Origin of the sequence: Drancourtella sp. An57 (assembly GCF_002161525.1) — a bacterium.
GTDB classification, from domain to species: domain Bacteria; phylum Bacillota; class Clostridia; order Lachnospirales; family Lachnospiraceae; genus Sellimonas; species Sellimonas catena.
The window spans coordinates 1-57,671 of sequence record NZ_NFHY01000012.1; the positions used below are offsets into that span (position 1 = coordinate 1).

Annotated in this window: 45 protein-coding genes and 1 riboswitch (1 of these 46 running past the window's edge); of the genes, 40 read left to right on the forward strand and 5 right to left on the reverse strand. The window is 47.2% G+C overall.

All coding sequences use genetic code 11. From position 1 onward, the window contains the following. Positions 1-321: 321 nt before the first annotated feature. A complete protein-coding gene (locus tag B5G11_RS10855; RefSeq protein WP_087167026.1) occupies positions 322-1,539 on the forward strand; it encodes an amidohydrolase family protein in 1,218 nt (405 codons plus the stop codon). 145 nt (positions 1,540-1,684) lie between these two features. On the opposite strand, the gene B5G11_RS10860 is transcribed toward B5G11_RS10855, so the two are convergent. Then, positions 1,685-2,419 carry a DUF6198 family protein gene (locus B5G11_RS10860; RefSeq protein WP_087253531.1) on the reverse strand — a complete coding sequence of 245 codons (735 nt, stop codon included), beginning with the start codon at positions 2,417-2,419 and terminating at the stop codon, positions 1,685-1,687. A gap of 80 nt (positions 2,420-2,499) precedes the next feature. Then, positions 2,500-3,441 (reverse strand): L-lactate dehydrogenase, encoded by a 942-nt coding sequence (locus B5G11_RS10865; protein ID WP_087167028.1) that lies wholly within the window; start codon positions 3,439-3,441, stop codon positions 2,500-2,502. A gap of 259 nt (positions 3,442-3,700) precedes the next feature. Here B5G11_RS10865 and B5G11_RS10870 point away from each other — a divergent pair, with 259 nt between their 5' ends. From B5G11_RS10870 to tuf, 17 genes are all read left to right on the forward strand, one after another. Beyond that, on the forward strand, positions 3,701-7,570 hold the full coding sequence (locus tag B5G11_RS10870) for a DNA-directed RNA polymerase subunit beta (RefSeq protein WP_087167029.1): 3,870 nt from the start codon (positions 3,701-3,703) through the stop codon (positions 7,568-7,570). A 14-nt stretch (positions 7,571-7,584) separates the two neighbouring features. Further along, positions 7,585-11,373 carry a DNA-directed RNA polymerase subunit beta' gene (gene rpoC / locus B5G11_RS10875; protein WP_087253535.1) on the forward strand — a complete coding sequence of 1,263 codons (3,789 nt, stop codon included), beginning with the start codon at positions 7,585-7,587 and terminating at the stop codon, positions 11,371-11,373. A 169-nt stretch (positions 11,374-11,542) separates the two neighbouring features. Continuing rightward, positions 11,543-12,880 (forward strand): C1 family peptidase, encoded by a 1,338-nt coding sequence (locus tag B5G11_RS10880; RefSeq protein WP_087253538.1) that lies wholly within the window; start codon positions 11,543-11,545, stop codon positions 12,878-12,880. A 35-nt stretch (positions 12,881-12,915) separates the two neighbouring features. Continuing rightward, complete coding sequence (locus tag B5G11_RS10885; protein ID WP_087253541.1) at positions 12,916-13,485, forward strand: HD domain-containing protein; 570 nt, start codon at positions 12,916-12,918, stop codon at positions 13,483-13,485. A 10-nt stretch (positions 13,486-13,495) separates the two neighbouring features. Further along, positions 13,496-14,404, forward strand: coding sequence for an AEC family transporter (locus B5G11_RS10890; protein ID WP_087253544.1), 909 nt, complete (start codon positions 13,496-13,498; stop codon positions 14,402-14,404). Positions 14,405-14,644: 240 nt separating this feature from the next. Further along, positions 14,645-14,747, forward strand: a riboswitch (glycine riboswitch). A 122-nt stretch (positions 14,748-14,869) separates the two neighbouring features. After that, a complete protein-coding gene (gene glyA / locus B5G11_RS10895; RefSeq protein WP_087253760.1) occupies positions 14,870-16,111 on the forward strand; it encodes a serine hydroxymethyltransferase in 1,242 nt (413 codons plus the stop codon). A gap of 14 nt (positions 16,112-16,125) precedes the next feature. Further along, positions 16,126-17,214 (forward strand): glycine cleavage system aminomethyltransferase GcvT, encoded by a 1,089-nt coding sequence (gcvT, locus tag B5G11_RS10900; RefSeq protein ID WP_087253546.1) that lies wholly within the window; start codon positions 16,126-16,128, stop codon positions 17,212-17,214. A 23-nt stretch (positions 17,215-17,237) separates the two neighbouring features. Continuing rightward, positions 17,238-17,618: a glycine cleavage system protein GcvH gene (gene gcvH / locus B5G11_RS10905; protein ID WP_087167035.1), complete on the forward strand. Its 381-nt coding sequence runs from the start codon at positions 17,238-17,240 to the stop codon at positions 17,616-17,618. Between the two features lie 20 nt (positions 17,619-17,638). Next, positions 17,639-18,958 (forward strand): aminomethyl-transferring glycine dehydrogenase subunit GcvPA, encoded by a 1,320-nt coding sequence (gcvPA, locus tag B5G11_RS10910; protein ID WP_087253549.1) that lies wholly within the window; start codon positions 17,639-17,641, stop codon positions 18,956-18,958. Next, entirely contained in the window at positions 18,952-20,382 is a 1,431-nt protein-coding gene (gene gcvPB, locus B5G11_RS10915) for an aminomethyl-transferring glycine dehydrogenase subunit GcvPB (RefSeq protein ID WP_087253555.1), read from the forward strand. The genes gcvPA and gcvPB overlap by 7 nt, the downstream gene beginning before the upstream one ends. 14 nt (positions 20,383-20,396) lie before the next feature. After that, complete coding sequence (locus B5G11_RS10920) at positions 20,397-21,392, forward strand: lipoate--protein ligase (protein ID WP_343215505.1); 996 nt, start codon at positions 20,397-20,399, stop codon at positions 21,390-21,392. Next, on the forward strand, positions 21,393-22,814 hold the full coding sequence (gene lpdA, locus B5G11_RS10925) for a dihydrolipoyl dehydrogenase (RefSeq protein WP_087253561.1): 1,422 nt from the start codon (positions 21,393-21,395) through the stop codon (positions 22,812-22,814). It begins immediately after the preceding gene. 96 nt (positions 22,815-22,910) lie between these two features. Beyond that, positions 22,911-23,276: a GNAT family N-acetyltransferase gene (locus B5G11_RS10930; RefSeq protein WP_087253565.1), complete on the forward strand. Its 366-nt coding sequence runs from the start codon at positions 22,911-22,913 to the stop codon at positions 23,274-23,276. 131 nt (positions 23,277-23,407) lie between these two features. Next, positions 23,408-23,830, forward strand: coding sequence for a 30S ribosomal protein S12 (rpsL, locus tag B5G11_RS10935; RefSeq protein WP_087167041.1), 423 nt, complete (start codon positions 23,408-23,410; stop codon positions 23,828-23,830). A gap of 157 nt (positions 23,831-23,987) precedes the next feature. Beyond that, positions 23,988-24,458: a 30S ribosomal protein S7 gene (gene rpsG, locus B5G11_RS10940; RefSeq protein ID WP_207651994.1), complete on the forward strand. Its 471-nt coding sequence runs from the start codon at positions 23,988-23,990 to the stop codon at positions 24,456-24,458. Between the two features lie 74 nt (positions 24,459-24,532). Further along, complete coding sequence (fusA, locus tag B5G11_RS10945) at positions 24,533-26,650, forward strand: elongation factor G (protein ID WP_087167043.1); 2,118 nt, start codon at positions 24,533-24,535, stop codon at positions 26,648-26,650. Between the two features lie 109 nt (positions 26,651-26,759). Continuing rightward, positions 26,760-27,953 carry an elongation factor Tu gene (gene tuf / locus B5G11_RS10950; RefSeq protein ID WP_087253568.1) on the forward strand — a complete coding sequence of 398 codons (1,194 nt, stop codon included), beginning with the start codon at positions 26,760-26,762 and terminating at the stop codon, positions 27,951-27,953. A gap of 70 nt (positions 27,954-28,023) precedes the next feature. On the opposite strand, the gene B5G11_RS10955 is transcribed toward tuf, so the two are convergent. Continuing rightward, entirely contained in the window at positions 28,024-28,617 is a 594-nt protein-coding gene (locus B5G11_RS10955) for a TetR/AcrR family transcriptional regulator C-terminal domain-containing protein (protein WP_087253571.1), read from the reverse strand. Between the two features lie 181 nt (positions 28,618-28,798). Here B5G11_RS10955 and B5G11_RS10960 point away from each other — a divergent pair, with 181 nt between their 5' ends. From B5G11_RS10960 to B5G11_RS10995, 10 genes are all read left to right on the forward strand, one after another. Beyond that, positions 28,799-31,195, forward strand: a complete 2,397-nt coding sequence (locus B5G11_RS10960; RefSeq protein ID WP_158099263.1) for a YhgE/Pip domain-containing protein — start codon at positions 28,799-28,801, stop codon at positions 31,193-31,195. Further along, a complete protein-coding gene (locus B5G11_RS16345) occupies positions 31,168-31,350 on the forward strand; it encodes a hypothetical protein (protein ID WP_158099264.1) in 183 nt (60 codons plus the stop codon). Before B5G11_RS10960 ends, B5G11_RS16345 begins: the two co-directional genes overlap by 28 nt. A 217-nt stretch (positions 31,351-31,567) precedes the next feature. Then, the gene (locus B5G11_RS10965) at positions 31,568-32,431 is read left to right on the forward strand and encodes an MFS transporter (protein WP_087253576.1); all 864 of its coding nucleotides are present in this window, start codon (positions 31,568-31,570) and stop codon (positions 32,429-32,431) included. Between the two features lie 110 nt (positions 32,432-32,541). Further along, on the forward strand, positions 32,542-33,108 hold the full coding sequence (locus B5G11_RS10970; protein WP_087253579.1) for a toll/interleukin-1 receptor domain-containing protein: 567 nt from the start codon (positions 32,542-32,544) through the stop codon (positions 33,106-33,108). A gap of 284 nt (positions 33,109-33,392) precedes the next feature. Continuing rightward, a complete protein-coding gene (locus tag B5G11_RS10975; protein WP_087253582.1) occupies positions 33,393-33,890 on the forward strand; it encodes a phosphotransferase in 498 nt (165 codons plus the stop codon). After that, complete coding sequence (locus B5G11_RS16350; RefSeq protein WP_158099265.1) at positions 33,863-34,021, forward strand: hypothetical protein; 159 nt, start codon at positions 33,863-33,865, stop codon at positions 34,019-34,021. Before B5G11_RS10975 ends, B5G11_RS16350 begins: the two co-directional genes overlap by 28 nt. Positions 34,022-34,110: 89 nt before the next feature. Next, a complete protein-coding gene (locus tag B5G11_RS10980) occupies positions 34,111-35,595 on the forward strand; it encodes a TIGR02677 family protein (RefSeq protein WP_087253585.1) in 1,485 nt (494 codons plus the stop codon). Continuing rightward, positions 35,595-36,743 (forward strand): TIGR02678 family protein, encoded by a 1,149-nt coding sequence (locus tag B5G11_RS10985; protein WP_087167048.1) that lies wholly within the window; start codon positions 35,595-35,597, stop codon positions 36,741-36,743. Before B5G11_RS10980 ends, B5G11_RS10985 begins: the two co-directional genes overlap by 1 nt. Then, complete coding sequence (locus B5G11_RS10990; RefSeq protein WP_242959039.1) at positions 36,733-40,824, forward strand: TIGR02680 family protein; 4,092 nt, start codon at positions 36,733-36,735, stop codon at positions 40,822-40,824. Before B5G11_RS10985 ends, B5G11_RS10990 begins: the two co-directional genes overlap by 11 nt. After that, a complete protein-coding gene (locus tag B5G11_RS10995) occupies positions 40,787-42,175 on the forward strand; it encodes a TIGR02679 domain-containing protein (protein ID WP_087253590.1) in 1,389 nt (462 codons plus the stop codon). Before B5G11_RS10990 ends, B5G11_RS10995 begins: the two co-directional genes overlap by 38 nt. Before the next feature lie 479 nt (positions 42,176-42,654). On the opposite strand, the gene B5G11_RS11000 is transcribed toward B5G11_RS10995, so the two are convergent. Both B5G11_RS11000 and B5G11_RS11005 read right to left on the reverse strand, forming a co-directional pair. Next, positions 42,655-43,563: a GTP-binding protein gene (locus B5G11_RS11000; protein ID WP_087253593.1), complete on the reverse strand. Its 909-nt coding sequence runs from the start codon at positions 43,561-43,563 to the stop codon at positions 42,655-42,657. Positions 43,564-43,583: 20 nt separating this feature from the next. Continuing rightward, positions 43,584-44,645 carry an NAD(P)-dependent alcohol dehydrogenase gene (locus B5G11_RS11005; RefSeq protein ID WP_087253598.1) on the reverse strand — a complete coding sequence of 354 codons (1,062 nt, stop codon included), beginning with the start codon at positions 44,643-44,645 and terminating at the stop codon, positions 43,584-43,586. A gap of 320 nt (positions 44,646-44,965) precedes the next feature. On the opposite strand from B5G11_RS11005, the gene B5G11_RS11010 reads away from it, so the two are divergent. From B5G11_RS11010 to B5G11_RS11065, 12 genes are all read left to right on the forward strand, one after another. Beyond that, on the forward strand, positions 44,966-45,817 hold the full coding sequence (locus B5G11_RS11010; protein WP_087253602.1) for a cell division protein FtsQ: 852 nt from the start codon (positions 44,966-44,968) through the stop codon (positions 45,815-45,817). A gap of 27 nt (positions 45,818-45,844) precedes the next feature. Continuing rightward, positions 45,845-47,539 carry an energy-coupling factor transporter ATPase gene (locus tag B5G11_RS11015; protein ID WP_087253605.1) on the forward strand — a complete coding sequence of 565 codons (1,695 nt, stop codon included), beginning with the start codon at positions 45,845-45,847 and terminating at the stop codon, positions 47,537-47,539. A gap of 1 nt (position 47,540) precedes the next feature. After that, complete coding sequence (locus B5G11_RS11020; RefSeq protein WP_087253608.1) at positions 47,541-48,377, forward strand: energy-coupling factor transporter transmembrane component T; 837 nt, start codon at positions 47,541-47,543, stop codon at positions 48,375-48,377. Between the two features lie 9 nt (positions 48,378-48,386). After that, positions 48,387-49,181: a PHP-associated domain-containing protein gene (locus tag B5G11_RS11025; RefSeq protein ID WP_087253610.1), complete on the forward strand. Its 795-nt coding sequence runs from the start codon at positions 48,387-48,389 to the stop codon at positions 49,179-49,181. 44 nt (positions 49,182-49,225) lie between these two features. Further along, the gene (locus tag B5G11_RS11030; protein ID WP_087253613.1) at positions 49,226-49,996 is read left to right on the forward strand and encodes an inositol monophosphatase family protein; all 771 of its coding nucleotides are present in this window, start codon (positions 49,226-49,228) and stop codon (positions 49,994-49,996) included. Beyond that, positions 49,984-50,817 carry a MurR/RpiR family transcriptional regulator gene (locus B5G11_RS11035; protein WP_087253617.1) on the forward strand — a complete coding sequence of 278 codons (834 nt, stop codon included), beginning with the start codon at positions 49,984-49,986 and terminating at the stop codon, positions 50,815-50,817. The genes B5G11_RS11030 and B5G11_RS11035 overlap by 13 nt, the downstream gene beginning before the upstream one ends. Positions 50,818-50,994: 177 nt before the next feature. Beyond that, on the forward strand, positions 50,995-51,879 hold the full coding sequence (locus B5G11_RS11040) for an HAD family hydrolase (RefSeq protein WP_087253618.1): 885 nt from the start codon (positions 50,995-50,997) through the stop codon (positions 51,877-51,879). A gap of 98 nt (positions 51,880-51,977) precedes the next feature. Beyond that, positions 51,978-52,742, forward strand: a complete 765-nt coding sequence (locus B5G11_RS11045) for a class I SAM-dependent methyltransferase (protein WP_242959040.1) — start codon at positions 51,978-51,980, stop codon at positions 52,740-52,742. A 24-nt stretch (positions 52,743-52,766) separates the two neighbouring features. Continuing rightward, positions 52,767-53,471: a response regulator transcription factor gene (locus tag B5G11_RS11050; protein ID WP_087253621.1), complete on the forward strand. Its 705-nt coding sequence runs from the start codon at positions 52,767-52,769 to the stop codon at positions 53,469-53,471. Continuing rightward, positions 53,468-54,703, forward strand: a complete 1,236-nt coding sequence (locus B5G11_RS11055; protein ID WP_087253623.1) for a HAMP domain-containing sensor histidine kinase — start codon at positions 53,468-53,470, stop codon at positions 54,701-54,703. Before B5G11_RS11050 ends, B5G11_RS11055 begins: the two co-directional genes overlap by 4 nt. Positions 54,704-54,821: 118 nt before the next feature. Next, positions 54,822-55,496, forward strand: a complete 675-nt coding sequence (locus B5G11_RS11060) for an ABC transporter ATP-binding protein (protein ID WP_087167249.1) — start codon at positions 54,822-54,824, stop codon at positions 55,494-55,496. Next, on the forward strand, positions 55,493-57,671 hold the 5' portion of the coding sequence (locus B5G11_RS11065; RefSeq protein WP_087253627.1) for an ABC transporter permease. The gene runs 242 nt beyond the window's last position; the window shows 2,179 of its 2,421 coding nt (coding positions 1-2,179); the start codon lies at positions 55,493-55,495; the stop codon falls past the right edge of the window. The genes B5G11_RS11060 and B5G11_RS11065 overlap by 4 nt, the downstream gene beginning before the upstream one ends.

Genomic DNA, 57,671 nt, shown 5'->3' on the forward strand with positions numbered 1-57,671 from the left:
AAAAATGGTTTGTAATATATTCATAAGTCTATTATGCAGGAAAAACACATAAAAAGAAACCCCCAATTCCCCCATGAATGGGGGCTAGGGGGCTGAAGTGTCGAAGACACTTTTTTATTTAACAGGAAGCTTCGTTTCCTGCAAATGATAGATGTTCCCTTTCTGAGCATGGGTGAACAGAAATAAATTGTGCAAAATATATATTTTTCACCAGTTGTAATAAGATTAATTGTGCATTATAATAAATGGCATGGAGATGATTTCTCTTTGGGATGAAAGAGAAATATCATATGACAGTATGGGATCAAGGAGGAAAAAGACATGATAATCACAGCGGAACATCTGATTACCGGAGACGGAAGCACCGTGCTTGAGAAGGCGGCAGTGCTGATCGGAAAGGATGGCAAAATTGCAAAAGTAGGGAAGAAGGAAGAATTGACTGCCCAATATCCGGAGGAAGAAGTCAAAGATTATGGGGAGGCAACAATTTTGCCGGGACTTACCGATATGCATGCACATCTGGGATACTGGTTCAGCCAGCCGGACAGCTTCAACTATAATGATCAGATGATTATGATGTATGCACTTCAGCATGCGCAGGCGGCATTTACGAAAGGAATCACAAGTGTCAGAGACTGCTATTCTCCGCACGGAGTGTGCAAGACATTGAAACTTGCGGAGGAGAAAGGATTTATCACGATTCCCCGTATCACGCATGTGGGAGAAGGTATGTGTATGACGGGTGGACACTGCTGGGATGAAGTTGTTGAAGTGGATGGACCATGGGCAATCCGCAAAGAGATCAGAAAGCAGAGAAGAGATGGAGCGGAATGGATCAAACTGCTTACAAGCCACCGTTCCCATATTCCGGAGTACACCCAGGAAGAATTAGATGCGGCGGCAGATGAGTGCCACAGAAGAGGAATCAAATGTGTTGTTCACGCGGGAACTCATCCATCGATTCAGATGTGTATTGATGCCGGGTTCGATACGATTGAACACGGAACATTCCTGACAGTAGAGCAGGCGCAGCAGATGAAAGAAAAGGGAATTGCGTGGACGCCGACGATTTTTGCCTATACATATTTATATGAAGTGTGCAAGAAGAACATCGAGGAGGGAAACGCGGATGTATTCAATGATCCGGTTGCCGCAAAAGAGCAGAGGGATTATCAGTTCTATGAGCCGGCATATGAAGCCTACCGTGATCATTTTAAAGAGCTTTATGATACAGGTGTGACGGTCTGCACCGGAAGCGATATGGTAATGTACGGTGCTCCGGTTCTTCCAATCGCTCAGGAAATGGAGCTGATGGTAAAATACGGAATCACTCCGGTACAGGCGATTCAGACATCAACAGCAAACCCTGCAAAAGTTCTCGGAAGAGAAGATGAACTTGGAATGATTAAAGAAGGTCTGCTGGCAGACATTCTTGTAGTAGACGGAGATCTGAGCAAAGACATCTCCTGTGTTTATAATGTCAATACGGTATACCTTGGTGGAAAAACCGTATATTCACAGGGAGTAAGATTTGTATAAATCAGCCCTGGAATAGAAGAGTTCCTGTAGATTCTGACAGGGAATAATATAAGAAAGTGAAAAATCCCCTTCGGAAATGACCGCGCCGCTGGTGTGCGGATTCCCGGAGGGGATTTTTTGTATTGAGAAACTTGTTTCGCCTTGTTTAGTTTTCGATGCCGGCCAGCTGTTTCATTTTATCGTATGTAAAGTGGTTGAAGACGGCAATCGTGCGTCCCACTCCGATCATGGCAAGAATCGTGCCGACGCCGATGCCTATCAGATGCCCGGCGAAAGTGAGGCTTAATGTGATTGTGATGGAAATATTGAGCACATCGAAGCAGTTTTTGGTAAAGCCGACGCTTTTGTGTGCCGTATCTGCGATGGCCTGAACAATTCCATCACCTGGATTTGGTACGATGCGCATATTCAGGGACATGGCGGCTCCGATCCCGGTTAGAATGATTGCGATGACCAGAACGATGACGCGAAATGCCATTTCTCCTGCACTGCTTTCTGAACCGGAGTAAAGAGCCGGGATCAAAGCGGAGAATGCATTGAGAAACCGCGTAAAAATGAGGCTTAAAGGGATCTGGAGAATGTCCATCAGGAAAATCAGCTTCCGGTCACGCTTTCCTGCCTGGGACAGTACGCCGTGTGATTCTTCTACATAGCGGTGTTCTCTTATGAGATGAAGAATAAGTTCGATGACCACAAAGAGGGAATAGAGAGCAAGAGTCATGTTGCCGAAATTATGTCCGGAGATGACTGCCGTGCTGTAAGCGACTGAGATAATAGGTGAGACTCCGAGCCCTGTCTTGGTGTTCAAGGTCAGACCCAGTGCGAGCACCAGAAGACCGATGATATAGAACAGTGCACGGAAGAACGTAGATTGTTTCATGAAAATTCCTGCCTTCCTTCTAAGAAATGCTGCCATAAATCTGGCAGCATTTCTATTTTAGAGGTATTGGCAGGCATTTGTCAAATGGCAGAGTCAAGGACCTTCTTTAATTCTGCAGCGGATTTCTGAAGTTTTTCTTTTTCCTCCTGACTCAGCGGGATTTCCAGTACCTGTTCGGCGCCTTTTGCGGAGACAATGGTAGGAACACTGATGCACAGATCCGTGAGCCCGTATTCTCCCTCCATCAGACTGGAAACCGGGAGCACGGAATGCTCGTTGCGGATAATGCTCTCCGCGATCCGGCTCACCGCCATGGCAACACCGTAGTAGGTGGCGCCTTTCCGCTCGATGATTTCGTAAGCGCTGTCCCGCACGGTCCGGTAAATCCGGTCCATGGCCTCATCATGCTCGTAGTGGCCGCGGAGCTCGCAGAAATCATTGATGCCGATACCGGAGACATTGGCGCTGCTCCAGACGGCAAGCTCGCTGTCGCCGTGTTCACCGATAATATAGGCGTGAACGCTTCGGCTGTCCACATTGAGATGCTCGCTTAAGAGGTAGCGGAAACGGGCGGAATCAAGCACGGTGCCGCTTCCGAGGACCCGTTCTTTTGGGTAGCCGGAAATTTTGAGGGCGGCGTAGGTGAGGATGTCCACCGGATTTGCCACGATCAGCAGGATTCCTTCAAAATTTCTCTTTGTGATTTCGGGAATGATGGATTTGAAAATAGCTACATTCTTGTGGACGAGATCCAGTCTTGTCTCACCGGGTTTCTGGTTGGCGCCCGCTGTAATGATAATCAGCGAACAGTCGCTGATGTCGTCGTAACTTCCGGCGTAAATTTTCATAGGGGAAGTAAACGGCCGGCCGTGACTCAAATCCATGGCTTCGCCTTCTGCTTTGGCATGGTTGGCATCGATCAGAACCAGCTCTGAAAATAATCCTTTGTGTACCAGGCTGAATGCGGATGAAGCTCCGACAAATCCGCAGCCGATGATAGCGGCTTTTCTAATATTTATCATATCTGTTTCCTCCAAATAATTGTAATTCTAAAAAAATAGTAACAATTCTTGTTATCAACATAGCATAATATATGGAGAATTACAAGGGGTGAAAAAATAAAAATTTTTCTTGACACGTGGAATGTGCTTGTGATACAATAAAATGCACTATTGTGGGAAGATGGGCTGTGAAGAGAGCTGAAAATGCTTGAAATTCCCGCAATAAACTATGAAAACTGGTGATTTTCACGAGAATAATAATACAAGGAGTGAAACGTCAATGGAGAAAAACAGAATTCGTCCCATGAAAAGCGGAAGAAGTTCCCGGATGACCTATTCCAGACAAAAAGAAGTTCTTGAGATGCCAAATCTGATTGAGGTTCAGAAAGATTCCTATCAGTGGTTCCTCGACGAGGGCTTGAAAGAAGTGTTCGACGACATTTCGCCGATTACGGATTACAGCGGACAGCTGAGCCTGGAATTTGTCGATTTTACATTATGCGAAGATGATGTGAAGTATACGATCGAGGAATGCAAAGAGCGGGATGCGACTTATGCAGCGCCTTTGAAAGTAAGGGTAAGGCTTTATAATAAGGAAACGGATGAGATCAACGAACACGAGATCTTTATGGGCGATCTGCCTATTATGACGAAGACAGGTACTTTTGTCATCAATGGTGCGGAACGTGTCATCGTAAGCCAGCTTGTACGTTCGCCTGGCATTTACTACGGAATCGCACATGATAAAATCGGTAAGCAGCTCTATTCCTGTACCGTGATTCCGAACCGTGGTGCATGGCTGGAATATGAGACAGACTCTAATGACGTTTTCTATGTAAGGGTAGACAGGACAAGAAAGGTGCCGATCACCGTGCTGATCCGTGCGCTTGGCGTGGGCACCAATCCGGAGATCATCGAAATGTTCGGCGAAGAGCCGAAGATTCTTGCAAGTTTCGGCAAAGATACTGCTGAAAACTATCAGGAAGGTCTCCTCGAACTTTACAAAAAGATCCGTCCGGGCGAGCCGCTTGCAGTAGACAGTGCGGAAAGCCTGATTACAAGCATGTTCTTCGATCCAAGAAGATATGACCTTGCAAGAGTAGGACGTTATAAATTTAATAAGAAATTACTCCTTAAGAACAGAATCACAGGACATGTTCTCGCAAGAGAAGTGTTCAGTCCATTGACAGGCGAGATCCTGGCGGAAGCAGGAACGGAAGTGACAAGGGAGCTTGCCGATACGATTCAGAACAATGCGGTGCCGTTTGTATGGATCAGCCGTGAGGGTGAGGACAGGGATATCAAAGTCCTTTCCAATATGGCGGTAGATCTCAAAGAGGTGACCGGCATTGAGCCAAAAGAAGTAGGAGTTTCCGAGCTTGTGTATTACCCGGTTCTTGCAGATCTGATGGAAGAAGCGGCAGGTGATACAGAAGAGCTCAAAGAAGCAGTCAGAAAGAATCTCCATGAGCTTGTTCCGAAGCATATCACAAAGGAGGACATTTTTGCGTCCATCAACTACAACATGCATCTGGAATACGGCCTTGGAAATGACGATGATATCGACCATCTGGGCAACAGACGTATCCGTGCGGTAGGAGAACTTCTCCAGAACCAGTACCGGATCGGACTTTCCCGTCTGGAAAGAGTTGTCCGTGAAAGAATGACAACGCAGGATCTGGAAGGTATCTCACCACAGTCTCTGATCAACATCAAACCGGTGACCGCGGCGGTGAAGGAGTTCTTCGGTTCCTCACAGCTGTCCCAGTTCATGGATCAGAACAATCCGCTTGGCGAGCTGACACACAAGAGACGTCTTTCCGCACTTGGACCGGGAGGTCTTTCCAGAGACCGTGCAGGATTCGAGGTGCGAGACGTTCACTATTCCCATTACGGAAGAATGTGCCCGATCGAGACGCCTGAAGGTCCGAACATCGGTCTGATCAACTCTCTTGCAACTTACGCAAGAATCAATAAATATGGTTTTGTCGAGGCTCCGTACCGGAAGATCGACAAGAGCGATCCGGAAAATCCGGTCGTAACAGACGAAGTTGTCTACATGACAGCAGACGAAGAGGATAACTACCACGTAGCACAGGCGAACGAACCGCTGGATGCAGAAGGACATTTTGTGAGAAAGAATGTATCCGGTCGTTACCGTGAAGAGACACAGGAATACGAGAGAAGCAAATTTGACTACATGGACGTGTCTCCGAAGATGGTATTCTCCGTTGCTACAGCGCTGATTCCTTTCCTGGAAAACGATGATGCCAACCGTGCGCTGATGGGATCCAACATGCAGCGTCAGGCAGTACCGCTTCTGACAACAGAGGCTCCGGTAGTCGGTACAGGTATGGAAGAGAAATCCGCGGTAGACTCCGGTGTCTGCGTCGTTGCAGAGGAAGCAGGCGTTGTAGAAAGAGCTGCTTCCACAGAGATCATTATCCGTCAGGACGACGGCGTGAAGAAGACTTACAAGCTGACCAAGTTCTTACGAAGCAACCAGTCCAACTGCTACAACCAGAGACCGATTGTATTCAAGGGCGACAGAGTGGAGAAGGGAGAAGTCATCGCAGACGGACCGTCCACATCCAACGGTGAGATGGCTCTTGGTAAGAACCCGCTGATCGGATTCATGACATGGGAAGGATATAACTACGAGGATGCCGTTCTCTTAAGCGAGCGCCTTGTTCAGGATGATGTATATACATCCGTTCATATAGAAGAATATGAGGCAGAAGCACGTGACACGAAGCTGGGACCGGAAGAGATTACACGGGATATCCCGGGTGTCGGTGATGATGCACTTAAAGACCTGGATGAAAGAGGAATCATCCGTATCGGTGCGGAAGTACGTGCCGGCGATATCCTTGTCGGAAAGGTTACTCCGAAAGGAGAGACGGAGCTGACAGCAGAAGAGCGTCTGTTAAGAGCGATCTTCGGTGAGAAAGCCCGCGAAGTCAGAGATACTTCTCTGAAAGTACCGCATGGTGAATATGGTATTGTCGTAGATGCCAAAGTATTCACAAGAGAAAACGGAGACGAACTTTCTCCGGGTGTAAACCAGGCAGTGCGCATTTACATTGCCCAGAAGAGAAAGATCTCTGTAGGAGATAAAATGGCCGGACGTCACGGAAACAAGGGTGTCGTTTCCCGTGTACTCCCGGTAGAGGATATGCCGTTCCTTCCAAACGGACGTCCGCTTGATATCGTGCTGAACCCGCTTGGTGTGCCTTCCCGTATGAACATCGGACAGGTACTTGAGATTCACCTGAGTCTTGCGGCAAAAGCACTTGGATTTAATGTGGCAACTCCGGTATTCGACGGAGCAAACGAAAATGACATTATGGATACACTTGACCTGGCGAACGATTATGTAAATCTTTCCTGGGAAGAGTTTGAAGAAAAGCATAAAGAGGAGCTTCTTCCTGAAGTAATGCAGTATCTCTATGACAACAGGGAACACAGAAAGCTGTGGAAAGGCGTGCCGATTTCCAGAGACGGTAAAGTACGCCTGAGAGACGGACGTACAGGTGAGTACTTCGACAGCCCGGTTACGATCGGACACATGCACTACCTGAAACTGCACCACCTTGTTGATGACAAGATCCATGCACGTTCCACAGGTCCTTACTCCCTCGTTACACAGCAGCCGCTCGGTGGTAAAGCACAGTTCGGTGGACAGCGTTTCGGAGAGATGGAGGTATGGGCACTGGAGGCATACGGTGCGTCCTACACCCTGCAGGAGATCCTGACAGTGAAATCCGACGATGTGATCGGCCGTGTGAAGACATACGAAGCCATCATCAAAGGAGACAACATTCCGGAGCCGGGTATTCCGGAGTCCTTCAAGGTACTTTTAAAAGAGCTTCAGTCTCTCGGACTGGATGTACGTGTGCTCAGAGACGACAATACAGAAGTTGAGATCATGGAGACATCCGATTACGGTGAGACGAACTTAAATGCAATCATTGAAGGAGACAGAAGGTATTCCAACGACAGGGAGTCCTACGGTGAGCATGGTTTCTCACAGCAGGAATTCCAGGGAGAAGAATTAGTTGACATCGAAGAAGGACAGGATGAAGAAGAACTGGATTTTAACGACGAAGACTTTACGATTGATTTTGACGAAATGTCAGATGAAGAATAGAAAGGGGTGCCGTAATGACGGGAAACAATAATGAAGCGACGTATCAGCCGATGACCTTTGATGCGATCAAGATCGGGCTGGCATCACCTGAAAAGATTCTGGAGTGGTCAAGAGGCGAGGTAACAAAGCCGGAGACCATCAACTACAGAACTTTAAAGCCGGAACGCGACGGGCTGTTCTGCGAACGTATTTTCGGACCAAGCAAGGACTGGGAATGTCACTGTGGTAAATATAAGAAAATCCGTTATAAAGGTGTGATCTGTGACCGCTGCGGTGTTGAGGTTACGAAATCTGCAGTACGCCGTGAGCGTATGGGACATATCGCACTGGCGGCTCCGGTATCCCATATCTGGTATTTTAAAGGAATCCCGAGCCGGATGGGACTGATTCTCGACCTTTCTCCGAGAACACTGGAGAAAGTACTGTACTTTGCTTCCTACATTGTACTCGATAAAGGGGAGACAGATTTACAGTACAAACAGGTGCTCTCCGAACAGGAATATCAGGAAGCAAGAGAAAAATGGGGAAGCGCATTCCGTGTCGGCATGGGCGCGGAAGCGATTCAGGAACTGTTAAAGAATATTGATCTGGAAAAGGAATACCATGAGTTAAGAGACGGACTCGAAGGAGCGACCGGACAGAAACGTGCAAGAATCGTAAAACGTCTGGAAGTTGTGGAAGCGTTCCGTGAATCCGGAAACAAACCGGAGTGGATGATCATGACGGTCATCCCGGTTATTCCGCCGGATCTGCGTCCGATGGTTCAGCTTGATGGAGGACGTTTTGCAACATCTGACTTAAATGACCTTTACAGAAGAATCATCAACCGTAACAACCGTCTGAGAAGACTTCTGGAGCTTGGAGCCCCGGATATCATCGTAAGAAACGAAAAGAGAATGCTTCAGGAAGCAGTTGACGCCCTGATCGACAACGGCCGCCGCGGCCGTCCGGTTACAGGACCGGGAAACCGTGCCCTGAAATCTCTTTCCGATATGTTAAAAGGAAAGTCCGGACGTTTCCGTCAGAACCTGCTCGGAAAACGTGTTGACTATTCCGGACGTTCCGTTATCGTAGTAGGACCGGAACTGAAGATCTATCAGTGCGGTCTGCCGAAAGAAATGGCAATCGAGCTGTTCAAACCGTTCGTAATGAAAGAGCTTGTTGCAAACGGTACAGCACACAATATCAAAAACGCAAAGAAAATGGTGGAAAGACTTCAGACAGAAGTCTGGGATGTCCTGGAAGATGTCATTAAAGAGCATCCGGTTATGCTGAACCGTGCCCCTACACTGCACAGACTTGGTATCCAGGCATTCGAGCCGATTCTTGTAGAAGGTAAGGCAATCAAGCTTCACCCGCTCGTATGTACAGCGTTCAACGCCGACTTCGACGGTGACCAGATGGCGGTTCATCTTCCGCTTTCCGTAGAAGCACAGGCAGAGTGCCGTTTCCTTCTCCTTTCACCGAACAACCTTCTGAAACCTTCAGACGGTGGCCCGGTAGCCGTTCCTTCACAGGATATGGTACTTGGTATCTACTACCTGACACAGGAAAGACCAGGTGTGAAAGGTGAAGGCAAGTTCTTCAAGAGCGTAAACGAAGCAATCCTTGCCTACGAAAACCAGGTAATCACACTGCACTCACGGATCAAGGTACGTGTCTCCAAGACAATGCCGGACGGAACTGTGAAGTCGGGAACAGTAGAGTCCACACTGGGACGGTTCCTCTTCAACGAAATCATTCCGCAGGATCTCGGATTCGTGGATAGAACCGTAGAAGGAAATGAGCTTCTTCTGGAAGTCGATTTCCATGTCGGCAAGAAGCAGTTAAAGAAGATCCTGGAAAAGGTTATCAATACACATGGTGCATCTGCAACAGCAGAAGTACTTGATAACGTAAAATCCATCGGATACAAGTTCTCTACGAGAGCTGCTATGACAGTATCCATCTCCGATATGACCGTTCCGCCGCAGAAGCCGCAGATGATCCAGCAGGCACAGGATACGGTAGATAAGATCACAAGAAACTTCAAACGTGGTCTCATCACAGAGGAGGAGCGTTACAAAGAAGTCGTTGAGACATGGAAGGCAACTGACGATGCCCTGACAGAGGCACTGCTTTCCGGTCTGGATAAATACAACAATATCTTCATGATGGCGGATTCCGGAGCCCGTGGTTCTGACAAGCAGATCAAACAGCTTGCCGGTATGCGTGGTCTGATGGCAGATACGACCGGACGTACGATCGAGCTGCCGATCAAGTCCAACTTCCGTGAAGGTCTGGACGTACTGGAATACTTCATGTCCGCCCACGGAGCACGTAAAGGTCTGTCCGATACGGCGCTTCGTACAGCCGATTCCGGTTACCTGACTAGACGTCTTGTAGACGTTTCTCAGGAACTTTCTATCCGCGAAGTAGACTGCGTGGAGAAGGGAGAAGAAATCCCGGGAATGTATGTCAAGGCATTTACGGACGGAAATGAAGAGATTGAAAGCCTTCAGGAGCGTATCACAGGACGTTATTCCTGCGAGACGATCTGCGACAGAGAAGGCAATGTGATTGTCAAAGCAAATCACATGATTACGCCGAAACGTGCGGCTGCGATCGTAACAAAAGGTGTGGATGAAAACGGCAACGAGATCAAAAAGGTGAAGATCCGTACCATCCTGACATGTAAATCCCATCTGGGTGTCTGCGCAAAATGTTACGGTGCCAACATGGCAACAGGAGAGCCGGTACAGGTCGGCGAGGCAGTCGGAATCATCGCTGCCCAGTCCATCGGTGAGCCTGGTACACAGCTTACCATGCGTACCTTCCATACAGGTGGTGTTGCCGGTGACGATATCACACAGGGTCTTCCTCGTGTCGAAGAGCTTTTCGAGGCAAGAAAGCCGAAGGGACTTGCAATCATTACAGAGTTCGCCGGAAAAGCAACGATCAACGATACAAAGAAGAAACGTGAGATCATCGTTACCAACAATGAGACAGGGGAATCCAAGGCATACCTCATTCCGTACGGTTCCAGAATCAAGATTCAGGACGGCGTGGAACTGGAAGCCGGAGACGAGCTTACAGAAGGTAGTGTCAACCCGCACGATATCCTGAGAATCAAAGGTCTGCGTGCTGTACAGGATTACATGATCCAGGAAGTGCAGAGAGTATACCGTCTCCAGGGTGTAGATATCAACGATAAGCACATCGAAGTCATTGTGCGTCAGATGCTGAAGAAAGTCCGTATCGAGGAGAACGGAGATTCCGAATTCCTTCCGGGCACTATGGTAGACGCCCTTGAGTTCGAAGACAGAAATAAAGAACTCGTGGCTGAAGGTAAAGAGCCGGCAACAGGAGAGCAGATCATGCTTGGTATTACCAAGGCGGCACTTGCTACAAACTCCTTCCTGTCCGCAGCTTCCTTCCAGGAGACAACAAAAGTCCTCACAGAAGCAGCCATCAAAGGAAAAGTCGATCCGCTGATCGGTCTGAAAGAGAACGTTATCATCGGTAAACTGATTCCGGTTGGTACCGGTATGAGCAAATACCGCAATATCAAGCTGAATACAGATGCGATGATCGAAGCTCAGAAAGAAGAAGAGGCACGCCTCCGCAGAGAAGCTGAAGAAAAGGAAAATGCAAAAGAAGACGAGAAAGCAGAATCCGAAGCAGCTGAGGAGGATACAGAGATTCTTGGTGCAGATCTGGATCTGACAGAAGAACCGGAAGCGGAAACAGCTGAAGAGACGGCAGAGGAAGTTTCCGAAGAAGCATCCGAAGAGGAAAGCCAGGAGACAGAAACAGAAGAATAAGAACGATCTGTAGAATAGTTTACTCAGGTAAAGCATAGCGCCCTGCGGAAAATCCCGCAGGGCGCTTATATTTTGACCATGTAAAGCAAGTATCGGGTATTTCGCCGTTTTCAAATTCATGCTATACTATAGGGCAGAGACAAAAGATAAAGGGAAAGGATGATGAAAAATGAATCAGTTTCAAGGATTGACAGCAGATGATCTCTCCGGGTTTGAGGAAAAGTATGCAGGCAGTGCGCTCTGCCGTGCGATGACGAATGCGCTTTACAAGCATTCGGTAAAGGATGCGGCGTTTTGCCATGCAGGGCTTGCATCCTCCCAGTATGCATTCTCCATTGATATTCCGACGCTTCCGGTGACGAATCAGAAAGCCAGCGGACGCTGCTGGATTTTCTCTGCGCTGAATGTGCTCCGTGAAGTGACGGCAAAGAAATGCAATCTGGACAAATTTGAACTTTCCCAGAACTACACAGCATTCTGGGACAAGTTTGAGAAAGCCAATTATATGCTGGAGAGCATCATTGATCTGGCGGACCGCTCGGTGGACGACCGTACCGTGTGCCACATTCTTTCAGAAGGCGTCGGCGATGGAGGCCAGTGGGATATGTTTGTCAATCTCGTGGAAAAGTACGGAGTGGTTCCGAAGAGTGCCATGGAGGAAACCTACCAGAGCAGCAATACGAGAGATATGAATGCGCTTCTGAATTCCAGACTGCGCCTGTGTGCGGAAAAACTTCGTGAGACAGTCAGAAGCGGAGGAGACGTGCAGGGAGAAAAGAAAGCGATGATGTCTGAGATTTACAGTTTCCTGTGCATGTGCTTCGGAAATCCGCCGAAGAAATTTGACTTTGAATATGTGGATAAGGATAAGAAATACCATGTAGTACGTGACCTGACACCAAAATCATTCTATGAAGAATATGTGGGACTGAAGCTTCGTGAAGATTATGTCAGCATCATCAATTCACCTACCGAAGATAAACCGTTTGGAAAGAGCTACACCGTTGACTATCTTGGAAATGTCGCAGAAGGTGCGCCGGTGCGTTACTACAATCTGCCGATGGACACGCTGAAAAGCCTGATTATCCGTCAGCTTTCTGACGGCGAGGTCGTTTGGTTCGGAAGTGATGTCGGCAAATACGGAGAACGCGACAGGGGACTCTGGTGCACGGAGTGCTATGATTTTGAAGGTACCTACGGCATGCAGTTTGATATGGAAAAAGGTGCCGGACTGGACTACCGGGAAAGCGCAATGAACCATGCGATGGTGATTACCGGCGTAGATCTGGACGAAGAAGGCAATGCACGGAAATGGAAAATCCAGAACAGCTGGAGTGATGAGCACGGGGAAAAAGGATACTATCTGATGAGTGCGGACTGGTTTGACCGGTATGTATACCAGGCAGTGATCAATAAAAAATATTTGACAAAAGAGCAGCTTGAGGAAGCGGCCGGGGAACCGGTTCATCTGAATCCGTGGGATCCGATGGGAACACTGGCACAGTAACATAATTCAAAGAATAGATTCAGGAGGAAAGAACAATGGCGGTTACACGTGATCAGGCATACGAGATTTTACATAAATACATGGAAGGAGAACGCTATCTGGAGCATTCTTATGCAGTGGAGGCGATCATGCGGGGAGTCGCAGAAAAGCTTGCTCCTGAAGAAGTGGAATACTGGGGCGTAGTGGGGCTCCTTCATGATCTGGATGAGGAACACTGCGAGTGGAAGGAGCACCCGGAGACCCACGGACCGACATCGGTGGAAATCCTGAAAAAAGAAGGAATTGATGATCCGGTGCTGTTTGACGCCATTTGTGCCCACAATCCGGAAAGCGGCGTGAAAGCAAAAACAAAACTTCAGTATGCGATTCTTGCATCCGATCCGATGAGTGGTTTTTTGAAAGCCATTGCTCAGATCTATCCGGATAAAAAGATTGCAAGCGTCAAACATAAATCTGTGCTCAAACGTTTCCGTGAGCTTCGGTTTGCAGCCGGTGCCAACCGCGACTATATGGAAGCGATTGAATTTACGGGCATGGATTTTGACGAATTTATCGACATTGCACTGGAAGCAATGCGCGGTATTGCGGACCGGATCGGATTGTAGGAGCAGGCAGATGGTATTTGAAAATATGCTGACGATGCAGGGGATGATGTTCTTCTTTGTGATCGTTGGATTTATCGTAAGAAAAAGAGGAATAGTAGGCACGACAGGAAGGTTGAACATGGTGGATCTGTGTCTGTATGTGCTGCTGCCGTTTAACATTTTTCATGCGTTTCTTGTACAGCCCCATCATGATGTCTGGAAGCCGGTTGTCATGACGGTGCTGTTATCCGTGCTGTATAATATGATATCTGTGGCGTCAGCGTTTCTGTTGTACAAAAAAACAGATGAGGAAAAGAGAAAGCCGCTCCGGTACGGGACGATTGTTTCTAACGGCGGCTTTCTGGGAAATCCGGTAATTGAAAGTATTTACGGGACGTCCGGGCTTTTGTATGCGTCAGTCTTCATGCTCCCGGTCCGGGTGGTCATGTGGTCGGTGGGCGTCTCCTGCTTTCTGCCGGGTCAGAAAAAGAACGTGCTGAAAAAGGTAGTCACCCATCCGTGCATTGTTTCGATTTATCTGGGGCTGATCGTCATGTTTCTTCCGGTATCCTGGCCGGACTTCTTTACCCGGGCGGTGGAGGGATTGAGCAGCGCCAATACACCCATGAGTATGATGCTGATCGGAATGATGCTTGCGGAGATGGATCCAAGAGGACTGATTGACCGTACCATGGTATTTTATGCGGCAGTCCGCCTTGTATTGATCCCGGCGGTCGTCTTTGCTCTGACAGCCTTTCTTCCGGTGGATCCGGTGCTGCGGGGGATTACCGTAATCATGGCCGGAATGCCGGCGCCTGTCACAACAGCACTTCTTTCTTCCAAATACCATGGGGATGAGCGGTATGCGACGGGGATGATTTTCCTCAGTACGCTGCTGTCGCTTCTGACACTCCCGCTCTGGTGTCTGGTGCTTGGTTAAGAAGGAAAATGTATAAAGAAAAACGATAAACAAGAAGAAATTGTCTACAAAATAACTGTCAAAATATTAACTGACAAGTTTACTATTTAACACTTGACTCTGGAGTAAGTGAATTTTATAATAACTTTAAAGTTGAATGATGAACCTGTGAGATACCACTATAGCGCAGTGTGCGGCGCGGGAATGATAGCCGGAGCCGAAGGGGCATGCAAGAAACTCTCAGGCAAAAGGAACAGGTTCGGACAACACTCTGGAGAACAATATGATTGTACCGAAGAAGTAATCTGGCGTGCAGCACAGCACTGCTGGATAATCTTTCAGGTAAAAGGACAGAGGCAGATGAAAGGACTTCTCATGATGGAGAAGTTACTTGATCTGCTTTTTTTGTTGCCCCGGATTTTCGGCCGGAATCCGTATCGACAGAAAAAGCAAGAATATTGATTTGAGGAGGAAATACGTATGAGTATGGTAGGAGATGTTACGAACTACATCAAAGAGTACGATCCGGAAGTCGGCGGGGCTCTGGAACAGGAACTTGGAAGGCAGAGAAGAAATCTGGAGCTGATCGCATCGGAAAATATAGTAAGCCCGGCGGTGATGCTTGCGATGGGGACGGTCCCGACAAACAAGTATGCGGAAGGATATCCGGGGAAACGGTATTACGGAGGCTGTGAATATGTAGATGTGATTGAAAATCTGGCAATCGAGCGTGCAAAACAGCTGTTTGGATGCGAACATGCCTGTGTACAGCCGCATTCGGGGGCAAGCGCCAATATTGCGGTTTATCAGGCCTTTCTGAAGCCGGGAGATACGGTGATGGGACTCAATCTGGACCATGGCGGACACCTGACCCACGGCTCACCGGTGAATATGTCCGGAATTCTTTATCATTTTGTACCATACAGCATCAATGAAGAAGGATTTCTGGACTACGATGAAATCCGAAAGACAGCACTGGAATGCAAACCGAAGATGATTGTTGCAGGGGCGTCTGCATATCCAAGAGAGATCCGGTTTGACCGGTTTGCGGAGATTGCGAAAGAAGTGGGCGCCGTTTTGTTTGTGGATATGGCGCATATTGCCGGACTGGTTGCGGCCGGACTCCATCAGAGCCCGGTTCCTTATGCAGATGTGGTGACAACGACCACCCACAAGACGCTGCGGGGACCAAGAGGCGGCATGATCATGTGCAAGGAAGAACACGCAAAGGCCATCAACAAGGCGGTATTTCCAGGAACCCAGGGTGGGCCTTTGATGCATATCATCGCCGCGAAGGCAGTCTGCTTTGGGGAAGCGTTAAAACCGGAATTCAAGACCTATCAGGAACAGATTTTAAAGAACGCAAAAGCACTGGCTGAAGCACTGAAGGAAGAAGGCTTTGACCTGGTCAGCGGCGGAACGGACAACCATCTGATGCTGGTCGATCTCCAGAATATGAACATTACCGGAAAAGAACTGCAGCGCCGTCTGGACGAGGTTTATATCACAGTCAATAAAAACGCGGTGCCAAATGACCCGGCAAGTCCGTTTGTGACAAGCGGCATCCGGATCGGAACGCCGGCTGTGACAACACGTGGGCTTAAAGAAGACGAGATGAGAACGATTGCAAAGCTGATCAAGATGGCGGCAACAGACTTTGATACAAAGGCAGACGAGATCCGCAGCACAGTCAATGAAATCTGCGGCAGACATCCATTGTATGAATAAGGAGGACACGGGAGATGGAATTAAAAACACCACTTTATGAAGAACATATAAAGGCCGGAGGAAAGATGGTTCCGTTTGCAGGTTATTCTCTTCCGGTGCAGTATCCGACAGGAGTGATCAAGGAACACATGGCGGTGCGCACCCGGGCAGGGCTCTTTGATGTTTCCCATATGGGAGAGATTCTCTGCACGGGAGAAGATGCGAAGGCAAATCTTCAGATGCTTCTCACCAATGATTATACGAAGATCAAGGACGGCCAGGCCAAGTACAGCCCGATGTGCAACGAACACGGAGGCACGGTGGATGATCTGATTGTCTACCGGAAATTCGAGGAAGAATACCTGATCGTTGTCAATGCGGCAAACAAGGAGAAGGACTACCAGTGGATGCTGGATCACCAGTTTGGAAACGTGGCATTTACGGACGTTTCCGACCAGTATGCGCAGCTTGCCCTCCAGGGACCGAAAGCCCTTGAGATTTTAAGAAAACTGACGGACGAAGAGAGTATTCCGGAGAAATATTATCACGCAGTGTTTGATGGCAGGGTGGCAGAAATCCCTTGTATCGTTTCCAGGACCGGCTATACAGGTGAGGACGGCGTGGAGCTGTATCTGGCGGCAGAATATGCGCCGCAGATGTGGAATGCGCTTCTGGAAGCAGGAAAAGAGGAAGGACTGATCCCGTGCGGACTGGGAGCAAGAGATACCCTGCGGATGGAAGCTGCAATGCCGCTCTACGGACACGAGATGAACGAAGAAGTGACTCCTCTGGAAGCGGGACTTCAGTTTGCCGTAAAAATGGCAAAAGAAAATTTTATCGGGAAGAAGGCGCTGGAAGAAGCAGGAGAGCCAAAGAGAGAACGGATCGGACTGAAAGTGACCGGGCGGGGCATTATCCGGGAAGAGCAGAAGGTTTCGCTGGAAGGCACAGAGATTGGAACGACGACATCCGGCACACACTGCCCGTACCTTGGATATCCGATCGCCATGGCGCTTGTGAAGGCAGGAGCGGTCAGGACAGGAGACAAGGTGGAGGTTGACGTGCGCGGACGAAGCGTGGAGGCGGAAGTTGTAGATCTTCCATTTTATAAAAGACAGAAATAAAAATCAGAAAAGGAGAAACGGATATGGAAATCAGAGAAGAATTAAAGTATGTAAAATCACATGAGTGGGTAAAAGAGGAAGACGGAGTTGCAGTGATCGGGCTGACGGACTACGCCCAGTCAGAGCTTGGAGATCTGGTGTTTGTCAATCTTCCGGAAGAGGGGGATGAGGTGACGGTAGGAGAGGCATTTGGCGATGTGGAATCCGTCAAAGCGGTATCTGATGTGTACTCTCCGGTATCCGGTGTGGTATGTGAAATCAACGAAAGACTGCTGGATGAGCCGGAATATATCAATGAGGCTCCGTATGATGCGTGGTTTATCAAAGTGAAAGACATCACAGAAAAAGAAGAGCTGCTCTCAGGAGCGGAGTATGAGGCGTTTGTAGAGAGCGAGAAAGAATAACAGAGAGGCGGTGAGTTCGGATGGGCGGCTATGTACCGAATACAGAGAAAGAAAGACAGGAAATGCTGCAGGCGGCCGGATATTCTGACATGAATGAGCTCTTTGCGGACATTCCAGATGAAGTCAGACTGAAAGGGGAGCTTGAGATCCCGGCAGGCATGCCGGAACTGTATGTCAGAAGAGAAATGGAGAAAATGGCCGGAAAGAACAGGATCTTTCCTACCATTTTCCGGGGTGCCGGAGTGTACCGGCACTATATCCCGGCAGCTGTCACAAGCATCACATCCAAGGAAAATTTTGCGACGGCCTATACCCCGTATCAGGCGGAAATCAGCCAGGGAATTCTGCAGTCCATCTTTGAATATCAGACAATGATCTGTGATCTGACCGGGATGGATGCGTCCAATGCGTCAGTCTATGACGGCGCTTCTGCAGCCGCAGAAGGAGTTTCCATGTGCCGGGAACGAAAACGGCAGAAAGTCCTGATTTCACAGACGTCCTCCCCGTATGTGATCCGGACGGTGCAGACCTACTGCCACGGAAATGGAATGCAGGTGGAGCTGATTCCGGAAAAGGACGGGCGTACGGACAAAGAGATTCTCAGAGAACAAATTGATGCACAAACGGCGTGTGTTTACATACAGCATCCCAATTATTACGGAAATCTGGAGGATGCAGAAGAAATTGGACAGATTGCCCATGAAGGCGGGGCAAAATATGTGATGGGAGTCAATCCGGTTTCTCTTGGCATTTTAAAAACACCGGCTGAATACGGAGCGGATGTGGCGGTCGGAGAAGGACAGCCGATGGGGCTTCCACTGGCATTTGGAGGACCGTACCTTGGTTTTATGGCATGTACGGACAAGATGATGCGGAAGCTGCCTGGCAGAATTGTCGGACAGACAAAAGACAAAAACGGAAAGACCGGTTATGTGCTGACACTTCAGGCAAGAGAACAGCATATCCGGAGAGAGAAAGCGTCCAGCAATATCTGTTCCAACCAGGCGCTCTGTGCACTGGCGGTGACGGTATACCTGGCGTCCATGGGACCGGACGGACTGAAAGAGGCGGCGGTGCAGTGTGTCTCCAAGGCACACTATCTGGCAGGAGAGCTGGAGAAAATCGGATACCGCACGAAAAATCAGGGGAATTTTTTCCATGAATTTGTGACGGAATCCAAGGTGCCGGCAGGGGAGACCTTGAAGGCTTTGGAGGAACATGGAATTCTGGGAGGATATCCGCTGGATGAGCACCGGATTCTCTGGTGCTGTACGGAGATGAATACAAAAGAAGAAATGGATGAGGTCATCCGGATTCTGAAGGAGGTGCAGGGATGTTAATTTTTGAAAAAAGCAGACCGGGACGCAGATGCAGCATGCTTCCTGCGTGCGATGTGGAAGAGACCAGGCTTCCGCAGGAAGACCAGAGACAGAAAGCCCTCCATCTTCCGGAAATCGCAGAGGGGGATCTGAGCAGACATTACAGTGAACTGGCGAGAAAGTCCCACGGAGTCAACGATGGATTTTATCCGCTTGGTTCCTGTACGATGAAATATAACCCGAAGATCAACGAGGCGGCAGCGGCACTTCCGGGATTTACCGGGATTCACCCGCTTCAGCCGGAACATACCGTACAGGGATGCCTGGAAGTACTTCATAAGGCGGAGAAATATCTCTGCGCCATTACCGGTATGGACCGGATGGTATTCCAGCCGGCGGCAGGAGCCCACGGCGAGTTTACGGGACTTCTCCTGATCCGGGCCTACCACGAAAGCAGGGGAGATACCAGGAGAACGAAGATTCTGGTGCCGGATTCCGCACACGGAACCAACCCGGCCAGCGCGGTGATGGCAGGCTATAAAGTGGTCAGTGTTCCGTCAGACGCGGATGGCTGCGTGGACCTGGAAAAGCTGAAAGAAGCGGCGGACGAAGAGACCGCAGGAATCATGCTGACGAATCCGAATACTCTTGGAATTTTTGAAAAACACATCCTGGAGATTACGGAAATCATCCATGAATGCGGCGGACTCTGCTACTATGACGGGGCGAATCTGAACGCGGTAATGGGAACGGTCCGTCCGGGAGACATGGGATTTGATGTTGTCCATCTGAATCTTCACAAAACTTTTTCCACCCCGCATGGAGGCGGAGGGCCGGGAAGCGGACCGGTAGGATGTAAAGAACTGCTCGCAGAGTTCCTTCCTTCCGTTCTTGTGGAAAAAGACGAGCATTATTATATGAAGAAACCGGAACACAGCATCGGGGAAATGAAAAGCTTTTACGGCAACTTCCTCGTCGTGGTGCGGGCCCTTTCCTACCTGATGACACTTGGAAAAGAAGGCATCCCGGAAGCAGGCAGGAATGCAGTATTAAACGCCAATTATATGATGAACGGGTTAAAGGATATCTTCCCGGCGGCATACGGAAAGAGCTGCATGCATGAGTTTGTCATCAGCCTTGCCGATCTGAAAAAGAAGACGGGTATTTCCGCCATGGATATCGCCAAAGGACTGCTTGACAATGGCATTCATCCGCCGACCATGTATTTTCCGCTGATTGTCGACGAGGCATTGATGATCGAACCGACAGAGACAGAATCACGCGAAACGCTGGATGAAGCGCTGGAGGTCTTCCATAATCTGTATCGTCAGGCACTGGAATATCCGGATCAACTGCATCGTGCCCCGGTTACCACACCGGTTACACGGCTGGATGAAGTGGAGGCAGCCAGACATCCGGTGCTGCGCTGGCATTTTGATGAATAGGGTGAAGCGACATGTTGGAAACACTTACATATATAGAAAGTCATGGAACCGATCCGTACAGAAATCTTGCGCTGGAGGAGTTTCTTCTCTTTGGATGTAAGGAGAAGGAGTGCATTCTCTACCTCTGGCAGAACGAAAAGACCGTGGTGATCGGGAAAAACCAGAACGCATGGAAAGAATGCAGAACAGAACAGCTGGAGAGGGACGGAGGCCATCTGGCAAGACGGCTTTCCGGAGGAGGAGCGGTATATCATGATCTGGGAAATTTGAATTTTACCTTTCTGGTTTCCGGAGAATATTATGATGTCAAACGGCAGCTTTCGGTCATTGCCGGGGCGCTGGAACATCTGGGACTGCACATTGAGGCGTCCGGCCGGAATGATCTTTTGATTGACGGGAAGAAATTTTCCGGGAACGCATTTTACCGCCATGGAGACCACTGCTATCACCATGGAACGATCATGCTGGATGTGGACAAGGAAAAACTGGGAAGCTATCTGACCGTCTCCAGGGAGAAACTGAAATCCAAAGGAGTGGATTCAGTACGGTCCAGAGTGGCGAATCTGAGAACGTATCTTCCGGATCTGACCATTGATGATCTGAAGTACGCTCTCCGCCAGGCCTTTGGAGAGGTGTATGGCCTTCCGGTACAGGAACGGAAGCTGGATGACCGGGAGAAAAAGGAAATAGAAAGCAGGGCGGAATATTTCAGATCCTGGGAATGGCTCTATGGAAGAAAGATCCCTTTTCAGCATGAAATCACGAGGAAATTCCCATGGGGCGAGGTGACCATCCGGTTTCAGGTGGAAAACGGGAAGATCAAGGATGCGGCAGTCTATTCGGATGCCCTCAAAACCGGGGTGATTGAAGCTCTTCCGAACTATCTGAACGGAGTACGGTTTTCCAGCAGAAGCATCTGTATCGAACTGGGTCTGTACTGGTCAGAAGATCCGGAAGAAGAGAAGATGCTGAAAGATCTGATAGAATGGATGAAAGAAGAGGAATGGTAGATGGAAGGACAATTTGATCTGATTGTAATCGGCGCAGGGCCGGGCGGCTATGTGGCTGCCATCAAAGCCGCGAAACTGGGGCTTCGCACGGCGGTTGTCGAGAACAGGGATATCGGAGGTACCTGCCTGAACCGGGGCTGTATTCCGGCAAAGGCCATGATTCATGCATCCTCTCTGTACAGGGAGATGCAGCACTGCGCGGAATTTGGAATCTGCGCCTCTGATGTCACCTGTGATTACGGGAAAATCCTGGCATATAAGGAAGAGACGACACAGCAGCTTGTTCAGGGAATTGAACAGCTTTTAAAGGCAAATGGCGTGACGGTGGTGAAAGGGACCGGCACCCTGCTTCCTGAAAATGGAGAAGAGAAGGAAGTCCTTGTCTCATCGGGGGATGGAGAACAGAGATACAAGGCATCGAACGTGCTTCTGGCGTCCGGATCAAAACCGCTTAAGATTCCGATTCCGGGAATAGAGCTGCCTGGAGTCATCACGAGTGATGAGCTGTTCCGGATGGAAGAACCGCCGCAGAGCATGGTGATTATCGGAGGCGGTGTCATCAGTGTGGAATTTGCCACTGTCTATGCGGCCCTGGGAAGCCGGGCGACGATTCTGGAGGCGATGCCGAGAATCGTTCCGAATATGGACAAAGAAATTTCCCAGAATCTGAAGATGATCCTGAAAAAGAGAGGAATCGAGATCCATACATCCGCGTCGGTACAGGCAGTGGAACAGGATGGAGACGAATACCGGTGCCGGTATGTGGAAAAGGAAAAAGAGCAGGAGGCAAAAGGAGACTGTGTGCTCTGTGCGGTGGGCAGATGTGCCAATATGGACGGCCTTTTTGCGGAGGGCGCGGCGCCTGAGATGGAGCGCGGGCGCATCACTGTGGATGCGGATTTTCAGACAAGCATTCCGCATGTATATGCCATCGGTGACCTGATCGGCGGAGCCCAGCTGGCTCATGCAGCGAGTGCCCAGGGCATTGCCGTGGCGGAACATCTGGCAGGCCGGGAGCGGTCGGTGGATCTGAGAATTGTTCCGGGGTGCGTCTACACAGATCCGGAAATAGCATCGGCCGGAATAACAGAAGAGGAAGCAAAGGAAAAAGGGATTCAGGTGGAAACCGGCAAATTCATTATGAGTGCCAACGGGAAGTCGCTGATCACAAAAGAAGAGCGTGGATTTATCAAAGTGGTGGCGGATAAGGAGACAAAGACCATACTGGGAGCACAGATGATGTGTGCGCGGGCAACGGACATGATTGGAGAATTCGTGACGGCCATAACCAATCGGATGACAATATCTCAGCTCTTAAAGGGAATGAGAGCCCATCCTACCTATAATGAAGGAATCGGAGAGGCACTGGAAGAACTGGAAGGCGGGGCTGTCCATGTCGTTCCGAAGAAAAAGCGATCATAAGAAAAGCAATCTGGCAGGGTGTATAAAGCACCCTGTCTTTTTGTTGCCATAAGATAAAAATCAGATATGATAGAAGAAAAAAAGGAGGGAACAATCATGTCAGAAATTATTTACAGAGATGCCAAAGTGGAGGATGCCGAAAAGATTGTGGCATTCTACAATTATGTAGGAGGAGAGACAAGCTATTTAAGCTTTGAGAAGGATGAATATCCGATGACTGTAAGCGAGCAGGAGGATGAAATCCGTTCTCTGGAAGGCAATCAGACAAACCGGATGCTGATCGACTGGTGCAAAGGAAACGGCGTTACCACCAGAATCAGTCTGGATACAAGAGCGGACAATATTCCGGCCGTTGCTCTTTACATGAAATTCGGTTTTGAGATCGAAGGATGCCGGAAAAACTCCACACTTCTGAACGGCGTTTACTATGACCTTTACATCATGGGAATGATGATAAATTAATGTAAAAAGCCTTGACTTTTCCTTTTAGACGTAATACAATGATTAAGCGCGTGTGGAAATACGTGATATTTTTGTGCGCAAATCAGAAATTTTCAAGCAAACCTATTAATTATTCGTAGGAGGTGAAAGGAATGCCAACATTCAACCAGTTAGTAAAAAAAGGACGTGAGGTTTCTGTAAAGAAATCTACAGCTCCGGCGCTTCAGAAAGGATACAACTCTCTGAGAAAAAGAGCTATCAATGCATCTGCTCCGCAGAAGAGAGGTGTATGTACAGCAGTTAAGACAGCTACACCTAAGAAGCCTAACTCAGCTCTTAGAAAAATTGCCAGAGTTCGTCTGTCTAACGGAATCGAAGTAACAAGCTACATCCCGGGAGAAGGACACAACCTTCAGGAACACAGCGTTGTTCTGATCCGTGGAGGCCGTGTTAAGGACCTGCCAGGTACAAGATACCACATCGTCCGCGGAACACTTGATACAGCAGGTGTTGCAAAGAGACGTCAGGCACGTTCAAAATATGGTGCTAAGAGACCGAAAGACGCAAAGAAATAAGTAAAAGTTTAAAGTAACAAAATCGTTATCGTATCACAGGACTATGAAATTAGTAGGTTGCGGATTGACATATACTGATATGTCCCTGCCGCACGAACGCAAACTGTGAAGCGAGTACTGATGATTTAATCCAATTATGATTAAGGAGGGAAGGACCGTGCCACGTAAAGGACATACTCAGAAAAGAGACGTATTAGCGGATCCATTATACAATAACAAAGTTGTTACAAAGCTTATCAACAACATCATGCTGGATGGTAAGAAAGGTGTAGCACAGAAGATTGTATATGGCGCATTTGAAAGAGTTGCCGAGAAAGCTGACAAACCGGCGATCGAAGTATTCGAAGAGGCAATGAACAACATCATGCCTGTACTGGAAGTAAAGGCAAGACGTATCGGAGGTGCAACATATCAGGTACCGATCGAAGTACGTGCTGACAGAAGACAGGCGTTAGCTCTTCGCTGGCTGACAACATTCTCCCGTAACAGAGGAGAAAAGACAATGGAAGAAAGATTGGCCAACGAAATTCTGGATGCTGCAAACAACACAGGAGCATCTGTGAAGAGAAAAGAAGATATGCACAAGATGGCAGAAGCAAACAAAGCGTTTGCTCACTACCGTTTCTAAGGATTCTCCCTGGAGACGGTTCTGCCGGATATGGCAGGAAACAGTCGATCTTATTAGTTTAGGAGGAAAAAGTCTTGGCTGGAAGAGAATATCCATTAGAGAGAACAAGAAACATCGGTATCATGGCTCACATCGATGCTGGTAAGACTACGCTGACAGAGCGTATTCTCTACTATACCGGTGTAAACTACAAGATCGGTGATACACATGAAGGTACTGCTACCATGGACTGGATGGAGCAGGAGCAGGAAAGAGGTATCACGATCACTTCAGCTGCTACAACATGTCACTGGACACTGGAAGAAAAGACGAAACCGAAGCCGGGCGCTCTTGAGCACCGTATCAACATCATCGATACTCCGGGACACGTTGACTTCACAGTAGAAGTAGAGCGTTCCCTGCGTGTACTTGACGGTGCTGTAGGTGTGTTCTGTGCCAAAGGTGGTGTAGAGCCTCAGTCAGAAAACGTATGGCGTCAGGCTGACACTTACAACGTACCTCGTATGGCTTTCATCAACAAGATGGACATTCTGGGTGCAGATTTCTACAATGCAGTTGAACAGATCAAAACAAGATTAGGTAAAAACGCAATCTGTCTTCAGCTTCCAATCGGAAAAGAAGACGAATTCAAAGGTATCATCGACCTGATGGAAATGCAGGCATACATCTACAATGATGAAAAAGGTGATGACATCACTGTATGCGACATTCCGGAAGAAATGAAAGATGATGCGGAATTATATCGTACAGAGCTCGTTGAAAAGATCTGTGAACTTGACGACGACCTGATGATGGAATATCTGGAAGGTGAAGAACCGGCAGTAGAAGATCTGAAGAGAGTACTGAGAAAAGCGACATGCGAATGTACAGCTGTTCCGGTATGCTGTGGATCTGCTTACAGAAACAAAGGTGTTCAGAAACTTCTGGATGCAATCCTTGAGTATATGCCGGCTCCGACAGATATCCCGGCTATCAAGGGTGTTGATGAAGACGGAAACGAAGTAGAGAGACATTCTTCTGACGAAGAGCCGTTCTCCGCTCTCGTATTCAAGATCATGACAGACCCGTTCGTAGGTAAGCTTGCTTACTTCCGTGTATATTCAGGAACAATGAACTCCGGTTCTTATGTCCTGAACGCGACAAAGAATAAAAAAGAACGTGTTGGACGTATCCTTCAGATGCATGCCAACAAGAGAGCAGAACTTGACAAAGTTTACTCTGGAGATATCGCTGCAGCGATCGGATTCAAATTCTCCACAACAGGAGATACAATCTGTGACGATCAGCACCCGGTAATCCTTGAATCCATGGAATTCCCGGAACCGGTTATCGAGCTTGCTATCGAGCCGAAGACAAAAGCTTCTCAGGGCAAACTTGGTGAATCTCTTGCAAAACTTGCAGAAGAAGACCCGACATTCCGTGCTCATACAGACCATGAGACAGGACAGACCATCATCGCCGGTATGGGTGAGCTCCATCTTGAAATCATCGTAGACAGACTTCTCCGTGAATTCAAGGTAGAGGCTAATGTAGGTGCACCTCAGGTTGCTTACAAAGAAACTTTCACCAAACCGGTTGATGTAGACAGCAAGTACGCTAAACAGTCCGGTGGACGTGGACAGTACGGACATTGTAAAGTTAAATTCGAGCCAATGGATGTCAACGGTGAAGAAACATATAAATTCGAATCCACTGTTGTCGGCGGTGCTATTCCGAAGGAATATATTCCGGCAGTAGGTGAAGGTATCGAAGAAGCTATGAAATCCGGTATCCTTGGAGGATTCCCGGTTGTTGGTATCCACGCAAATGTATACGATGGATCCTACCATGAAGTCGACTCTTCCGAAATGGCATTCCATATCGCTGGTTCCCTTGCATTCAAGGATGCGATGGCAAAATCAGCTCCGGTACTTCTTGAACCTATCATGAAAGTAGAAGTAACAATGCCGGAAGAATATATGGGTGATGTTATCGGTGACATCAACTCCCGTCGTGGACGTATCGAAGGAATGGATGACCTGGGCGGCGGAAAGATTGTACGTGCATATGTACCGCTTTCTGAAATGTTCGGATACTCTACAGATCTTCGTTCCAGAACACAGGGACGTGGTAACTACTCTATGTTCTTTGAGAAATATGAGCAGGTACCGAAGAATGTACAGGAAAAGGTATTATCCAATAAAAAAGCTTAAAAAGGCTTGAAAATTCAGCAGTTTTGAAATATAATCAGATATAGCTGAGTAAACTTTTAAATTAAAAAAATTGCCCTGCTTGAGGGTAGAATTAAGGAGGATTATTCAAATGGCAAAGGCTAAATTTGAAAGAACAAAACCACATTGTAATATTGGTACAATCGGACACGTTGACCATGGTAAAACTACTTTAACAGCTGCTATCACAAAAACTCTTGCAGAAAGAGTTGCTGGTAACGCTGCAGTAGATTTCGAAAATATCGATAAAGCACCAGAAGAAAGAGAACGTGGTATCACAATCTCCACAGCTCACGTAGAGTACGAAACAGAGAAACGTCACTACGCACACGTTGACTGCCCGGGTCATGCTGACTACGTTAAGAACATGATCACAGGAGCAGCTCAGATGGACGGAGCTATCCTTGTAGTAGCTGCTACAGATGGTGTTATGGCTCAGACAAGAGAGCACATCCTTCTGTCCCGTCAGGTAGGTGTACCTTACATCGTTGTATTCATGAACAAATGTGATATGGTAGACGACGAAGAACTTCTTGAATTAGTAGAAATGGAAATCCGTGAACTCCTTGACGAGTATGAATTCCCGGGAGATGACACTCCGATCATCAGAGGATCTGCTCTGAAAGCTCTGGAAGATCCGAGCGGAGAATGGGGAGACAAGATCATGGAACTTATGGATGCTGTTGACAGCTACATTCCGGATCCGGAACGTGACACAGACAAACCGTTCCTTATGCCGGTCGAAGACGTATTCTCTATCACAGGACGTGGTACAGTTGCTACAGGTAGAGTAGAACGTGGTACACTTCACGTATCTGATGAAGTAGAAATCGTTGGTATCCATGAAGAAACACGTAAAGTTGTTGTAACAGGTGTTGAAATGTTCCGTAAACTTCTTGATGAAGCTCAGGCTGGTGACAACATCGGTGCTCTGCTTCGTGGTGTTCAGAGAACAGAAATCGAAAGAGGACAGGTTCTTTGTAAACCAGGTTCTGTAACATGCCACCACAAATTTACAGCTCAGGTTTACGTTCTGACAAAAGATGAAGGTGGACGTCATACTCCATTCTTCAACAACTACCGTCCACAGTTCTACTTCAGAACAACAGACGTAACAGGTGTTTGCGAACTTCCGGAAGGAACAGAAATGTGCATGCCTGGAGATAACGTAGAAATGACAGTTGAACTGATCCATCCAGTAGCTATGGAGCAGGGACTTCGTTTCGCTATCCGTGAAGGTGGACGTACAGTAGGATCTGGACGTGTTGCTACAATCATCGAGTAATCGAATATAGCGAAGATTTAAGGGATTGCCGAACGGCAATCCCTTTTTAAGCTTTATCTTTTCGTAAATATCAGGAATGTCTTACGGAAAAGTCCGGATAGAAACCTCTCAGTGTATTCATAATGAGTTTAAATGTAAGTTCAGCCATATGCTGGGGGCTTGCGGAGGATTCTTCTGACAGCCAGGTCTTGACCAGACCGATGCAGCCGGAAAGACAAAAGGCATAATAATATGTCAGATCATCCATCTTCCCCGGAAATGTTTTTTTCAGAGCATTCAGACTGTGTTCGGAAAGAATATTCTCAATCCGGTGCAGGAAAGAGATGTCTCCGTTAGGTCCCAGGAGGGCGGCACAAATATCACGGTTTTCCGCAAGGATAGAGAAAATGTCTTCGATGAACGGGAAGCTGTCCTCATTGAAAGGGCTGACCGGATGGGTATGGATCAGATCTTCAATCTCCCCGGTCAGTTCATTTTCAATCTTTTCCATCATGTCATAGATATCCGTATAGTGTAAATAGAAGGTGGAGCGGTTAATGTCCACTTTTTCTACGAGTTCTTTAATGGTGATCTCCTTTAAGCTTTTTTCTTTCAGAAGTTCGGCCAGCCCCTGACGGAGCTGGGCTCTTGTCTTGCGAATCCGCCGGTCCATAGTTTTTGGCATGAAATAAATCCTCCTCTTAAAATAATAGACATTATGTCGTTTGCTTATCCATTAACAGACAGAGAGCCGTCACATTAATGGTTGTATCTCTTTTCTGATTTTACTATAATTCATGGTGATAGAAAAATCAACACAATATCTATTAATGGAATTAATGTTGCAAAAAGAGAGGAGAAAAAAGATGTTGAGGCAGGAATGGCACAGTCTGTTCAAAAATAAGATTTTACTGATTGTTACAGTCGCGGTCATCGCGATCCCGACAATCTATACGACACTTTTCCTTGGATCTATGTGGGATCCATACGGAAATCTTGATAAGCTTCCGGTGGCTGTCATCAATCATGACGTTCCGGTGACTTATGCAGATCAGAAGCTGGATATTGGCGGCACATTGATGGACGAACTGAAAGACAACGATTCTCTTGACTTTCAGTTCCCGTCAGACAAAGAAGCGCAGAAAGGACTTAAGGATGGTACATACTATATGGTTATTACCATACCGGAAGAGTTTTCAGCTCATGCCGCATCGCTGACGGATGCGAACCCGGAAAAGATGACGTTGTCCTATGAAACGAATCCGGGAACAAATTATATCGCATCCAAGATGAGCGAGACGGCGATGAAAGAACTGGAAAGTTCAGTACGGGAAGAGGTTACCAGGACGTATACAGAAGTCCTGTTTGATAAACTTGCGGAAGTGGGGGACGGAATGCAGGAGGCAGCTGACGGTTCTGGTGAATTGAAAGACGGGGCGGATCAGTTGGCCGACGGAAATCGGACGATTACTGACAATCTGCAGATTCTTTCCAAGAGCGCTCTGGTATTCGCGGATGGAAGTCAGGAATTAGAAGTAGGGCTTGAGCAGTATACAGATGGAGTCAGTGCGGCGGCAGCAGGAGCAGAAGAATTGCAAAACGGTGTAAATGCGCTGGACAGCGGCGTAAATGATGCACAGAAAGGCGGCTCCGATCTGGCAGCCGGTGCGGCGGATGTGGATGATAATATGACTGCTCTCAACGCCGGACTGTCCGAACTGAATGTGGCCGCATCTGCCCTTCCGGATGCGGCAGATGCGCTGAATGACGGAGCAGCTTCTTTAAATGACGGAGCAAAACAGCTTTCAGGCGGGATTACAGCTCTGTCTGAAGGAGCGGCCAACTTGAAGGATGGAGCGGATTCTCTTAGCTCCGGTCTGCAGTCTGCTGCTTCCAGTTCCCGGTCGTTGCGTAATGGGGCGGCCGGGATCAGCCAGGCGCTGGCGGCACTTGCCGGAGCAGAAGGCGTACCGGAAGAACTGAGGACACAGATTGCAGCAGTACAGCAACAGGCAGAAATATTGTCTGCAGGTGTTTCCGATTATACATACGGTGTTGATGAAGCGGCAGCAGGAAGCACACAGCTTGCATCGAAGATCCCGGAACTTCAGAATGGTATTTCCACTGTGCAGAATGGTGCGGATTCCCTGAAAAACGGGATCGGACAGCTTCAGTCCGGGACGTCCGCACTGGCAGAGCAGGCTCCGGTACTGGTGAGAGGAATTTCCGCTGCTGCTTCAGGAGCAGATCAGCTTCAGAAGCAGGGAACATCAGCGCTCCGGAAAGGAGCTGCGGAACTGAACAGTGGCCTTGGGGCGTTGGCACAGGGAAGTACGAAGCTGAAAGACGGAACGGATACACTTGTTTCCGGAGCCGGAAAGCTTACTTTGAACAGTAAAGCACTGACGGAGGGGGCGGCAAAGTTGACAGACGGAGCCGGCCAGATCAGCAAAGGAGCGGAACAACTTTCTGACGGCAGTCGCGAACTGGGCGATGGGATCGATCAGGTTTCGGAGGGTGCGGATACGTTGTCAAAAGAACTGGGAAGCGGTGCGGAGAAGATCCGGGAAACGAATACGTCAGATGAGGCGACGGATATGTTTGCCGCACCGGTAGATACAGAAGAGACACAGATCACGGAGGTTGCCAACAACGGCCATGCAATGGCGCCGTATATGATGTCTGTAGGGCTGTGGGTCGGCTGCATTGCGTTCAGCCTGATGTATCCGCTGACCAGTTATGGAGGAAAAATGAAATCCGGCTTCCGCTGGTGGATCAGCAAGGCATCTGTGCTCTATCTGACAGCAGTTCTACAGGCGGTAGTTATGATTGGTGCACTCCATATATTTGATGGTTTTACTCCTGTGGAAATTGGAAAGACCGTTCTGGTAGCGTGTGGAGCATCGCTTGCATTTATGTCGGTGATGTACTTCTTTACCAGTCTGCTGGGCCGTGTAGGAAGTTTCCTGATGCTGATATTCATGGTGATCCAGCTGGCCGGTTCTGCAGGTACGTACCCTTATGAACTGTCCGGATCATTTGTGCCGTATCTTCATGACTGGGTGCCGTTTACCTATACGGTGCAGGCGTTCCGCAGTACCATAAGCGGCGGCGAGAGTATCCGAGGATGTCTCATTTTCCTGCTGATTTTGTTCCTTGTATTTACAGGACTTACGATTCTGGAGTTCACTGTGAGATCCCGGAAAATGCGGGAAGGCAAAAATACATGGATGGTGTGGCTGGAAGAGCATGGACTGGCATGATGGATGAGGTGCCATTGCATAAAGATTCTAAATTATTTAGACCGTATTCAGGTATAAAAAGCACCGGAATACGGTCTTTTTTTGATTCGGTATTTGTAAAAAAAGAAGAAGGACTGTATAATGAGAATATAATTTACGAATGGGGGAAGTTATGAAACCACAAAGCATAACAGAGAGACCGGGCACTGGGAAGATGGAACTGATTCGTAAATGGATGGGAAAATAACAGATTGAAAGAGTAGAAAGAGGGAGCAACAATGAGATTATGCATTGCATTATCTCCATGCAAAGTCTTGTAAGATCACATTGCATGGAGTAAGATGATCAGTCAGAGACTTTGCCGGGAAGAAAGAAAAAAAGGAGCAAAGTCTTATGAAAACATATAAAACAACATTACACGAAATGAAACCATTTCTCATGCTGTGGGGGACACAGGCATTCTCCGCACTGGGAAGTGCGATGACCAGTTATGCACTTGTAATCTGGTCCTATACACAGAAACAATCGGCTCTGATGACATCATTATTAATGGTCTGCTCTTATGCGCCATATGTCATCTTCAGCATTTTTGCCGGGGCGTTGAGCGACCGCTGGAATAAGAAGGCGACAATGTTAGTCTGCGATACGGTCGCGGCGGTATCCACCGTGGTAATGCTGGTTCTCATGAAACAGCAGACGCTGCAGGTAGGACATCTTTATCTGATCAATATTGTCAACGGACTGATGAATACGGTACAGCAGCCGGCATCCGAGGTGGCCGTGACGAGAATTCTGCCGCCAAAGTATTATCAGAAAGTCGGAGGCATGCGGTATCTGGCCAATGCTTTGAATTCGATTCTTACGCCGATTATAGCAACGGCTGTACTGGGAATCGCAGGAATGGATGCGGTGATTGCATTTGACCTGTTTACATTTGGAGCGGCATTTATGACATTGGCGTTTGGAATTCAAATTCCAGAAGAGACGGAAGAAGCGCCGGGGAACGAATCGTTGCTTATATCTGCAGGGAAAGGAATCGCATATCTCAGAACAGAAAAAGGAATCTTTGGACTGATTCTGTTTCTTGCGGCAATTAATCTGGTGGCATCCATCTATGATGCGGCCCTTCCGGCAATGATGCTCTCCAGAAAAGGCGGAAGCCAAACTGCGATGGGACTGGTGAATGCCGTGATCGGTGCCGCTACACTTCTGGGAAGTATTCTGGCATCGGTACTGCCAAAGCCGAAAAGCCGCTGAAGCAGGATGCTCTCATTGGACGCATTACTAATATCCAAGTGCAGCAAACAAATATACGTCTTGATTATTCATTAACAGAGGAGAGAATATGCTATGACGATTTATCACAATTGACAAACTTATTGGATATGGGAACATGGGAATGGAACCGAACACATTGGACAATAAAAAAAACAAATTTAGAAGACCTGAAACCATATTTTTCATCAAAGAAAAAGAATAATCCAACAGTATTTATATCCTATAGTTGGAATCCACCAGAGAATCAAAAAAATGTTTTTTCTTTAATAGAAAAATTGGAAAAAGATAGTATTCATGTAATTTATGATAAAAAGGATCTTCATCCTGGTCAGGATATGAATTATTTCATGGAACAGGCTTTGTCGTTACGCGAAGTTGACGCTGTTATAATCGTATGCAATAGTGATTATGCTCAAAAAGCAAATTCAAGATCAGGCGGTGTAGGATATGAATCAGGCTTGATATTAAATCAAATCAGAAATGAACCATTGCAGGATAGATATATTCCTGTTGCAAGTGAACGAACTGATAAAGGAGAATTACCATTGCCCGATTTTTTAAAATCGAGAAATTGCATAGATTTGACTGCCGAAAATGGATATGATTGTTTAAAAAAAGCAATTTATGATGTGGCAGGCAGGGATGATAAATTGTAATCATTGTGGTTACCATTTGATGGATAAAGTAAATTGGATATTTTGGAAAGTCAGAAGATATATAAAGGCTTTATGTAATTTAGGAATTATAAAGAAGATGTACGCTACTAAAAGTAGTGTTTATAAGAAGATCTGAATTATTCGCTCTTAAAGGATGAGCGAATAGTAATTTACGAGCATAGTCTTGAGTTGATTAACGGTATGAGTTTTAGGAATAAACATAGAAGATACTTGCAAAACTTCTTTGATTTTAATATTTACAGATATTTGAGTGGAGACCAGCTATGAAAAGTCAGTTGAACACAAATTTACTTGGCATAGGTGAAGCGCTTGAGGAACCTGTAGAAATTACAGGCGGACTTCTTCATAAAATGTACAGGGTATGCACAGCGGAAGGTGTATTTGCGGTAAAAGTTTTGAACAGTGAGATTATGAAACGGCCAGGTGTGCTTGAAAATACAATCCGTTCGGAAAAGATTGCCGTATTTTTCAGCAAAAAGATTCCGGCAGTGACAGCGTTGGAAGTGAATGGTGAAAAAGTCTGCACCATAGACGGTAAATTTTATATGGTATTTCCGTGGGTGGAGGGAAATTCTGTATTTCCGCCTGAAATTCAGGAAAGGCATTGTGCGAAAATTGGTGAGATACTTGGGATCATGCATAAGCTTGCAGAGAATGCATGGCAAATAAAGGATACAGAAGAAATGATGCCAATGTATAAATGGGAGAGGTATCTGCCGGAGGATGTTCTGGAATGCTTGGATGGCTTGCATACAATATAAAACGTGCACTTGGGATTGAAGTAGCAGATGACGACGAAATTCTCCTTGGAAAGCAAGAAGTAGAAAAAGCAATCCGGGAGCTGAACGAATATCAGGAGAAAATCAGGCTGATTCAGAAATGGATGGAATAGCGCTGTGTAGGATATTTTTTCTTTTCCTTGTGAATCTGTAGATGACAGTTTATAATAATTCCAGAGTCTGTTTTAGGAGGACGCTGGAAATGTACGTGACAGATAAACTTACGAAGCCGTTAACAGAAGTAAAATATTTAAATGCGGATAATGTGGACCGGTATCGGTGCATTATGCGTATTTTTTTTGATAATTATGAAAAGTTAAAATATTGGATGTATCAGGAGGAAGTTTATGACGAATTAAAACAGGATCCATATTTTGCTGATTATAAGATGGAGCAGTGTCAGCAGGATTTAAATGCGTTGACTGCCTGGAAAAATCTGACTGCGGATCAGGATACGCGGAAAGTCACATCGTTGGAGGAGTTCAGTAACCGCAGGTTCCGGTATCAGATGTCAGAATACAGTGTGGAGATTGAGAGACTGGTTCTCAGACTGGAAAATTTGTTTATTGAGGGAGCATCATTGGAACCGACGCTTTTGGAACGGATCCGGATCAATGTAGGGAGATTTCCGCAGATGGTATCGGAACCATTAGATGCAGTTTACACGTGGTGGACAGATCTCAATAATGATTTCATCCGGCTGAATCAGAATTACCAGGATTATATCCGGGACCTGAACAGCGTAAGAGCGGAAGAGATGATGAGGACACGGGCATTTCTTGGATTCAAAGACCGTTTGATTGAATATCTGAGGAATTTTATCAAAGGACTGCAGAGAAATGTGGGAATCATTGAGGAAGAAATCCGGGGACTGCCGGAAGAAACGAAAGAGACTGTCTTGAATAAGGTAGTACAGTATTCGATGTCAATACCAAGAATAGATGTGGAAATGTCAGAGACGTTGATTGCTGATAATATTTACGGCAGATTTCAAAGTATCTATGACTGGTTTGTTCCGGAGAATGGCCAGGAGAATGAGGCGGGAAAACTGTTTGATGCTACGAACGAAATTATTCGAAAGATCACCCGGTACGCGGCACAGATCAGTGAGAGGAATGCTCTTGGAGCAAACCGCAAGGAAGAATATAAAAAGGCGGCGTCTATCTTTATGGCCTGTGAGGACGTGCAGCAGGCGCATAAGATGGCGGCAATGATTTTCGGATTGGAGAAACCATTCCATTTGAATGTAAAAAAAGAACGTGAGACAGACAGTATGAATACGACCGTGTATGAGGAAGCTCCGGAGGAGTTCGTATTAAAACCGAGGATCCGGACATATCGGGAAAAGAGTATAAGAAGCGGTCTTCGTGACCATGGAACAGAAAAAGCCAGGGTGCGTGAGCAGATGTTAAAGCAGATCAAAGAAGACAGGGAAAAGGCAGGAGAGCTGATTCAGAATGGAAGAATTGATTTTTCCACACTTCCGGTAATTGAACCAAGAGTCAGAGAGATCCTTTTAAGATGGCTGTCCGATGCGATGGAAGATGCAGAATATTCTGCACGGACCGATGATGGCAGACGGTTTGTACTTGATATGAAATATGCGCAGGAGAAGTGTGGGGTTCACTGTGAAGATGGAAATTTTACGATGCCAAAAATCAGTATTGTATTTCAAGAGGATGAGTAATGAGAGAAGAACTTGAGATTTTAATGAATCGAAGATGGGTATTAAAGGCGGAAGAGAAAGAACTGTATTACAGGCTGAGGGATGCGGCAGGTGAAATACGGAAGTTTGCAACAGAAAAAATGGGCTGCCAGATCATTGCCAATTCGCTGCTGATCAAAATGGAGAAGATTCCGGCAGTGCCGGAGGAATGGATGGGAATCCGGGAGTTTACATCCAGAGAGGAATATGCCTTTCTTTGTGTACTGTTGATGTTTCTGGAGGATAAAGATACAGAATATCAGTTTACGATTTCTATGCTGACGGATTATATTTCCGCTAATATGCCGGCAGAAAAGGTGGATTGGACACTCTACACGCACAGGCGGAGGCTGGTGAAGGTGATGCGTTATGCAAAGACGCAGGGGATTATTCAGGTAACAGACGGGAATGATGAAAATTTTATGGAAGATCAAAATGGGCAGGTCCTTTATGAAAATACAGGAGCGTCCAGGTATTTTATGAAAAATTTCTCTACAGATATTATGTCTTATTCTGAACCGGAGGATTTTTTGGAAAGCGAGTGGTTTGGCGTGGATGAAGACCGGGGAATTGCCAGGAGACACCGTGTCTATAAGCGTCTTTTGTTTTCACCCGGAATGTACAGAAGCGAGGGAACAGCGGAGGATTTCGAATATCTGAAATATTATGGAAGACGTCTGGCAGAAGATTTGAATGAACATCTGGACTGTGATCTGCATATTCACAGAGGCAGCGCTTATGCCCTTCCGCAGGAAGGAAGCAGGCTTGGAATACAATTTCCGGGAAATAATGCAGTATCAGACATGATTCTGCTTGTGTGCCGGGAAGTAAGGCGGAAAGTTGAAGAAGGAATCTGGAAAGCAGAGACAGATGAGATGATCCTGGTAGATCAGATGGAATTTGAGAGACTTCTAAAAGAAGTGAAGAGAACGTATGGAAATGGATTTACCAAGCAGTTTCGGGAAATGCAGGAAGGAGAATATGTAGAAACCATGATGGAAGAAATGCGGATCTGGAGTTTTATCCGGGTAATGGAGAAGGATCACATGGTTGGCATCTATCCGGCAGCAGGAAAAATACAGGGAAGATACCCGGCAGATTACGCAGGAGGAGATAGAGATGAACAGTAGATGGCAGGCGAACAAGATCGGTTTGATCAATTTCTGGTACTATGATGAGCAGGAGTTTTCTTTTGCGAAAGGGAGAATGCTTCTCAGGGGTTCCAATGGTTCGGGGAAGTCAGTAACAATGCAGAGTGTGATTCCTCTTCTGCTGGACGGCAATATGAATCCGGAACGGTTGGATCCTTTCGGATCGAGAGACCGGAAAATGAGCAGCTATCTTCTGGAAGAGGGAGATGAGAGAGAAGAGAGGACAGGATATCTCTATCTGGAGTTTAAACGATGTGACAGCGAGAACTATCTGACGATCGGGATGGGGATTCGTGCCAGAAAAGGAAAGCCGTTGGATAAATGGTATTTTGCCATCACAGACGGAAGAAGAATCGGAAAGGATTTCTGGCTTTATAAAGAACTGGATGAGAAGATCACTCTTTCCAAAAGAGAACTGGAAAACCGGATTGGAGATGGGGGCCGGGTTATAGAACGGCAGGCAGAGTATATGGAATATGTCAATCGTCAGATTTTTGGCTTTGAGAATGTGGAAGAATACAAAGAGATGATCGATCTCTTGATTCAGCTGCGTACACCGAAACTGTCAAAAGATTTTAAACCGTCAATTATCAATGAAATTTTGAGCGATTCCCTGCAGCCGTTGTCAGACGAGGATCTTCTGCCGATGTCGGAAGCAATTGAAAATATGGACACCATGAACATGAATCTGAAAGCGCGCCGGGAAGGGAAACAGGCTGCGGAAAAGATCAACAGGGTATTTGAGAAGTATAATCGACTGGTACTTTATGAGAAAGTCCAGAATTACTGCGAAGCAAAGAAACGGCTCAATGACACAAAAAGAGAGCAGGAAGAAGATGAGCAGCTGCTTCAGAAACATCAGGAACGGGTGCAGGAACTCATCGCTGAACAAGAAAAGCTGGATGCCGGACGGGAGACGATGGAAAAAGAAAGAGATTCTCTGAAGAAAAGTGACGCTGTCGGTTTAAAAGAACGGGAAGTGGAATTGGGAAAGAGGATTTCTGATCAGGAAATTCAGCTTCAAAAAAAGAAAGGGCAGCTTGCGGACAAGCAGGACACATATATTGAGACAGAGAAGAAAAAGAAGCAGGAAGAAGATAAGGCATTTGAAAAGAGAAGTGAGATTGGGCATCTTTTAGAAGAAATGGATGAAAATGCGGGGGACATGGCATTTGAAGAGCATACATTTTTTGCGGATGAACTTTTGCAGCATTTAGAAGAGCCGTACGGCTTTGACAGTCATCAGACACAGCTGGATATGACACAAAAGAGGATCAGTGAGGGACTGGAAATTCTCCGGATGGCTGATGGAAAAGAGCGGTATCTGGAGGGACTGCGTCTGCAGAGAGAACGCCATCAAAGAGAAGAAGATCTGGCGGCCAGGAAGGTGCAGGAGCAGGAAATTCTGCTTATTCAGGTACAGAATGAATGGAAAGAGTCTCTGTATAAATGGGCGGGCAATAATGAGGAACTGCTTATTCCTCAGGACGTGTTGAAAGCAATCTCCGGATTCGCAGAACACTATGGGGAACATTCAGATTTCGCAGAGGTTCGGACACAGACGGCAGATATCTGGATGCGAAAACGGGAAGAACTTGACCGGAAGAAGCGGGAACGGGAGATAAAAAGTCATGATCTGATAAAGGAGTACGAGGAGACAAAGGGGGAACTGTCTGACTGGCAGAACAAAAAGGAACCGGAACCTGAACGGAGTGAGGCGGTTCTGGAAAACCGCCGTGTACTTCAGGAAAAACAGATTCCATATCAGGAGTTTTATAAAGTCATTGAATTCGGACAGAATCTGAGCAAGGAAGATTGCGACCACCTGGAAGAGGCGCTGGCTTATATGGGGATTCTGGATGCGCTTGTCATCGATGAAGCTTACAAAGATCAGGTTCTGCATCTTGATACGACAGGGTGTGACAAGTATCTGTTTGTACAGAAAGGACATGTAGAGCAAAGCCTTCTTTCAGTACTGGATCTCAACGACACGGTAAACAATCTTTTCTTTAATCAAACTATCACGAATATTCTGGGGCGGATTGCCTACGGCGGGGATGCGCAGGGAAATACGGCGGTAACGAAAGAAGGAATTTATCAGATCGGCGTGCTGACGGGAACCGTGACCGGAAACTATGAAGCAGGGTTTCTCGGTACGCAGGCAAGAGAGAGAAACCGGCAGGAAAAAATCCGCCTGTGCGAGGAGCGGCTGAATGTGCTTCAGGAAGAGATAACGTCTCTGAAAGAAGAAACAGCTGTTTTGAAAAAACGGATGGAACTTCTGGAAAAAGAATACCAGGCGCTCCCGGGCGATCAGGATCTTCGCACTTCCTGGAAAATGCTGACAGATGCGGAAGAGAAAGAAAAGAAACTGAAGGAAGAGGGAAGCCGGCTGGAAGGAGAGATTGGAACAGCGGCCGCAGAGCTAAGAGAGCTGAAAACAAAGGCAGGAGAAATTGCGGATAAACTGTATCTGACATGCCGGCTTGATGTGTTCCAGAAAGCGGATACCGCTTCCAGAATGTATGAAAAAGCTTTTTACCAGCTAAAAGCCGGCCATGAGGTCTATATCCAGATGATTCGTTATGAAAAAGAGCTGGACGGGCAGCTGGAAGGACTGGACTTTGACATGGATCAGATCCGCTACGACATTGGGATTGTAGAAAGGCAGCTGAATAAAGAAAAGGCAGAATATGATTCGGTCAGGGAACAGTTGAAGCTGACGGATTATGAGAAAATCAAAGAACGGCTGGATGCCTGCGTTACATGGTTGAATGCTTATCCGAAAAAACTGGAAAAATGCGTGCAGGAAAAGGCGCAGAAAGAAGAACAAATCCGGGGAATCAAGGATCAGATAGAAAAACTGGAGGACAAAAAACGGGAATTCGAGGACAAAGAAGAGTATTTGAAGACCTGTTTTGAGGAAGAACTGTTCCTGGGATATGCGGGATTCGGGAAAGAATCGGAAGAAAAACCGGAAGAGGTCAGAAGAGTCCTCAATGCAGACTGCCAGAAAATGGATCGAAACAGTATTATTCAGGAACTGAATCAGGTTTACTTTGAAAACAGGGGTGTTTTAAATGACTATCAGCCGATGCAGACAGAGCTGTTTGGGGACAGGGAGATTAAAGAAGGGATGCCGTCTCCAAAGAGAATTGATATGTCGGCAAGATATCAGGGGGCGGTGATTCCATTTGGAAAACTTCTTGGATATCTGGAGGAAGAGATTCAGGATCTGACAGACCTGATCCGTGAAGGGGACAGGGAGCTTTTTGAAGATATTCTGGCAAATACGATCAGCCGGAAAATCCGCGGAAAAATTAACAGTTCTATTTCCTGGGTGGAAAACATGAATCAGCTCATGGGAGCGATGAATACGTCAAGTGGACTTAAACTCAGTCTTCGCTGGAGAAGCCGGACGGCGGAAACAGAGGGACAGCTGGATACGAAAGAACTGGTCGATCTTTTGAAAAAAGACTACCGGCTGATGCGGGAAGAGGAGGCAGAACGCCTTTCCATGCACTTCCGTTCAAAAGTAGAGGAAGCGCGGAAAAATGCAAGAGACAGTGGCGGAATGGTTTCGTTCTATCAGGTAATGAAGGAGACGCTGGATTACCGGAAATGGTTTGAATTCCAGCTGTTTTTCCAAAAAGGCGGCGAAAAGGTCAAAGAGCTGACGAACAGTATGTTTGGAACATTCAGCGGGGGAGAAAAGGCGATGGCAATGTATGTACCGCTGTTTTCGGCTGTGGTTGCGAAATATGAAGGCGGGCGGGCAGACGCTCCGAGGCTGATTTCTCTGGATGAAGCATTTGCGGGTGTGGATAACCGGAATATCAGAGACATGTTCCGGCTGATGGCAGAATTTCAGTTTGATTTTCTGATCAATTCTCAGGTACTCTGGGGAGACTGCGACACATTGGACGCTCTTGCGATTTATCAGCTGATCCGTCCGGAGAATGCAAAGTTTGTGACCGTGATGCCGTATCTTTGGAATGGAAAGACAAAGGAATTGATGGAAGATGAAGAGGAGATGGAACAGCGGGCAGCAGAAGCTTGAAAATGAATGCCGCACATATTTAAAAGAACAAAAAATATTTAAAAGACTGTTGGAAGGATTCTGGAAAAAGTATGAATCTTACGGTATGTTTACCGGCACAATAGAATTACGAAATCTGACAGAGCATGAACGGGAAGAGCTGGAAGGTTTTTTCGGGAAAAATTTTCACGGGAAAAAGAGTGCCTCGATTTCTGCGGCAAAATTCAGGAAAGCATGGGAGAGCAGCAGATTTGGCGAAATTTCGCCGGAGAAAGTTCTGGAAATCTATTTCGATAAAAAGCCGGAGGCAAAAAGCGAAGAAAAAAGATTATATGAACAGATGTGGAAAAGGATCCTGAAACAGGCAGGGAAAGAAGCGGAAGGAACACCTGCAGCCGGCTGGATTAAGAATCTTGAGGACGTGTTGGAAAAAGGCGTCAGTTCTGATGTTTCTGCCTGTGTGAAGGAGATATACCGCTATTTGAAAAAACGCTGTGGCGAGTCAAAAAGCAGTGAACATGAGATCCGAAAACAGGTTTCCATGGTTGTCCGGATGATCAATGCGCTCCCATACTGGAAAGGGAACGTGGAATATCAAGCTGTATTTGCGGCAAAGGTAACAGGAAATCCGCACGCATTTGACCGTGGAGAACAGGACAGTGCGCTTCTTGCACTCATTTTGAACTGGTTTGCCAGGCAGAATCAGAATGGACAAAACAACAGTAAGGAAGAGTCCTGTCAGCCGAATCATAACATCTTTCCGGCACTTCACACTCAGAAACTGTATCTTCAGGCAGGAATCTTAAAAGATGATGTATCGAATTACACTACTGTTTTTGGAATTCGTGCGTGGAAAGAGAATGGAAAACTGCATCGGGGAATATGCGGATATTTAGAAGAAGAGGAGGCCGTGCAGGTTTCGCTTGCTTCTATAGCAAAGTGGGGACGGGTGGAATGCAGGGAGCAGGAATTATTTCTTGTGGAGAATCCATCGGTATTTTCTGTCCTTTGCGGGAAATGGAAAGGAAAACGATCCTGTATGTGTATGAACGGACAGCCAAGACTCAGTTCTCTTCTTCTGCTGGATCTGCTTGCAGGGAGCGGAGTCAGGGTTTACTATGCCGGAGACTTTGACCCGGAGGGGCTTTTAATTGCACAAAAACTGAAACAGTATTACCGGGGAGATTTTATTTTCTGGCATATGACACGTCAGGATTATGAGAAGGCGATGTCGAAAGAAACGATCTCCGAAAGGAGAATAAAAATGTTGGAGAAAATTACGGAACCACGGCTGCTTCCGGCAGTGGAACGAATGAGAGAAGAAAAAAAGGCAGGCTATCAGGAAAAACTGATTGGTTTGTACACAGATTAAAGGCAATAAGGCGCCGGTGCAGAGTTTTGCTCTGTTCCGGCGTCTTATTGTCATGCGGAGTAAATGCCCTGTACGGTGATCTGCCGGAAAAACCGGGAGAGCCCAAGGGTTACGGTTTCTTCCACGCGCTGCGGGATCCTGCGGATCAGAATCTCCCCGAATTCGTGAGGGAAGCTTAAGAAATGCTCACACTTCAGGACGGCTGTTTCTTCCGAATCGACAAACCTTGCCGATATATCCAGACGGGAGCCGCCTCATGTGTGGCACATCATTGGGGTAATCAGGATATTTTTATGATTGGATTTTTTCATATGCTCAATTAACCGTTCGTCAAGATGAAATTTCATGGTGGAATCCTCCTTTGCTTTTTCTGGCATTATTATCTCAGATTTAAATGGAGAGTTCCGTGATGAAGTCACAGAAAGGGCAGAAAGGCCCTCCGGACTTTGCAATGCTGATCCGGAAGGCCTCACATGAAATTAAGAAGATTCTCGCAATTCTTTGATCAGTAGTTTGCGCAGTTCCCGGCGTTTGATTTTCGGACCGATGAAAATGCTCTTTGGCTGTTCGGCTTCGTCAAATCCGGTGATGGTGTAACGGTCGTCCACCACATCAAAGCGGAGAAGACAGCCTCCGGCGTCAACGAATCCTTTGGCCCGGCAGATCGTCCCGTAAGTACCGTGGATCAGTTGTTCCAGAAACCAGATCAGATGATTGGGACCGGGAAGTGAAATATCTGTAAGGCCGAGGGAGAGCAGGTTTGGAGTGTCCATCTGTTCGGGTGTGATGGAGTTTCCGCTCAGATCCGTATGCAACAAGGTGTTCCACCAGGACAACTCCATATGGCTGTAATGCTCTGCCTGGATCCGGGCGTCAGGATTGACCTCCCGGATTTTGGAAACCAGAGCATCCATCTCTTCCGGTGTATCGAAGTTACGTTTGGAAATGACGATGGTCTCGGCGGCTTTTAACTGATCTTCAAAGATATCCCGGTAGTCCCGCATATAGTGGTCAAAGCAGTTGGCATCCACAATGGTAACGGGACTTAAAAGGGAAATCCGTTCGTACTCGATCTGCTGGATATTATGAATGACATTGGACAGTACGCCTACACCGGTCGGCTCTACAATGAGATATTCCGGATCCAGGGTGTTGGCGATTGTCAGGATGGAGGAGGCAAAGTCCGACTTCATGGAACAGCAGATACAACCTTCCGTCAGTTCCCAGATGTTGATATCTTTCTCCTCATCTAAAATAGTTTTGTCGATACCGACCTCTCCGTATTCATTTTCCATGACGACAAAATCCTGCTTTGTTTTTTGTGCCATTTCTTTAATAAACGTAGTTTTCCCGGCACCGAGAAAGCCGGAAACGACAAGTATCTTCATAATATCCTCCGATTTTCTGGTTAGTCTTCGATTTTAACGACTGGTTTGATCAGGTCTCTTGGCTTGTCTCTCATAAGGAAGAGTGCCTCTTCCAGATGTTCCCATCCGTCAAATACATGGGATACGAGCGGGTGTACATCCAGCTTGCCTGCGGAAACGAGTGCACCGAGTTTTTCCATGCGGAGACGTCCGCCAGGCATGAGACCGCCGTTGATCTGTTTGTGTCCCATGCCGACACCCCATTCAGCGCGCGGGATATTGACATAGGTGCCGCTTCCAAGATAGTTGACATTACCGATCTTTCCGCCTGGTTTTAATGCTTTGACAGCAGATTCAAACGTTTCACAGCCGCCTCCTGCGACAATGACCTTGTCCACGCCTTTTCCGTCTGTCATGGCAAGAACCTGGTCTTCGATGCTTCCGTCTTTGTAACTGATAAAATCAACAGCGCCGTATCCTCTGGCCGCCTCTACGCAGACAGGTCTTGTGCCGACTGCAATAATGCGGGATGCACCGCGCATATTGGCGCCGGCAACAGACATCAGTCCTACCGGGCCGATTCCGATAACGAGAACGGTGTCACCGAACTGAACGTCGGCAAGTTCGACACCGTGGAATCCGGTCGGAACCATGTCGGAGAGCATACATGCGTCTACCGGATCGATGTTGGACGGCAGAAGCGCAAGGTTTCCATCTGCGTCATTGACATGGAAGAATTCAGAGAAGACACCGTCTTTGAAGTTGGAGAATTTCCATCCTGCCAGCATTCCGCCGGAGTGCATGGAATATCCTGCCTGTGCTTCGAGAGAGTTCCAGTCCGGAGTGATGGCCGGAACCAGAACACGGTCACCTGGTTTGAAATCTTTGACAAGAGAGCCGACTTCTACAACTTCAGCACAGCATTCGTGGCCAAGAATCATGTTGTGGCGTTCTCCGATGGCACCTTCCCACAGCGTATGAACATCAGATGTGCAGATTGCGACAGCAAGTGGTTTACAGATCGCATCAAGCGGCCCGCATTCAGGGCGGTCTTTCTCAATCCAGCCGGATTCACCGATTTTCAGCATTGCATAGCCTTTCATTTTACACTACCTCCTTTTAGTTGAAAATTGATAAGTTAGATCTATCATATCATGGATGGGACGGGAAAAGTGAAAAAATTTCTTTTCAAATTGTAAAAGTTCTATTAATAACGTGAAAAATATGACAAGTTCTGACGAAAAAGGGAAATAAGAAGAAAGTGTTCTTCGATATCGTTTTCGAAGACAAGAGAAAATAAACTTTCATAAATAAAGCGAAAGAAAATTTACTTACATTTAACTAAAGAATGAAAGAAAACTTTACTTCGGATTGTTATGATTTTTAATGTAAAAAGCGTGAAAGTTTTCAGGAGGAAAAGAGAATGGTTACGAAACAACAGACAGCGACACAGTCGCAGAAACTTATGATTTTTGTTCTTACGATGTCACTTTACGGTCTGGCTACGTTATTTACAGAACTGATTCCGAAATTTCAGGTGGGAATTGTGGAATTTTCCGTAGAATATTTTCTGTTTATTCCGCTGGTTCTTGCGATTCTGTTTGATCCGATGTCAGCTGCACTCGGAGCGGCTACCGGAGAACTGGTATTCAGTGAGATCATGCTGGGACAGTTTGGCGGGCTTGGAGAGTTGGAAAAGTTTATTACAGTCACAATCGGTGTATATATTGCGGGAAGACTTGTGAGAAATCCGAAAAACCGGACAATGGTAGGAATTGCATCGATGACGGGTGTGATTTTACAGCAGCTTTTGGGAATGATTGTGGATATTTTAAAGGTTCAGTTTGCGGTAACGGATTTTGAGGCGGTACCGGGACTCCCGGAAAGTGTATTTGCGACAGAAGGTTTTGCATGCTTAAATGATATTCTGTTTTCAGGAATCCTGTTCTGCCTGCTTCCGACGATATTCCTTGTGCCAAGACTTTATGGGAAAATCGAGCCGCTTCTTGGCATGCAGCCGAGGACAGAGGAAACAGCTCTGGGAGCAATCAATGCAAAAGTAGTGATCGGCGCGCTGGTGGCATTTGTGGCGGCGATCGGAGCGGAAATGCTGGCAGAGAGCGGCACTTCGATCATTGACTGGGAAGCAAGCTGGGCAGAGAGCGGTACCGCAGTGGCGGCAGGCATGGTTGTGGCAGCGGCACTTGCGGTTGTGATGCTTCTTGTGATGAAGAAAAAAGCGGAAGCGACAGATAACAAACTGGAAAATGCATAAGTATAAAAGGAAGCAGAAAAGACAGATATGAACAGTATTGAAATCAAACACTTGACATTTGCTTATCCGGGAGCGGAGAAAAATACATTAAATGACGTAAACCTGGAAATTGAAAAAGGAGATTTTGCAGCGATTGTCGGTAACAATGGCTGCGGGAAATCGACATTATGCAAGACAATGAACGGGCTGATTCCACACTTTATCACCGGAACGTATTCCGGAAGTGTGGAGGCAGACGGGGTAAAGGTTCAGGATTCAGACATCGGAACTCTGGCAAGAAAAGTGGGATATGTCTATCAGGATTTCGAAAATCAGATCGTCCGGCCGACTGTGCTGGACGATGCTTCCTATGCCTGCATGAATTATGCCATGCCGGATTATAAAGAGCGGGGAATGAAAGCACTGGCGCAGTGCGGGCTGGAAGGTAGAGAAAATGAGTATATCTGGCAGCTTTCCGGAGGGCAGACCCATCTGCTTGCGTTGGCGGGCGTAGTATCTCTGGAACCGGAAGTACTGATTCTGGACGAACCGATTGCACAGCTGGATCCTCATCATGCGGATCTGATTTATCAGATCTTAAAAAATCTGAATGAGAAGTATGGAAAAACAATTATTGTGATTGAACATCATACCGAGTATATTGCGGAGTACTGTAAACATGTGATTCTGATGAAAGATGGGCATATGGAATGGAAGAAGCCGACAAAAGAAGCGTTATGCCGGGTAGAAGAACTCCAGTCCTGCAACATTTTTCCGCCTCAGGTGACACTGGCAGCCTACGAGATGGTCAAAAAACAGGTCATTCCAAAGCCGGACATGCTGCCGTCCAGCATGGAAGATGGAATCCGGCTTCTGGGAGGTCTTGTATGTCAAAGAAGTGGTGATCGTGAAGGTGCCGTTATATCCGAAACTGAGGCGATGGTGCAGTTTCGGGACGTTTCTGTCTCCTACCGGGCAGTGAAAGGCAAGGCAGCTCAGGTGTTTGGCGGACTGAATCTGGAAATTCACAGAGGGGAGAAGATCGCACTGATTGGTTCCAACGGTGCCGGAAAGTCTACAATGATGAAAATGATGACCGGTCTTATAAAGCCGGCAAAAGGTGAGGTCCTCTTAAAGGGGAAATCCATCAAGGATACGAAGCCGGAACAGCTTTCCAGGTATGTATCTTTGGTGTACCAGAATCCGGAAGATATGTTTATCAAAGACTCCATAGAGTCAGATGTGGCGTTCGCCATGAAAGTCCGGAATGAATCGGACTGGGAAGAGAGGACAAAAGCACTTCTCGAGCGGTTCCGGCTCACGGAATTCAAGGACCGGGACGGACGGCTTTTATCCGGCGGACAGATGAGAAGGGCATCACTTGCCATCGGAATTGCCCTCAATCCTGAGATTCTGCTTCTGGATGAGCCGACGGCCAATCTGGATATTGCGACGAGAAAAGAGATTATGCGCACACTGAATGATATAAAAGAAATCACAGAGACAGTGATGATAGCGACGCACGATATGCAGCTTGTATGCGAGTGGGCGGAACGGATCATTGTACTGTGTCAGGGAGAAGTCATTGCGGACGGAACGAGAGATGAGATTTTCGGGGATATGGAAGTCGTAAAAAAATCCGGAATCCGGCCGCCGGAGATTTTTACCCTTGGACAGGAGATTCAGTCGGACGCATTCTGTTACACAGTGGATGAATTTGTACAGGGATTTGGAGGAAACTAAGATGAGTGGAATGATGAAAAAGATGTCCGAGAACATTCTGGATAAGTTTTCCATGGATTTTCTGCGGAATCAGGTTCTGAAAAATGCGTATGGAAATGATGATACATTGATTGCAAAGACGGATCCGAGAGTGCTGCTCGTCTGGTATCTGTTTTTTGCTGTTGTACCATGGTTTATGAATGATCTGGTATTTCTGCTTGGATGCTTTCTCCTGGTGGCAGTGACCACGATCATGGCACGCGTGGCAGGACTGGTGCTGGTTTTATTCGGTCTCGGAGTGTTTTCGCAGACAGGATATCTGTTTGTTGTCTCGCTTCTTTTTGGAGGCAATACGGAGACAATTGTGCCGCTGCTTGTACTGACATTAAAGGTGGCAACAGTCTCACTGGCCTCGATTACCGTATTTTCCGGTCTGGATCCGGACCGTCTGTCGAATGGGCTGATGTGGTATGGATGCCCGGAAAAGCTGTCCTTTTCCATTTCTTATGCATACCGGATGCTGCCGATGCTGATGGAGGAGTTTCAGAATGTGCTACTTTCTTACCGGTTGAGGGGAAACGCACCGGACAGCAAAGGCGTGATGGGAAAGATCCGTTATCTGATTTACCAGGTGAAGGTCATTATCCATTCCTTTTATCCGCTTATGCTTAATACGGCAAAACGGTCCAGAACTACAGTGGAAGCCCTGGAGATCAAAGGGTACCGCTATGCGGCGGTGAACAAAGAAATAAAGAAGATGAAATTATCTTCCTTAAAGGTGACGTACAATGACATGCTGTTCGCAGCGGTTTCGTTTTTGTGGATCGCGGTCGTTGTACTGGTTATGGTAATGATATAGGAGGCGCACATGTATCTTGATTTTCACACCCACGGAAAACTGGCAAAAAAACTGCCGTTTTCTACGGTATACACTGACTGGCTGTTTGGAGAGGCAAAGGACGCAGGACTGAATGCACTTTGCCTGACTGAACATTTTAACACCTTACAGTTTGATGAACTTTACGGCTATCTGATGAAAACATGCCGGAGGGACGGGGATACGCTCGTTACGGAAGGCGGGCTCCGGATTTTTGCCGGAATGGAGACAGATATTGCAGAAGGTGGTCATATTTTATCAATCGGGACGCCGGAGAATATTCTGGAACTGAACCGGAGACTGGAACCGAATAAGGAGAAAGGATCCTTTCTTACATTCGAAAAACTGATGAATTTGTTTGAGAAATATCCTATAATAGTAGGAGCAGGGCATCCGTTCCGGGAGGGAGGACATATTCCGGAACTTCCGATGGAACAGCTTGGCCGTTTGCATTTTCTGGATCTTAACGGGAAGGATGTTGCGCAGGACCGGAAAGGTACCGAGGAAAAGACATACCGGCTCGGGAACAAGCTAGGGATCCCGGTGGTAAGCGGAAGCGACACCCATCAGGCAGTTCAGTACGGATGCATCCGGACAAAATTTGAAAAAGAAATCATTACAGTAAGCGATCTTTATGCAGAGATGAAAAAAGGAGCGTATGAGATTCTCATATCTGACAATGCTTCTTTCAAGGTCCGGACAGCAGGAATTTTGAAGAAAGCACTGAAAGAAATCGATGCCCTTGGCGGAAATTATGTGAACGTGCTGGTGGAAAAGCAGGCGTAATGTTTTCGGACAGAGCACATCGAGCGGTTAGGAGAGACAGGGAAATGGAAATGATATTTGAAAAAGCTGTTGAGATTGTAAAGAAAAACGGGGCGGAGCTCACCGGAAGAGACGGGGCAGACACCATCCGGGAAAAAGGACGGACCGACTATGTAACAGAAGTGGACATCCGGGTACAACGGCAGATTTTTGCGGAGTTAAAAGAACTGGATCCAACAGCTCAGCTTCTTGGAGAAGAGAAAGAGAATGAGGGAATCGACCGGAAGGGGAGCATCTGGATTCTGGATCCGGTGGACGGGACAACGAACCTGATCCATGATTTTCAGCACAGCACCATTTCTCTTGCTTATGCCAAAGGAGGAAAAATTCTGTTTGGAGTCGTCTATGATCCATTTCATGAAGAATGCTTTACTGCGGAACTCGGGAAAGGCGCATTTTTAAATGGAAAGCCGATTCAGGTAAGCAAAAAAGAACAGCTTGGCGACTGCCTGACTGCCATAGGCACCTCACCAGGATGCCGGGAACACGCGGACGAAAATTTTGCCAGAATGAGGCGCATCTATGATCAGTGCCAGGATATACGAAGAATCGGGAGCGCGGCACTGGAACTTTCCTATGTGGCATGCGGGCGTCTGGATGGATTTTATGAAGAGAACCTGAAAATCTGGGACTACGCGGCCGGAAGCCTTCTGGTCACAGAAGCAGGCGGAACGACAGTCATAGAGGGACCGGATACCATGGCATGCACACCAAAAATCCGGGAAGAATTTCAGAAACTACTTAAGATTACGGAGGAAGAAAGATGGAATGGCTGATGCCGGATGAGGACAGCAAGTATACAAAATCAGATTTAAAAATTATGGACTTTATCGAGAACTATACGGATGAATTCCTTTTTATGAGTATCGGACAGCTTGCAAAACGGCTGGACATGTCCGAAGCGACCATCTCCAGATTTGCAAGACATATCGGCTATACCGATTTTAAAGAAATGAAAAACCATGTGGCTGCCCGCAAAGTAGGAAAAGGACCGGCCAGAAAAATCGCAGGCACCCTGATGAAAATTCAGGGATTTGACATCCGCAAATGGTTTACCTACCAGCAGGAATGCCTTGAACGGACTCAGAATCAGATTGATATCGGTGAAATGGATAAAGCACTCACCGCAATCCAGAAAGCCAGACGAATCTATATCCACGCCAAAAACGCATCTGCATCTGCCGGACAACTGCTGTTTTTCCGGCTTCGCAGACTTGGATTTGATGTGACCATGGTGCCATCCGGCGGTTCCGAAGTGATCGAAGGAATCGCACACGCAGGCGAAGGCGACCTCGTTATCATCTTCAGTTACTCCAAAGTATCCACAGAAGGAAGGATCATCCTGGACTACGCACAGACCGCAGGCTACCAGACACTTGCCTTCACAAGCAGACTCTACGCACCAAGCGACCAGCGGGCAGACATCAACATTTACGTATACCGGGGAGAAAAAGAAGAATACCACTCCATGACCACCGCCGTTGCCATGATCGACGCCATGGTACTAGCCCTCTCCGAACGCATGGCATCCCAGTCCGCCGAACGCCTCGGCAAAGTACAAAATCTCAAGAAACTCTATCGGAAAGATAGGGATTAACACCATTGGGGACGTGTTCCGATGCATCGGAACACGTCCCCGTTTCACACTGATCTGGAGAATCTGACTACAGAACCGGAAATAAGAAAGAAGATCATAGACAGAATGTAGATTGTATGGTTTTTTCTCCTGTGATAAGATAAAGGAGACGAGCATGCAGGGACAAGGAGAAAAGAGATGATAAAAGTAATAGCAGCGGATATGGACGGAACGCTTTTAAATTCCGGACATACGATTTCAGAGCAGACTTATCAGACAATACAGGATGTTCAACAGGGTGGAATCCGTTTTATGATCGCAACAGGACGGGATTATCCATCGGCATCCGATACATTAAAAAATTTTCCGCTGGACTGTGACTGGGTGACGGGAAGTGGCGCGGAGATCCGAAACCGGGATGGAGAGCTTCTTCAGACGATACCTATGGATCCGAAGTGCTTTGAACAGATCGTTTCCTGTGTGGAGAAGTTCCCGGCGTATATCCGTTTCTGCACAACGGGAAAGGATATTGTCCTGACAGAGGAAGAAGATCTGGAGCAGAAGCTTCTGGAAGAATCCAGGTTGTTTTTCCCGGGAAATACGGATGAAGAAATCCTTGAATCGGATCAGTTTCAGCAGCTGTTGAGGCGTATGTGCCGAATCGGGAGCCTGGAGGAGCTCTGGGAGATGAAGATTCCGATTTATAAAGTGTTTATCAACGCAAAGACCGGGGAAATCATTCAGGAGATCTGGAAAGAGATGGAAAAGATTCCGGGAATCGCGGTTGCATCTTCCTTTTTTAACAATCTGGAGCTGACGGATGAGAAGGCACAAAAAGGGCATGCGATCTCAAGATATATGGAAAAGCTGGGGTACCGGAAAGAAGAAGTGATGGTACTTGGAGACAGTCTGAATGATCTGTCCATGTTTCAGGCCGGATTCGGCGCGGCAGTAGCGATGGGAAATGCCCATGAAAAGATACTGGAAGTGGCAGGTTACATTACAAAAACCAATGATGAGGACGGTGCGGCCTTTGCAATGCGCCTTGCATTGGAAAACCGGCTGGATGAGATAAAAAAGTAAATAGAAAAGAACAGAAGCTGACGGGAAGACCTGTCAGTTTTTTGTTTTCTTTCATACTCTGGCTGTGGTATCATAGATAGCATAGGGAGGGAAATTTGATGATGTATGAGAAGGATTACACAAAAGAGAATGCAAAAACAATCGACCAGTGGGTAGAGGAAGGCTGGATCTGGGGCATACCGATTTCCCACGAGGTATATGAAAAGGCCGTAAACGGAGAATGGGAGATGGTGCTGACACCGACAAAGCCGGTTCCAAAATCCTGGTTTCCGGAGTTGAAAGGGAAGAAGATTCTGGGGCTTGCCTCCGGAGGTGGACAGCAGATGCCCATTTTTGCGGCGCTTGGCGGGATCTGTACCGTGCTGGACTATTCGGACCGGCAGCTTGCAAGTGAAGAGATGGTGGCAAAAAGGGAAGGGTACGACATTGAGATTGTCAAAGCGGATATGACTAAGACCTTTCCGTTTGCGGATGAGACCTTTGACCTGATTTTCCATCCGGTTTCCAACTGCTATGTGGAAGAAGTCCTGCCGGTATGGAAAGAATGTTTCCGTGTGTTGAAAAAAGGTGGAATTTTGCTTGCCGGCGTGGATAACGGGATGAATTATATATTCGATGATACAGAGACCTGTATTGTTCACGGGCTTCCGTACAATCCGTTGAAAGACAGGAAACTGTATGAGGAAGCGATGCAAAGCGGTGACGGGATTCAGTTTTCTCATACGGTGGAGGAGCAGATCGGCGGGCTTCTAAAGGCTGGATTTTGTCTTACCCATCTTTATGAAGACACGAATGGAGAAGGGAATCTTCATGAGCATGGAATCCCGACATTTTTGGCAGTGCGTGCAGAGAAAGAGACGTAAAAGCAATAGACAGGAGTGAAAGGCATGGCAGAAATTTTATTGCTGGAAGATGAGGAAAGTGTCAATCGTGGGATTGAGTTTACATTAAAAAAAGAAGGGTATGAGGTGGATAGCGCCAGAACGATCAAAGAGGCCTGGGAGATGTTCGTGAAAGAGGAGCCGGGGCTTGTGATCTGTGATGTAAATCTGCCGGATGGAAACAGTCTGGATCTGATTCGCCGGATCCGAAAAGACAGCATGACACATATCATCTGTCTGACCGCGATGGATACGGAGATGGATCAGGTGATGGGATATGAGGCAGGGGCGGATGATTACGTCACAAAACCGTTCAGCCTGTCGGTGCTTGTCCTGAAAGTGAACGCCCTTTTCAAACGGCATCAGAAAGCGGCGGCAGATGAAATCGAATCCGGGGAACTCGTCTTTTCCATGTCCAGAATGTGCGCAAAAAAGGGGGACGGGGAAGTCTCGTTTACAAAAAATGAGTGGAAGATGCTGAAACTTTTTCTGGAACATCCAAGACAGATCCTGTCAAAGGGACAGATTCTGGATCAGCTCTTTGATGTGGATGGTGAATTCGTAGATGAAAATACAGTGGCAGTCAATATCAGAAGGCTTCGTGAAAAGATTGAGCCGGATATTTCACATCCTCAGTATATCCGGAATGTTCGGGGGCTGGGATACATCTGGGACCAGGACTGCCAGAAAAGGCAGGGGAACAGGTCATGAAAAAAGAGACAAGGCGGTGTATTACAGAACTGGTTCTCGGATTTCTTGTGACGGCTGCCGTGACAGCAATGATTTTGTTCTGGCAGTATGAGACATATCAGGAAAATCTGGCTTCCAGGGCAAGACTGCTTTTGGCGGAAAATCCAGCGGAAGAGGTGTTTCAGATTCTGAAAGAGGACGGGGATCTGAATACAGAAGAAGTGCAGGATATTCTCGGAGACTACGGATATGAGCATGTCAGGGACAGTCTGGAAGGGCAACGTTTTCTGAGAAACTGCGGATGGACGGCAGGCGGTGCAGTGGCTCTTTATCTTGGCTATGCGGCTGTTGTTTTCTATGAAAAACACAGACATAAAAAGGAAATGGAAGAACAGAGCAAAAAGGCGGCAGACGGGATTGCGAGAATCCGGGAGGGTGATTACCGGCAGGATCTTATGGACTGGTATGAAGAGGAAGAAAGTGAAGACCGGATTCTGGATGAGCTGGATTCTCTCGGAAACTACGTGGAAATGATGGAAGCACAGGCACAGCAGGAGAAGCAGGAGACGAAGACGCTGGTCACCGATATTTCCCATCAGCTGAAGACACCGGTAGCGGCGCTCAATTCCTGCTTTGAAGTGCTGAAAAATGAGGACCTGACAAAGGACGAACGCCGGGAGTTTGAGGGCAGACTGGAAGAACAGATGCAAAGCCTGGGACAGCTGGTGGAAGCGCTTGTAAATATTTCCCGGATGGAGACCGGAATGATTGAGTTGAAGCTTACAGAGGGCAGAATCTTTGATGTGATTCTGGAAGCGGTCAACCGTGTATGGGTAAAGGCTCAGAAAAAGGAGATTGAAATCGAGATGGAGGCGGAAGACAAGCTGGAAGATCTTATTCTTCCGCTCGACTCCAAATGGCTGTGTGAGGCGCTGATTAATCTGCTGGATAACGCGGTAAAATACAGTCCGCCGGGAACAACCGTGACGATCCGCGCAGCCAGAATGGCATCCTTTTTGAGAATAGAGATCCAGGATCAGGGAATCGGAATTGCCAGAGAAAACTATCACAAAGTCTTTCAGAGATTTTACCGGGGGGATGAAAAGGAAGTTCAAAAGGAGGAAGGTTCCGGTGTGGGGCTTTACCTTGCCCGGAAGATCATTGAAGGCCATCACGGCACCATTTCTCTGGATGGAAAGAAGATGAAAAAAGAGAAAGGATCCGTGTTTGTAGTGCAGATTCCATATCGGTAGAAGAGAAGTCTTACAAAACTGTAAGGCTTTTTTTCTGTTTCTGCAAGGGAAATGAAAGACAGGCGCGGTAAGATAGATGACAGAACAGGAAAATGACAGCAGAAAGGAATCAGATGATATGGATAAAATTTTAAGAACAGAAAATTTATGTAAATATTATGGAAGCGGCGAAAACGAAGTAAGAGCGGTGCAGAATGCCAACATTGACATCCAGAAAGGAGAATTTGTCGCGATTGTCGGAAAATCCGGTTCCGGAAAAAGCACGCTGCTTCATATGCTGGGCGGGCTTGACACCCCGACAAGCGGGAAAGTATTTATCCGTGGGAAAGACATTTTCTCGTACAAAGAAGACGCTCTTGCAGTCTTTCGGAGAAGAAAAATAGGTTTTATTTTCCAGTCGTTTAACCTGGTTTCCTCCATTAATGTGTGGGAAAATATTGTGCTCCCGATCGGACTGGACGGACGCAAAGCGGATGAAGCATTTGTCATGGATATTGTAAAGACGCTGGGACTGGAAAAGAAGCTTCACAATCTTCCAAATACACTTTCCGGAGGTCAGCAGCAAAGAGTTGCCATCGCAAGGGCGCTTGCTTCCCGCCCGGATATCCTTTTTGCCGATGAGCCGACGGGAAATCTGGATTCCCGGACAAGTGACGAGGTCATAGCACTTCTGAAAATGTCCGTGGAAAAATACGGACAGACACTGGTTATGATTACACACGACGAAGACATTGCCCAGATCGCGGACCGGATTCTCGTGATTGAGGACGGAAAGGTGGAAGAGTTAAGATGAAAATGATCACAAAACTTGCACTGAGTAACAATAAAAAGAATAAGACAAGAAGCATTCTTATTATGCTTTCCATCTTCCTTACCACGGTACTGCTTTCAGCAATCGCCACGTTCGGGTACGGCCAGATCAAATTTCAGAGTGCAAACGCAGAAGAATTTTATGGTTCCTATTACGGCTCCTACGCCGGAGTAACCGAAGATCAGATCGGCGAGATGGAAAAGCGGAGCGAATTTGACCGGATCGGAAGAGCGGCAACTATTGGAACTATTGAAAACGCGAGAAGCATTTCCATGGTCTGGATGGATAATGAGACCAGGGATCTGGCTAATCTTGACAGGCAGCTTCAGGAAGGTGCCTTCCCGGAACAGGAAAATGAAATTGCGGGGCAGAAGGCCATGTTTGAGCGGATCGGCTATCCGGATGTGAAAGTGGGAGACAAGGTGAACATCCGGTTCCGGAGAAATACTCACGAGACCTATCAGGAAAAAGAGTTTCTTGTAAGCGGCATCATGAGCCAGACGGTGAAAGAGCAGGAAAATCAGTCTTATACGGCCTACGTCTCCAAAGCCTGCTATGAATCCCTCTATGCACCGGAAGAACGGGCATATACGATTTATTTCAGCCTGTCCGATTCCGTGGATGTAAATTCCTCCACTCTGGAGATGACCATCAAAGACCTGGCGGAGGAATGTGGGATCAATCCGGAATATGCCTTTGACAATATGTATTATTCTATGTGGGTTCTGGATCCGGGTATGGAAATGATTGTCGGCTGCATCGTTGTGGCACTGATTGTAGTATTCTTTGCAGTCATGGTCATTTACAACATTTTTCAGGTAGGACTGATTCAGAAGATTCAGGAATACGGAAAAATCAAGGCGCTTGGCGCAACGAAAAAACAGATGAAAAAACTGGTATTCCGGGAAGGAATGCTGCTTACCATAATCAGTATTCCGGCAGGACTGATTGTCGGAACCACCGTTTCCATTGGCTTTATGAGCAGCTGGCTCTCTCAGAGCACAACCTTAGGAAACCAGGATGTGGTACAGGTTAATATGGTATCGATTCCATTACTTCTCCTCTGTGCGGCAGCATCAGCCATTGCGGTATGGGCGGCATTGAAACGTCCGATGAAAGTGATTTCCAGGATTTCGCCGGTGGAGGCAATCCGTTTCCAGGGCAGTCAGAAGAAAAACAAAGGACTTCGCAGGGGCAGAAAACAGATGGGCGTGCGCCAGTTGACCCAGGCTAATATGTCCATGAACCGGAAGCGGACCATCACCACAATTATTTCCATGGGACTTTCCTGTGTCCTCTTTGTAGTGGCAGCCAACTTTACCGGAAATGTCAGCACCAGATATGACGCAAGAAAACAGGTACCGTACGGACAGTTCCAGATCGACCTTACCTACAGCAAGGCTGATACGGCCTATCCGGAAAACAATCTGGACTCCATCTTAAAAGCCAACCCTCTGGATGAGGAACTGGTGGAACAGATCAGGAAAATCGATGCCGTTACAGATATCAAGATCCGCTACATGATGTACGCTTATGATCAGAACGGCAATCTTCAGTCCATCGGCGTTCTGAACAAAGAACAGTTCGATGACGAAGAATACCAGGGGTCATTAAAAGGAGAAGTTGACTACGAAACCGCAGCGAAAAACGGAGACATCCTTTACGGCTGGTCTTATTTCATCGAAGAGAGCGGTTATGATCTCGGCGATACCGTCACCATGACTATGGGAGACGCAGGCGGCGAAGCCAGGTTCCAGGGAACAATGACAGGAGCCTTCGGAAGCAGCAATTACGACTGGATTATCACAGATGAAGCCTATGATCAGCTGGGACTTTCCGGAAAAAGCATCGGTACCATCTGGGTAGACTGCCGCCCACAGGACTGCACAGACGTACAAAACCAGCTGGAAGACCTGCTCACGGATAAACAGCATTACGAATTCAGCACCTATCAGGGCGCACTGGAGACATCCGAAAGTAGCCTCGGCATGTTCGAGACACTTGCCTACGGCTTCCTCCTCCTCGTTGGACTGATCGCATTCATGAATATGGCAAATACCATAATCATCAGCATCATCACACGAAAACGAGAACTCGGCGTCATGCAGGCACTCGGCATGACAAACAGCCAGATGAACAGCATGCTCAGAAACGAAG

Coding starts and splice junctions, on each gene's coding strand:
- B5G11_RS16350 (WP_158099265.1), top strand. CDS start 33,863: ATGCTTGGATGGCTTGCATACAATATAAAACGTGCACTTGGGATTGAA.
- B5G11_RS10855 (WP_087167026.1), top strand. CDS start 322: ATGATAATCACAGCGGAACATCTGATTACCGGAGACGGAAGCACCGTG.
- B5G11_RS11055 (WP_087253623.1), top strand. CDS start 53,468: ATGAAAAAAGAGACAAGGCGGTGTATTACAGAACTGGTTCTCGGATTT.
- B5G11_RS11060 (WP_087167249.1), top strand. CDS start 54,822: ATGGATAAAATTTTAAGAACAGAAAATTTATGTAAATATTATGGAAGC.
- rpsL (WP_087167041.1), top strand. CDS start 23,408: ATGCCAACATTCAACCAGTTAGTAAAAAAAGGACGTGAGGTTTCTGTA.
- tuf (WP_087253568.1), top strand. CDS start 26,760: ATGGCAAAGGCTAAATTTGAAAGAACAAAACCACATTGTAATATTGGT.
- B5G11_RS10990 (WP_242959039.1), top strand. CDS start 36,733: ATGAACAGTAGATGGCAGGCGAACAAGATCGGTTTGATCAATTTCTGG.
- B5G11_RS11005 (WP_087253598.1), bottom strand. CDS start 44,645: ATGAAAGGCTATGCAATGCTGAAAATCGGTGAATCCGGCTGGATTGAG.
- B5G11_RS10965 (WP_087253576.1), top strand. CDS start 31,568: ATGAAAACATATAAAACAACATTACACGAAATGAAACCATTTCTCATG.
- B5G11_RS11040 (WP_087253618.1), top strand. CDS start 50,995: ATGATAAAAGTAATAGCAGCGGATATGGACGGAACGCTTTTAAATTCC.
- B5G11_RS10860 (WP_087253531.1), bottom strand. CDS start 2,419: ATGAAACAATCTACGTTCTTCCGTGCACTGTTCTATATCATCGGTCTT.
- B5G11_RS11010 (WP_087253602.1), top strand. CDS start 44,966: ATGGTTACGAAACAACAGACAGCGACACAGTCGCAGAAACTTATGATT.
- B5G11_RS11035 (WP_087253617.1), top strand. CDS start 49,984: ATGGAATGGCTGATGCCGGATGAGGACAGCAAGTATACAAAATCAGAT.
- B5G11_RS11045 (WP_242959040.1), top strand. CDS start 51,978: ATGATGTATGAGAAGGATTACACAAAAGAGAATGCAAAAACAATCGAC.
- B5G11_RS10975 (WP_087253582.1), top strand. CDS start 33,393: ATGAAAAGTCAGTTGAACACAAATTTACTTGGCATAGGTGAAGCGCTT.
- B5G11_RS10870 (WP_087167029.1), top strand. CDS start 3,701: ATGGAGAAAAACAGAATTCGTCCCATGAAAAGCGGAAGAAGTTCCCGG.
- gcvPA (WP_087253549.1), top strand. CDS start 17,639: ATGGGCGGCTATGTACCGAATACAGAGAAAGAAAGACAGGAAATGCTG.
- B5G11_RS10995 (WP_087253590.1), top strand. CDS start 40,787: ATGAAGAGGAGATGGAACAGCGGGCAGCAGAAGCTTGAAAATGAATGC.
- B5G11_RS10880 (WP_087253538.1), top strand. CDS start 11,543: ATGAATCAGTTTCAAGGATTGACAGCAGATGATCTCTCCGGGTTTGAG.
- B5G11_RS10890 (WP_087253544.1), top strand. CDS start 13,496: ATGGTATTTGAAAATATGCTGACGATGCAGGGGATGATGTTCTTCTTT.
- B5G11_RS11000 (WP_087253593.1), bottom strand. CDS start 43,563: ATGAAGATACTTGTCGTTTCCGGCTTTCTCGGTGCCGGGAAAACTACG.
- B5G11_RS11025 (WP_087253610.1), top strand. CDS start 48,387: ATGTATCTTGATTTTCACACCCACGGAAAACTGGCAAAAAAACTGCCG.
- B5G11_RS10960 (WP_158099263.1), top strand. CDS start 28,799: ATGTTGAGGCAGGAATGGCACAGTCTGTTCAAAAATAAGATTTTACTG.
- B5G11_RS11030 (WP_087253613.1), top strand. CDS start 49,226: ATGGAAATGATATTTGAAAAAGCTGTTGAGATTGTAAAGAAAAACGGG.
- gcvT (WP_087253546.1), top strand. CDS start 16,126: ATGGAATTAAAAACACCACTTTATGAAGAACATATAAAGGCCGGAGGA.
- B5G11_RS11020 (WP_087253608.1), top strand. CDS start 47,541: ATGAGTGGAATGATGAAAAAGATGTCCGAGAACATTCTGGATAAGTTT.
- B5G11_RS10985 (WP_087167048.1), top strand. CDS start 35,595: ATGAGAGAAGAACTTGAGATTTTAATGAATCGAAGATGGGTATTAAAG.
- B5G11_RS10865 (WP_087167028.1), bottom strand. CDS start 3,441: ATGATAAATATTAGAAAAGCCGCTATCATCGGCTGCGGATTTGTCGGA.
- rpoC (WP_087253535.1), top strand. CDS start 7,585: ATGACGGGAAACAATAATGAAGCGACGTATCAGCCGATGACCTTTGAT.
- gcvPB (WP_087253555.1), top strand. CDS start 18,952: ATGTTAATTTTTGAAAAAAGCAGACCGGGACGCAGATGCAGCATGCTT.
- B5G11_RS11050 (WP_087253621.1), top strand. CDS start 52,767: ATGGCAGAAATTTTATTGCTGGAAGATGAGGAAAGTGTCAATCGTGGG.
- B5G11_RS10930 (WP_087253565.1), top strand. CDS start 22,911: ATGTCAGAAATTATTTACAGAGATGCCAAAGTGGAGGATGCCGAAAAG.
- gcvH (WP_087167035.1), top strand. CDS start 17,238: ATGGAAATCAGAGAAGAATTAAAGTATGTAAAATCACATGAGTGGGTA.
- lpdA (WP_087253561.1), top strand. CDS start 21,393: ATGGAAGGACAATTTGATCTGATTGTAATCGGCGCAGGGCCGGGCGGC.
- B5G11_RS11015 (WP_087253605.1), top strand. CDS start 45,845: ATGAACAGTATTGAAATCAAACACTTGACATTTGCTTATCCGGGAGCG.
- B5G11_RS10885 (WP_087253541.1), top strand. CDS start 12,916: ATGGCGGTTACACGTGATCAGGCATACGAGATTTTACATAAATACATG.
- B5G11_RS10980 (WP_087253585.1), top strand. CDS start 34,111: ATGTACGTGACAGATAAACTTACGAAGCCGTTAACAGAAGTAAAATAT.
- glyA (WP_087253760.1), top strand. CDS start 14,870: ATGGTAGGAGATGTTACGAACTACATCAAAGAGTACGATCCGGAAGTC.
- B5G11_RS10955 (WP_087253571.1), bottom strand. CDS start 28,617: ATGCCAAAAACTATGGACCGGCGGATTCGCAAGACAAGAGCCCAGCTC.